Annotated in this window: 38 protein-coding genes and 4 pseudogenes; 41 read left to right on the forward strand and 1 reads right to left on the reverse strand. The window is 40.7% G+C overall.

What is annotated here, in order from left to right:
* The first annotated feature begins 111 nt into the window (after nt 1–111).
* The 27 genes and pseudogenes from HT711_RS02645 (at nt 112) to pheT (ending at nt 26,732) form a co-directional block, all read left to right on the forward strand.
* Nucleotides 112–906: a phosphotransferase family protein gene (locus HT711_RS02645; RefSeq protein ID WP_112444998.1), complete on the forward strand. Its 795-nt coding sequence runs from the start codon at nt 112–114 to the stop codon at nt 904–906.
* Nucleotides 903–1,538, forward strand: a complete 636-nt coding sequence (gene trmB / locus HT711_RS02650) for a tRNA (guanosine(46)-N7)-methyltransferase TrmB (protein WP_112445000.1) — start codon at nt 903–905, stop codon at nt 1,536–1,538. The genes HT711_RS02645 and trmB overlap by 4 nt, the downstream gene beginning before the upstream one ends.
* Nucleotides 1,539–1,664: 126 nt before the next feature.
* Entirely contained in the window at nt 1,665–2,144 is a 480-nt protein-coding gene (rimP, locus tag HT711_RS02655; protein ID WP_001808691.1) for a ribosome maturation factor RimP, read from the forward strand.
* A 43-nt stretch (nt 2,145–2,187) separates the two neighbouring features.
* Entirely contained in the window at nt 2,188–3,324 is a 1,137-nt protein-coding gene (gene nusA, locus HT711_RS02660; RefSeq protein WP_000032285.1) for a transcription termination factor NusA, read from the forward strand.
* A 21-nt stretch (nt 3,325–3,345) separates the two neighbouring features.
* Nucleotides 3,346–3,639: a YlxR family protein gene (locus HT711_RS02665; RefSeq protein ID WP_000857562.1), complete on the forward strand. Its 294-nt coding sequence runs from the start codon at nt 3,346–3,348 to the stop codon at nt 3,637–3,639.
* A complete protein-coding gene (locus HT711_RS02670; protein ID WP_001041390.1) occupies nt 3,632–3,931 on the forward strand; it encodes a YlxQ-related RNA-binding protein in 300 nt (99 codons plus the stop codon). Before HT711_RS02665 ends, HT711_RS02670 begins: the two co-directional genes overlap by 8 nt.
* 16 nt (nt 3,932–3,947) lie before the next feature.
* On the forward strand, nt 3,948–6,749 hold the full coding sequence (infB, locus tag HT711_RS02675; RefSeq protein WP_173234448.1) for a translation initiation factor IF-2: 2,802 nt from the start codon (nt 3,948–3,950) through the stop codon (nt 6,747–6,749).
* A gap of 165 nt (nt 6,750–6,914) precedes the next feature.
* Complete coding sequence (gene rbfA, locus HT711_RS02680) at nt 6,915–7,265, forward strand: 30S ribosome-binding factor RbfA (RefSeq protein ID WP_001273601.1); 351 nt, start codon at nt 6,915–6,917, stop codon at nt 7,263–7,265.
* Between the two features lie 170 nt (nt 7,266–7,435).
* Nucleotides 7,436–7,939, forward strand: coding sequence for a hypothetical protein (locus tag HT711_RS02685; protein ID WP_001067003.1), 504 nt, complete (start codon nt 7,436–7,438; stop codon nt 7,937–7,939).
* A gap of 20 nt (nt 7,940–7,959) precedes the next feature.
* A complete protein-coding gene (locus HT711_RS02690) occupies nt 7,960–8,517 on the forward strand; it encodes a hypothetical protein (protein WP_173234450.1) in 558 nt (185 codons plus the stop codon).
* 12 nt (nt 8,518–8,529) lie between these two features.
* Complete coding sequence (locus HT711_RS02695) at nt 8,530–9,639, forward strand: SPFH domain-containing protein (protein ID WP_173234452.1); 1,110 nt, start codon at nt 8,530–8,532, stop codon at nt 9,637–9,639.
* Between the two features lie 367 nt (nt 9,640–10,006).
* Nucleotides 10,007–10,786: a hypothetical protein gene (locus tag HT711_RS02700; RefSeq protein ID WP_173234454.1), complete on the forward strand. Its 780-nt coding sequence runs from the start codon at nt 10,007–10,009 to the stop codon at nt 10,784–10,786.
* 1 nt (nt 10,787) lies between these two features.
* Nucleotides 10,788–10,970 (forward strand): hypothetical protein, encoded by a 183-nt coding sequence (locus tag HT711_RS02705; protein WP_050252318.1) that lies wholly within the window; start codon nt 10,788–10,790, stop codon nt 10,968–10,970.
* 264 nt (nt 10,971–11,234) lie between these two features.
* Nucleotides 11,235–11,468, forward strand: a complete 234-nt coding sequence (locus HT711_RS02710) for a DUF1858 domain-containing protein (RefSeq protein ID WP_173234456.1) — start codon at nt 11,235–11,237, stop codon at nt 11,466–11,468.
* A complete protein-coding gene (locus HT711_RS02715) occupies nt 11,468–12,802 on the forward strand; it encodes a DUF438 domain-containing protein (protein ID WP_173234458.1) in 1,335 nt (444 codons plus the stop codon). The genes HT711_RS02710 and HT711_RS02715 overlap by 1 nt, the downstream gene beginning before the upstream one ends.
* 9 nt (nt 12,803–12,811) lie before the next feature.
* On the forward strand, nt 12,812–13,066 hold the full coding sequence (locus HT711_RS02720) for a DUF1912 family protein (protein ID WP_000119707.1): 255 nt from the start codon (nt 12,812–12,814) through the stop codon (nt 13,064–13,066).
* Nucleotides 13,067–13,161: 95 nt separating this feature from the next.
* Entirely contained in the window at nt 13,162–13,557 is a 396-nt protein-coding gene (locus HT711_RS02725; protein ID WP_000038635.1) for a helix-hairpin-helix domain-containing protein, read from the forward strand.
* A gap of 255 nt (nt 13,558–13,812) precedes the next feature.
* Nucleotides 13,813–14,373, forward strand: coding sequence for a GNAT family protein (locus HT711_RS02730; protein ID WP_188110921.1), 561 nt, complete (start codon nt 13,813–13,815; stop codon nt 14,371–14,373).
* Complete coding sequence (locus HT711_RS02735) at nt 14,373–14,951, forward strand: AAA family ATPase (protein WP_173234462.1); 579 nt, start codon at nt 14,373–14,375, stop codon at nt 14,949–14,951. The genes HT711_RS02730 and HT711_RS02735 overlap by 1 nt, the downstream gene beginning before the upstream one ends.
* Nucleotides 14,944–17,595, forward strand: coding sequence for a valine--tRNA ligase (locus tag HT711_RS02740; protein ID WP_173234464.1), 2,652 nt, complete (start codon nt 14,944–14,946; stop codon nt 17,593–17,595). Before HT711_RS02735 ends, HT711_RS02740 begins: the two co-directional genes overlap by 8 nt.
* 261 nt (nt 17,596–17,856) lie before the next feature.
* Nucleotides 17,857–18,267: a hypothetical protein gene (locus HT711_RS02745; protein ID WP_050265970.1), complete on the forward strand. Its 411-nt coding sequence runs from the start codon at nt 17,857–17,859 to the stop codon at nt 18,265–18,267.
* Between the two features lie 158 nt (nt 18,268–18,425).
* A pseudogene (locus HT711_RS02750) lies at nt 18,426–18,536 on the forward strand (DNA cytosine methyltransferase); the annotation flags it as partial.
* A gap of 76 nt (nt 18,537–18,612) precedes the next feature.
* Nucleotides 18,613–19,407, forward strand: a complete 795-nt coding sequence (locus tag HT711_RS02755; RefSeq protein ID WP_050265972.1) for a Fic/DOC family protein — start codon at nt 18,613–18,615, stop codon at nt 19,405–19,407.
* A 241-nt stretch (nt 19,408–19,648) separates the two neighbouring features.
* Nucleotides 19,649–22,327, forward strand: coding sequence for a DEAD/DEAH box helicase family protein (locus HT711_RS02760; RefSeq protein ID WP_173234466.1), 2,679 nt, complete (start codon nt 19,649–19,651; stop codon nt 22,325–22,327).
* 367 nt (nt 22,328–22,694) lie between these two features.
* Entirely contained in the window at nt 22,695–23,741 is a 1,047-nt protein-coding gene (gene pheS / locus HT711_RS02765; protein ID WP_112445101.1) for a phenylalanine--tRNA ligase subunit alpha, read from the forward strand.
* Nucleotides 23,741–24,250, forward strand: coding sequence for an N-acetyltransferase (locus HT711_RS02770; RefSeq protein WP_112445029.1), 510 nt, complete (start codon nt 23,741–23,743; stop codon nt 24,248–24,250). The genes pheS and HT711_RS02770 overlap by 1 nt, the downstream gene beginning before the upstream one ends.
* A gap of 76 nt (nt 24,251–24,326) precedes the next feature.
* A complete protein-coding gene (gene pheT, locus HT711_RS02775; protein WP_173234467.1) occupies nt 24,327–26,732 on the forward strand; it encodes a phenylalanine--tRNA ligase subunit beta in 2,406 nt (801 codons plus the stop codon).
* A gap of 67 nt (nt 26,733–26,799) precedes the next feature.
* Here pheT and HT711_RS02780 read toward each other — a convergent pair whose 3' ends face one another.
* Complete coding sequence (locus HT711_RS02780; protein ID WP_173249718.1) at nt 26,800–27,801, reverse strand: endonuclease/exonuclease/phosphatase family protein; 1,002 nt, start codon at nt 27,799–27,801, stop codon at nt 26,800–26,802.
* 154 nt (nt 27,802–27,955) lie between these two features.
* Between HT711_RS02780 and HT711_RS02785 the strand changes: the two are divergent.
* The 14 genes and pseudogenes from HT711_RS02785 to HT711_RS02850 all read left to right on the forward strand — a co-directional run.
* Nucleotides 27,956–28,444: pseudogene (locus HT711_RS02785) on the forward strand (helix-turn-helix domain-containing protein); the annotation flags it as partial.
* 58 nt (nt 28,445–28,502) lie between these two features.
* Nucleotides 28,503–28,796: a helix-turn-helix transcriptional regulator gene (locus HT711_RS02790; RefSeq protein ID WP_173249719.1), complete on the forward strand. Its 294-nt coding sequence runs from the start codon at nt 28,503–28,505 to the stop codon at nt 28,794–28,796.
* A gap of 524 nt (nt 28,797–29,320) precedes the next feature.
* Nucleotides 29,321–31,570: a 5-methyltetrahydropteroyltriglutamate--homocysteine S-methyltransferase gene (metE, locus tag HT711_RS02795; RefSeq protein WP_173249720.1), complete on the forward strand. Its 2,250-nt coding sequence runs from the start codon at nt 29,321–29,323 to the stop codon at nt 31,568–31,570.
* A 63-nt stretch (nt 31,571–31,633) separates the two neighbouring features.
* A complete protein-coding gene (metF, locus tag HT711_RS02800; RefSeq protein WP_049513159.1) occupies nt 31,634–32,500 on the forward strand; it encodes a methylenetetrahydrofolate reductase [NAD(P)H] in 867 nt (288 codons plus the stop codon).
* Between the two features lie 498 nt (nt 32,501–32,998).
* The gene (pnp, locus tag HT711_RS02805) at nt 32,999–35,212 is read left to right on the forward strand and encodes a polyribonucleotide nucleotidyltransferase (RefSeq protein ID WP_173249721.1); all 2,214 of its coding nucleotides are present in this window, start codon (nt 32,999–33,001) and stop codon (nt 35,210–35,212) included.
* Between the two features lie 15 nt (nt 35,213–35,227).
* A complete protein-coding gene (cysE, locus tag HT711_RS02810; protein ID WP_164226399.1) occupies nt 35,228–35,845 on the forward strand; it encodes a serine O-acetyltransferase in 618 nt (205 codons plus the stop codon).
* Between the two features lie 11 nt (nt 35,846–35,856).
* Nucleotides 35,857–36,741, forward strand: coding sequence for a GNAT family N-acetyltransferase (locus HT711_RS02815; protein ID WP_173249722.1), 885 nt, complete (start codon nt 35,857–35,859; stop codon nt 36,739–36,741).
* A gap of 81 nt (nt 36,742–36,822) precedes the next feature.
* Nucleotides 36,823–38,166 (forward strand): cysteine--tRNA ligase, encoded by a 1,344-nt coding sequence (gene cysS, locus HT711_RS02820; RefSeq protein WP_164226397.1) that lies wholly within the window; start codon nt 36,823–36,825, stop codon nt 38,164–38,166.
* Nucleotides 38,159–38,545 (forward strand): Mini-ribonuclease 3, encoded by a 387-nt coding sequence (locus tag HT711_RS02825; protein WP_164226396.1) that lies wholly within the window; start codon nt 38,159–38,161, stop codon nt 38,543–38,545. Before cysS ends, HT711_RS02825 begins: the two co-directional genes overlap by 8 nt.
* A 3-nt stretch (nt 38,546–38,548) precedes the next feature.
* A complete protein-coding gene (locus HT711_RS02830) occupies nt 38,549–39,433 on the forward strand; it encodes a PucR family transcriptional regulator (protein WP_164226395.1) in 885 nt (294 codons plus the stop codon).
* Between the two features lie 658 nt (nt 39,434–40,091).
* On the forward strand, nt 40,092–41,090 hold the full coding sequence (locus HT711_RS02835; protein WP_173249723.1) for an Rpn family recombination-promoting nuclease/putative transposase: 999 nt from the start codon (nt 40,092–40,094) through the stop codon (nt 41,088–41,090).
* Nucleotides 41,091–41,543: pseudogene (locus tag HT711_RS02840) on the forward strand (hypothetical protein); the annotation flags it as partial. It abuts the gene before it with no gap.
* A gap of 5 nt (nt 41,544–41,548) precedes the next feature.
* Nucleotides 41,549–41,920: pseudogene (locus HT711_RS02845) on the forward strand (hypothetical protein); the annotation flags it as partial.
* 469 nt (nt 41,921–42,389) lie between these two features.
* The coding region (locus tag HT711_RS02850; RefSeq protein ID WP_173249725.1) for a YSIRK-type signal peptide-containing protein at nt 42,390–50,817 on the forward strand (8,428 nt) is incomplete at its 3' end.

Here is a 50,817-nt window from a genome sequence, read left to right on the forward strand (position 1 = left end):
TTACTTTGAGAAGTTACACAGAGGCTTTTCTTTGAGAATCGGGTGTGGAGCGGTTGACGAATAGGCCAAAAACTAGTAGAATAGTAAGGAAACTTTATACGGAGGAAAGAAATGGATTTGGGTGATAATGAGCTAACACTGACTCCCATACCTGGGAAAAGTGGCAAAGCTTATATGGGTAGCTATCCTGATGGGAAGCGTATCTTTGTAAAAATGAACACCTCTCCAATCCTACCTGGTCTAGCTAGAGAACAAATTGCTCCACAATTATTATGGAGTCGCCGTTTGGCAGATGGGCGTGATATGTGTGCTCAAGAATGGTTGACAGGCAAGATATTGACCCCCTATGATATGAATCGTAAGCAAATCGTCAATATTTTAATCCGTCTGCATCGCTCACGTCCGTTGATGACACAGTTGAGTCGTTTGGGCTATGCCATGGAAACACCTGTAGATTTACTACAGTCTTGGCAGGAAACGGCTCCAGATGCTTTGCGTAAAAATCATTTTATCAGTGAAGTGATGGCTGATTTACGTCAGACTATTCCAGGATTTAGAGAGGACTATGCGACCATTGTCCATGGAGATGTACGACATAGTAATTGGATTGAGACAGATAGTGGCTTGATTTATTTGGTAGATTGGGATTCGGTTCGCTTGACCGACCGCATGTTTGATGTGGCCCATATGCTCTGCCATTATATTCCAGAACATCAGTGGAAGGAGTGGTTAACCTACTACGGTTACAAGTACAATCAAACGGTATTAAATAAATTGTATTGGTACGGTCAATTATCTTACTTGAGCCAGATTTCCAAGTATTATATGAACCAAGATTTAGAAAATGTTAATCGGGAGATTCATGGCTTGCGTCACTTCCGAGACAAGTATGGAAAGAGAAGATGAGAGTTAGAAATCGTAAAGGGGCGACAGAATTACTAGAGGCAAATCCCCAGTATGTGGTTCTCAATCCCTTGGAATCCAAGGGAAAATGGCGGGACCTGTTTGGCAATGACAATCCCATTCATGTGGAAGTTGGAAGTGGAAAGGGTGCCTTTGTTTCAGGAATGGCCAAGCAGAACCCTGACATCAACTATATCGGGATTGATATTCAAAAGTCTGTTTTGAGCTACGCTTTGGACAAGGTGCTTGAAGTTGGAGTGCCTAACATCAAGCTCTTGTGGGTAGATGGTTCTGACTTGACTGACTACTTTGAAGACGGTGAGATTGATCGTTTGTATCTGAACTTTTCAGATCCTTGGCCGAAAAAACGCCATGAAAAGCGTCGTTTGACCTATAAGACCTTCTTGGATACCTTCAAGCGTATCTTACCTGAAAATGGTGAAATTCATTTCAAGACGGATAACCGTGGCTTGTTTGAGTACAGCCTAGTGAGCTTTTCTCAGTATGGCATGAAGCTCAATGGTGTTTGGCTTGATTTACATGCCAGTGATTTTGAAGGCAATGTCATGACAGAATACGAGCAAAAATTCTCCAACAAGGGGCAAGTTATCTACCGAGTTGAGGCAGAATTTTAAGAAATAGCCTGAAATCAGGCTGTATAAGTGCTTTTGCTTTACATAAGTTAGCAAATGTGATATACTAAGGGTAAGAATATGAGAAAGTGAGGCGGGGAAATATCTTCGCCTCTTGCTTATGAGGAGGTGGACGCAATCGCAACAATCGTAGAATTAGTCAGAGAAGTTGTAGAACCTGTCATAGAAGCGCCTTTCGAACTCGTGGATATCGAGTATGGAAAGATTGGCAGTGACATGATTCTCAGTATTTTTGTAGATAAACCTGAAGGAATTACCTTGAACGACACAGCAGACTTGACAGAAATTATCAGTCCTGTCCTAGACACCATCAAGCCAGATCCCTTCCCAGAACAATATTTCCTAGAAATCACCAGTCCAGGCTTGGAACGTCCTTTAAAAACCAAGGATGCCGTTGCTGGAGCGGTTGGGAAATACATCCATGTCGGGCTCTACCAAGCCATCGATAAGCAAAAGGTCTTTGAAGGAACCTTGTTGGCCTTCGAAGAGGATGAATTGACCATGGAATATATGGACAAGACGCGTAAGAAAACTGTCCAAATTCCATACAGTTTAGTATCAAAAGCACGTTTAGCAGTTAAATTATAGAAAAAGAAAGGATAGCTTTTGAGGATTCAAAAGTGAAGAAAACATGAGTAAAGAAATGCTAGAGGCCTTCCGCATTTTGGAAGAAGACAAGGGAATCAAAAAAGAAGATATCATCGACGCAGTAGTAGAGTCGCTTCGTTCCGCTTATCGCAGACGCTATGGTCAATCAGACAGCGTAGCTATTGACTTTAACGAAAAAACAGGTGACTTTACAGTTTATACTGTCCGTGAAGTTGTTGATGAAGTATTTGATAGCCGTTTGGAAATCAGTTTGAAAGATGCTCTTGCCATTAATTCAGCCTATGAACTTGGAGACAAAATCAAGTTTGAAGAAGCACCTGCTGAGTTTGGTCGTGTAGCAGCCCAATCTGCTAAACAAACCATCATGGAAAAAATGCGCAAGCAAACACGTGCTATCACTTACAATACTTACAAAGAACATGAGCAAGAAATCATGTCTGGTACAGTAGAACGCTTTGACAACCGCTTTATCTATGTCAACCTCGGCAGCATCGAAGCCCAATTGTCAAAACAAGACCAAATTCCTGGTGAAGTTTTTGCTTCTCATGATCGTATTGAAGTTTATGTCTACAAGGTTGAAGACAACCCTCGTGGCGTCAACGTCTTTGTTAGCCGTAGCCATCCAGAAATGATCAAACGTTTGATGGAGCAAGAAATTCCTGAAGTTTATGATGGAACTGTTGAAATCATGAGCGTGGCTCGTGAAGCTGGTGACCGTACGAAGGTTGCAGTTCGTAGCCATAATCCAAACGTGGACGCTATCGGTACAATCGTTGGACGTGGTGGTGCTAATATCAAGAAAATTACTAGCAAATTCCACCCAGCTCGTTACGATGCCAAGAGCGACCGTATGGTGCCAATCGAAGAAAATATCGACGTTATCGAGTGGGTAGCAGATCCAGCTGAATTTATCTACAATGCCATCGCTCCTGCTGAGGTTGATCAAGTTATCTTTGATGAAAACGATAGCAAACGTGCCTTGGTGGTTGTTCCAGATAACAAGCTTTCTCTTGCCATCGGTCGTCGTGGACAAAATGTTCGCTTGGCGGCTCACTTGACTGGTTACCGTATCGATATCAAGTCTGCTAGCGAATTTGAAGCCATGGAAGAAGCTGGTTCGGTAGATTTGGAAGCAGAAAACGATACTGTAGAAGAATAAAAGCTGCTAGAGGAGGGAAAGATGAAAACGAGAAAAATCCCTTTGCGCAAGTCTGTCGTGTCTAACGAAGTGATTGATAAGCGTGATTTGCTCCGCATTGTCAAAAACAAAGAAGGACAAGTCTTTATCGATCCGACAGGCAAGGCCAATGGCCGCGGCGCTTATATCAAGCTAGACAATGCAGAAGCCTTAGAGGCGAAAAAGAAGAAAGTCTTTAACCGCAGCTTTAGCATGGAAGTGGAAGAAAGCTTTTATGACGAGTTGATCGCTTATGTGGATCACAAAGTGAAAAGAAGAGAGTTAGGACTTGAATAAGCAAAAGATAAGCAATCTCTTGGGACTTGCTCAGAGAGCAGGGCGGATTATATCGGGTGAAGAATTGGTGGTCAAGGCCATTCAAGACGGCAAGGCCAAGTTGGTCTTTCTAGCCCATGATGCTGGACCCAATCTGACCAAGAAGATTCAAGATAAAAGTCATTATTATCAAGTAGAAATTGTAACCGTGTTTTCAACACTGGAATTAAGCATAGCAGTCGGAAAATCGAGAAAGGTTTTGGCTGTAACAGATGCTGGATTTACAAAGAAAATGAGGTCTCTTATGGAATAGAAGAGGAGGACATGATTTGTCTAAGAAAAGATTGTACGAAATCGCAAAAGAACTTGGAAAAGAAAGTAAAGAAGTTGTAGCGCGTGCAAAAGAGTTGGGCTTGGATGTGAAAAGCCACTCATCAAGTGTGGAAGAAGCTGTCGCTGCAAAAATCGCTGCCAGCTTTAAGCCTGCAGCTGCTCCGAAAGCAGAAGCAAAACCTGCAGTACCAAAAGCAAGTACAGAAAAGAAAGCCGAAAAGTCTGAACCAGCTAAACCAGCTGTAGCCAAGGAAGAGGCAAAACCAGCTGAGGCAGTCGCTCCGAAGGCAGAAAAAGTAGCGGCTAAACCGCAAAGTCGTAATTTCAAGGCTGAGCGTGAAGCACGTGCTAAAGAGCAGGCAGAACGACGCAAGCAAAATAAGGGCAATAACCGTGACCAACAACAAAACGGAAACCGTCAGAAAAATGACGGCCGTAATGGCGGAAAACAAGCTCAAGGCAACCGCGACAATCGTCGCTTTAATGACCAAGCTAAGAAGCAGCAAGGTCAGCAAAATCGTAGAAATGAGCGCCGTCAGCAAGAGGACAAACGTTCAAATCAAGCGGCTCCACGTATTGACTTTAAAGCCCGTGCAGCAGCCCTAAAAGCAGAGCAAAATGCAGAGTATGCGCGTTCAAGTGAGGAACGCTTCAAGCAGTATCAAGCGGCTAAAGAAGCCTTGGCTCAAGCTAACAAACGCAAGGAACCAGAGGAAATCTTTGAAGAAGCGGCTAAGTTAGCTGAACAAGCGCAACAAGCACAGCAAGTTCAAGCAGTGGTTGAAGTCGTCCCTGAGAAAAAAGAACCTGCAGTAGATACACGTCGTAAAAAACAAGCTCGACCAGACAAAAATCGTGACGATTATGATCACGAAGAAGATGGTCCTAGAAAACAACAAAAGAATCGAAGTAGTCAAAATCAAGTGAGAAATCAAAAGAATAGTAACTGGAATAACAACAAAAAGAATAAAAAAGGCAATAACAAGAACAACCGTAATCAGACTCCAAAACCTGTTACAGAGCGTAAATTCCATGAATTGCCAACAGAATTTGAGTATACAGATGGTATGACCGTTGCGGAAATCGCAAAACGTATCAAACGTGAACCAGCTGAAATCGTTAAGAAACTCTTTATGATGGGTGTCATGGCCACACAAAACCAATCCTTGGATGGGGAAACCATTGAACTCCTCATGGTGGATTATGGTATCGAAGCTAAGCAAAAGGTTGAAGTGGATAATGCCGACATCGAACGTTTCTTTGTCGAAGATGGTTATCTCAATGAAGATGAATTGGTTGAGCGTCCACCAGTTGTAACTATCATGGGACACGTTGACCACGGTAAAACAACCCTCCTAGATACCCTTCGTAACTCTCGTGTTGCGACAGGTGAAGCGGGTGGTATCACTCAACATATCGGTGCCTACCAAATCGTGGAAAATGGCAAGAAGATTACCTTCCTTGATACACCAGGACACGCGGCCTTTACATCAATGCGTGCGCGTGGTGCTTCTGTTACCGACATTACCATCTTGGTCGTAGCGGCAGATGATGGGGTTATGCCTCAGACAATCGAAGCCATTAACCACTCAAAAGCAGCGAACGTTCCAATTATCGTAGCTATCAACAAGATTGATAAACCAGGTGCCAACCCAGAACGCGTTATCGGTGAATTGGCAGAGCATGGTGTCATGTCAACTGCTTGGGGTGGAGATTCTGAATTTGTTGAAATCTCGGCTAAATTCAACCAAAACATCGAAGAATTGTTGGAAACAGTCCTTCTTGTGGCTGAAATCCAAGAACTCAAGGCAGACCCAACAGTGCGTGCGATCGGTACAGTTATCGAAGCGCGCTTGGATAAAGGAAAAGGTGCGGTCGCAACCCTTCTTGTTCAACAAGGTACCTTGAATGTTCAAGACCCAATCGTTGTCGGAAATACCTTCGGTCGTGTCCGTGCTATGACCAACGACCTTGGTCGTCGTGTTAAGGTAGCAGGTCCATCAACACCAGTTTCAATCACAGGTTTGAACGAAGCGCCAATGGCGGGTGACCATTTTGCTGTTTATGAGGATGAAAAATCTGCGCGTGCAGCCGGTGAAGAGCGTGCCAAACGTGCCCTCATGAAACAACGCCAAGCTACTCAACGTGTCAGCCTTGAAAATCTCTTTGATACCCTTAAAGCTGGTGAACTCAAATCTGTTAACGTTATCATTAAGGCTGACGTACAAGGTTCTGTTGAAGCCCTTTCTGCCTCACTTCAAAAGATTGATGTGGAAGGTGTTAAAGTAACCATCGTCCACTCAGCGGTTGGTGCTATCAACGAATCAGACGTGACTCTTGCTGAAGCTTCAAATGCCTTTATCGTTGGTTTCAACGTACGCCCTACACCACAAGCTCGTCAACAAGCAGAAGCTGACGATGTGGAAATCCGTCTCCACAGCATTATCTATAAGGTTATCGAAGAGATGGAAGAAGCCATGAAAGGGATGCTTGACCCAGAATTCGAAGAAAAAGTTATCGGTGAAGCAGTTATCCGTGAAACCTTCAAGGTGTCTAAAGTCGGAACTATCGGTGGATTCATGGTTATCAACGGTAAGGTTACCCGTGACTCTAAAGTTCGTGTTATCCGTGACGGTGTCGTTATCTATGATGGCGAACTCGCAAGCTTGAAACACTACAAAGACGACGTGAAAGAAGTTACAAACGGTCGTGAAGGTGGATTGATGATCGATGGCTACAATGATATCAAGATGGATGATGTGATTGAGGCCTACGTCATGGAAGAAATCAAGAGATAATAGAGAAACGATAGCTCATTTGACTCGTCGTCAACAGCGCCTTGATGAACTTCAGTTCTATCTAAGGCTTGTTTCCTAGATTCAAATGGCTCTAGTTCCTCTATCTAATAAAAATAGCTAGGTCTGCTGGCCTAGCTTTTGGTTCAAAGTAGAGAAAGGAATATCATGGCAAATCATTTCCGTACGGATCGTGTGGGCATGGAAATCAAGCGTGAAGTCAATGAGATTTTGCAAAAGAAAGTCCGTGATCCGCGTGTCCAAGGCGTGACCATCACAGATGTTCAGATGCTAGGTGACTTGTCTGTTGCCAAGGTTTACTACACCATTTTGAGTAACCTTGCTTCAGATAATCAGAAAGCCCAAATCGGGCTTGAAAAAGCAACTGGTACTATCAAACGTGAACTTGGTCGCAATTTGAAATTGTACAAAATCCCAGATTTGACCTTCGTCAAAGACGAGTCCATCGAATATGGAAACAAGATTGACGAAATGCTACGCAATCTGGATAAGAACTAAGAAGAGGGGCAACCCTCTTTTTTGGTGGAGGAAAATAGGTGGAATTTGAAATGGAAAAATATTCTTTTAAAAAAGGGATTCTGTATTTTTTAATGTTATCTAATTAGAAAATGCTTTTTTTTTTAGGAAATATGATATGATGATTTCATAAATAAAAGGAGATTCTATCAATGAATAATGTAAAAAAAGTTTGTCGTTTAGCTTTGCTATGTCTTTCCGTTTCTACTCTAGTTGCTTGTAGTTCTCTTTCTGAAAAAACAAGTAGCTCTTCTAGTGAGAATCAAACAGAAGCTTCATCTAGTAGTTCTGAAAAGAAAGGATTGTTTGCTAAAGCAAAAGAAAAACTCAGTTCAAGCGATTTTAACCCACAAGATGTTAGCGATACGACAATTGAGTCTATAAAAACCTATGAAGATTACTTGATTATGAATGAGAAAATAATCGATAATTACTATACAGAAGCAGACGAAGCTTTTAAAGGAACTGTTTTAGAAGATAGCGCTGCTATCCAAGAACTAAAAGATAGCACTAAAAAAGAAATGGAAGATTTGAAAAAACAATATGGTCCATTAAAGAAAGCACCGATTCAAGGGAAAGAAGAAGTGATTAAGACTCTAAAAGATTATCGTGATAATCTACATGAACAAGTGGAGCAGTGGAAAGCTAGTCTTTAATAGGAAGAGTGGAGTTCAATATGGATTATAAATTATTGCCACATGAATATATGGTTATGAATAGTGACCATGTGAGTTTTGGGAAAAATGGTTTGTCTACAGATGAATTAATTTTAACGAATCTACACTTAATATATATCAAAAAAGGTTTGTGGGGAGGAAAAAAAGACCAAGTTACCATTCCTATTAACCAGATTAAAATTTTTGAAGGGAAACCTCAAGTTTCAGTAACCAAAACCAATGGTGTGAAACGGCTGGAAATTTATTATAATGGCGGACAAGCTATCTTTGCATTTAATAATACTAAGGATACTGACAAGTGGGCTAGAAACATTATTAAATTGATTTCAGGTGATACAAGTAATTTTGAAACCTTGGGGGATAGTAGCTTGTTTGGAGCAGATGTTTTAGCAGAAACATTTAAGGATACATTTGACACTTTTAAAGCAGGGCTTGGGATTAAGGATGCAGAGCCAGAAAAGATTTCAACCAAGTGTAGCTTTTGTGGAGCACCTTTGTCAGGTCAAGTGAAGCAAACAGTAAGATGTGCCTATTGTGATATGGAGCAGAGTTTATAAGGGGGCAATTAAATGGGGTTGATAAAAGCCATCACAGATTCTATTGGTGGGACATTTGCAGACCAGTGGAAAGAAATTATCACAATTCAAGCTTTTGATGAACATACAGCTGTAAGTCCAGGTATTGTTCAAGAAAGTAATAATGGTAGGGGTGTCAATACGAAGGGATCTGTAGGTGTTATTTCGAACGGATCCAAGATTTTTATTCCAGAAAATACTGCTGCCTTTATCTTTAGTCAGTCTGGTATCGAGGAAATTATTACAGAACCAGGTGGATATGAATACCAAAATGGTGAGAGCAGTGTTTTTAACGGTGATGGATTGAAAAAGTCACTGTTTGACAATGTTGTTAATCGTGTTGGATTCGGTGGTCAAAGTGATCAGCAAAAACAGATTTGTTTTGTTAATTTGAGAGAAATTCGTGATATTAAATTTGGGACTCGCGGTCCAGTCATGTATAATGATTTGTTTTATGGGACAGATTTAGAAGTACGTGCTTTTGGAACATTTTCTATCCAAATTACAGATGCTAAGCAATTTATCAGAAACTTTCTTCCTGCCAATGTGACTTATTATACCTTTGATAGCGCTCAAGCTAGATCACAAATAGTGACAGAGTTTCTTCAATCTTTTATTGTTGCACTTAATTCCTTGTCAACAACTTATCGTATTTCACAATTACCCTCACAAGCTGCAGTTCTTGCGGAACAGGTATCAAATGATGGACAGTATGCAGGGACTTGGAAAGAACGTTTTGGATTTGAGATTGTAAAAGTTGCCATTGCTAATATTGAGTTCTCACCAGAATCTAAGGAATTGGTTAAACAATTTTCATCAAATAAGATGAATTTAAAAGCTTATGATGATGTATCGCAGAAATCTTCTAATATTGCAGCACAACAAAAAATTGCATCAGGAGTGGAGCAACATGGTCTAGGTGATAGTGCTGGAATGATATTTGGTATGAATATGGCACAAGGTTTAGATGAAAAAGCCATGAAACCAAGTCTATCATTAGATGAGCAAATCGAAGCCCTTACAAAACTAAAATCTCTTTTAGATGCAGGGATACTATCCCAGGAAGAATTTGATCGAAAGAAAAAAGAAATTATGGATTTATAAGATGAAGCTCGAAAGCTCATAGTTATACTCAATGAAAATCAAAAAGCAAACTAGGAAGCTAGCCGCAAGCTGTACTTGGGTACGGTAAGGCTACGCTGACGTGGTTTGAATTTGATTTTCGAAGAGTATTAGTGTGTATTCAAGGAACATTTTAGGTAAAACAATAATAGACTATCGTTCACAGATAGAATATCATGTTGTAAAGGTAGGAGTTGAATATTCGAGCTGTCTCTACAAAGACTATTAAAAATCTTTAACAAATAAGTTGCTAAGGATTTTTTGAAAATTTTTGAGGAGAATTTGAAACATACTTTAAAAGAGTATGCTATCATAGAATATAACTTACAGAAGTAAAAGGAGTTTGTATATGGCTGAACAAGAGTTAGCTATGCAAGTATTGCAACAAGTGGTGAAATTACCTGTTGTTAAGGTTGATCGTTCGAAATTTTTAGTGGATAAGTTTTCCAAAGAATTGGATCCAAAAGATATTCCTACCTTATTGGAACAAGGTCCAACGACTCTTCTATCTCAAGAAATCTTAGATCGTGTAGCTAATGCTTGTATTCGGGACAATGTATTATTAGCGAGTGGGACTTCTGTTGTTGCTGGATTACCTGGAGGGCTTGCTATGGCAATTACCATACCAGCGGATGTAGCTCAATTTTATGCTTTTTCTTTAAAATTAGCTCAAGAATTAGGTTATATTTATGGATATGAGGATCTTTGGGCTTCACGCGATGAGTTGAGTGAAGATGCTCAAAATACCCTCTTGCTTTATCTAGGCGTCATGTTGGGGGTAAATGGAACCGCTGCCTTGCTACGTGCTGGTGGTATAACAATTGCCAAACAGGTAATGAAAACAGTACCTAATAAAGCTTTAACAAAGACGCTTTGGTACCCTATTTTGAAAAAAGTCTTAAAAATATTTGGTGTGAATCTGACCAAGGGAGGGTTGGCCAAAGGAATGGGGAAATTTATACCTATCTTGGGAGGTATCATTTCTGGAGGATTAACCTTTGCAACTATGAAACCGATGGGGGAAAGCTTGCAGAAAGAATTGTCCAAGCTAGTCAACTATAGTGAAGTTCAATATCAAGAAGATGTTGAAACAATCCGAAAAGAGGCTGAAATCCTCGAAGGAGAGTAATATGGGACTCATAAAAATTCTAGCTAAAACTTATGGGAATTACTTTTTGACCATGCAAGGTGTAAAAGTAATGAAAACGATAAAGAAAGATGACCACGCCGTTGTTGGTCTGGGAAAACTTTTTATTGCTGACAAGTTAATGGATACGGCTCGGTGGCTCATTAAGCCAGAGGATAAAAAATGAAATTTTTCTGGGGACTTCTTGCCATTATTTTTATCAAACCGATTATTGGGATTGTGAAATTCTTTTGGATGATCATCTCTTTTGCAGTCCAATTGCTGTTTTACAAGCTATTATTTAAAATATTGGATTGGCTCTTTAAACTTATTTAGATGATAATCCAAGTCACAGAGAACTAGCAAGTCTTGTACTGCTAGTTTTTTAATCTCTTTCCATATGGTATAATATAAGCAGTAAAATCATTTTAGAACATACATGGAGGTCGTCATGGACAATATCATCGATGTGTCAATTCCTGTTGCAGAAGTGGTGGATAAGCATCCAGAAGTCTTGGAAATCCTAGTGGAGCTGGGTTTTAAACCCCTTGCTAATCCCTTGATGCGTAATACTATCGGTCGCAAAGTATCGCTTAAACAGGGTTCTAAGCTAGAAGGAACTCCTATGGACAAGATTGTCCGCATGCTGGAAGCAAATGGCTACGAAGTGATTGGATTAGACTAATGGCAGATGAACGGATTCATATTCTACGGGATATTTTGTTAGAATTGCACAATGGCGCTTCTCCTGAGTCGGTTCAAGAGCGCTTTGATGCGACCTTTGCGGGTGTCTCAGCCATAGAGATTTCCCTCATGGAGCACGAGCTGATGAACTCAGACTCAGGTGTCACCTTTGAAGATGTTATGGAACTCTGCGATGTCCATGCTAATCTTTTTAAAAATGCTATCAAAGGTGTCGAAGTAGAGGATACTGAGCATCCAGGTCACCCAGTTCGGATTTTCAAAGAAGAAAATCTGGCTCTCCGTGCGACCTTGATTCGCATTCGTAGATTGTTAGATACCTATGAGTCTATGGAAGATGAAGAAATGCTGGCGGAGATGCGTAAGGGTTTGGTGCGTCAGATGGGACTTGTAGGTCAATTTGATATTCATTACCAACGTAAAGAAGAACTTTTCTTTCCTATCATGGAGCGCTATGGACACGATTCACCTCCCAAAGTTATGTGGGGAGTGGATGACCAGATTAGGGAACTCTTTCAAACAGCTTTAGCGACAGCCAAGTCACTACCAGAAGTGTCGATTAGCACTGTAAAGGAAACTTTTGAAGCCTTTGCGACAGAGTTTGAAAGTATGATTTTCAAGGAAGAGTCCATCCTTCTCATGATTCTTCTTGAGTCCTTTACCCAAGATGATTGGCTTCAGATTGCAGAGGAGAGCGACGCCTATGGCTATGCTATTATCCGTCCGTCTGAGAAATGGGTGCCAGAACGCCAGAGTTTTGTTGAGGAAAAGAGTGAAGAGGAGCCTGTACAGCTAGATACGGCAGAGGGTCAAGTTCAGCAGGTTATTGATACGCCAGAAGGACAGTTTACCATTACCTTTACCCCTAAGGAAAAGGAAGCAGTGTTGGACTGCCATAGTCAACAGGCTTTTGGCAATGGCTATCTCTCCGTCGAGCAGGCCAATCTCATCCTCAATCACCTCCCTATGGAGATTACCTTTGTCAATAAAGACGATATTTTCCAGTATTACAATGACAATACGCCAGCTGATGAGATGATTTTCAAACGGACGCCGTCCCAAGTTGGGCGCAATGTTGAACTCTGTCATCCGCCTAAGTACTTGGACAAGGTCAAGACTATCATGAAGGGGCTTCGTGAGGGAAGCAAAGATAAGTATGAAATGTGGTTCAAGTCTGAGTCGCGAGGTAAGTTTGTCCACATCACCTACGCTGCAGTGCACAATGAAGATGGGGAATTCCAAGGTGTGTTGGAGTACGTTCAGGATATTCAACCCTACCGTGAGATTGATACGGACTATTTCCGTGGATTAGAATAAGGAGAAAAAATGAGTTACGAACAAGAATTTATGAAGGAATTTGAAGCTTGGGTTAATACACAGATTATGATTAACGACATGGCGCACAAGGAAAGCCAAAAAGTCTACGAAGAAGACCAAGACGAGCGTGCCAAAGATGCCATGATTCGCTACGAAAGTCGCTTGGATGCTTATCAGTTCTTGCTTGGTAAGTTTGAAAACTTCAAGGCAGGTAAGGGATTCCATGATTTACCAGAGGGATTGTTTGGTGAGCGGAATTATTAAATGAGATAGATTCTTGATTTTTTACTAAAATCTTGATAGAATATTTATATTAAATCCTTGTCAGAACAGGGGTTTTTTATTGAAAGGATTTTATCATGTCAAAGAAACTCAATCGTAAAAAACAATTACGAAATAGCCTCCGTCGTGCAGGCGCTTTTTCAAGTACTGTGACTAAGGTTGTAGAAGAGACAAAGAAAGTCGTGAAACGTGCAGAACAGTCAGCAAGCCAAGCTGGTAAGGCTGTTTCTAAAAAAGTTGAACAAGCAGTGGAAGCTACCAAAGAGCAAGCTCAAAAAGTAGCCAATTCTGTAGAAGATTTTGCAGCAAACTTGGGTGGACTTCCACTTGATCGTGCTAAGACTTTCTATGATGAAGGAATTAAGTCTGCTTCAGATTTCAAAAACTGGACTGAAAAAGAACTCCTTGCCTTGAAAGGAATCGGCCCAGCTACCATCAAGAAATTGAAAGAAAATGGCATCAAATTCAAGTAATTTTTCTTGTGCCTTGCATTTCCGTCAAAATCTTGCTACAATAGAGCCATTAGAGGTGTTTTGAATCCCACATTTTACAGAAAGTGGCGGCGCTGAGAAGTCCACAAATGTGTCAAAACTGGTTGCTAATGGATGAAAATGAAATAAACAAAGTTGCGGGCAACTGCCCGAAATTGGGTGGTACCGCGGATAAGCACATTCGTCCCTGTCATGTAGATGGCAGGGGCGATTTTTTGTAGAAAACGAGGTATAAGGATGACAAGAACTGAACTGCCAGAACGATTAGAAACAGAACATCTCGTTTTACGAGTCCGTACTGTGGCGGATGCTGAGGATGTCTTTGACTATGCTAGTTTGCCAGAGGTCGCCTATCCAGCAGGTTTTCCTCCAGTCAAGACCTTGGAAGATGAGATTTACTATCTGGGGCATATCCTTCCTGAGCGCAATCAAAAGGAAAATCTCCCAGCTGGCTATGGAATTGTCGTCAAAGGAACGGATAAAGTCATTGGTTCTGTTGACTTCAATCATCGCCACGAAGACGATGTGCTGGAGATTGGCTATACCCTGCACCCAGACTATTGGGGTCGAGGCTATGTACCAGAAGCAGCACTTGCCTTGATTGACTTAGGATTTAAAGAACTGGGGCTTCATAAGATTGAACTGAGTTGTTTTGATTATAATGTCCAAAGTCAACGAGTCGCAGAAAAACTTGGATTTACCCTCGAAGCTCGCATAAGAGACCGTAAAGATATTCAAGGAAACCGCTGTGATGATTTGAGATATGGCTTGCTGAGGAGTGAGTGGGAGGTAATTTGATGCATCTTTTCATCATTGGTGCTCCAGCCTCAGGAAAAATGACGATTGGTCAAGAACTGTCTCAACTGACGGATTCTACCCTCTTTTATAACCATCAAGCCATCGATTTTGCACTAGAAATCTATCAGGATTATACAGAGGAGATGTGGGAATTTGTTCGTGGAATTACCTTTTCTTTCCTTGGAGCAAGTGCAAGAAATCAGCGATCAGTAATTTTAACAGACGTAATTGATTTTTCAAATCAGTACCAGCTGATGTATTTGAAGCAAATTCAGGATTTGTTGGACGACTATCATCAAGAGATTCTTTTTGTGGAGTTGGAAACAAGTCTTGAGGAGCGCTTACATCGAAATCGAACGGAGAACCGGTTGAAGCACAAACCCTTAAAACGACATATTGAGGTATCTGAAAGAGAAATTTTGGAGACTACTGAAACACTTCAATTAAATTCCCAACATCAACCAAATGAGTTGCACCACTACCTTAAAATAAATAATACGAATCTGTCTGCAGAAGAAGCTGCTAAGCAAATTCAAAATAAAATGAACAAAATAGAGAAAGGACACACACATGTCTAAAGAACTTTCACCTAAATACAATCCAGCCGAGGTTGAGGCTGGTCGTTACCAAAAATGGCTTGATGCTGATGTTTTCAAGCCTTCAGGAGATCAAAAGGCTAAGCCTTATTCAATCGTTATTCCACCACCAAACGTAACTGGTAAGCTTCACCTTGGTCACGCTTGGGATACGACTTTGCAAGATATCATCATCCGTCAAAAACGCATGCAAGGTTTTGATACCCTTTGGCTTCCAGGGATGGACCACGCGGGGATTGCGACTCAGGCTAAGGTTGAGGAGCGTTTGCGTGGAGAGGGCATTACGCGTTACGACCTCGGTCGTGAAAAATTCCTAGAGAAAGTCTGGGAATGGAAAGACGAATATGCCACTACTATTAAGGAACAATGGGGCAAGATGGGGCTCTCTGTAGACTATTCTCGTGAGCGTTTCACTCTTGACGAAGGTTTGTCAAAAGCTGTTCGTAAGGTCTTTGTGGACCTTTACAAGAAAGGCTGGATCTACCGTGGTGAATTTATTATCAACTGGGACCCAGCTGCTCGCACTGCCCTTTCTGATATCGAAGTTATCCATAAGGATGTGGAAGGTGCCTTCTACCACATGAATTATATGCTGGAAGACGGTTCACACGCCCTTGAAGTTGCGACAACTCGTCCTGAGACCATGTTTGGGGACGTTGCGGTTGCGGTCAATCCAGAAGACCCACGCTACAAGGACTTGATTGGTAAAAACGTTATCCTTCCAATCGCTAATAAATTGATCCCGATCGTTGGAGATGAGCATGCTGATCCTGAGTTTGGTACTGGTGTCGTGAAAATCACGCCTGCCCACGATCCAAACGACTTCTTGGTTGGTCAACGTCACAATTTGCCGCAAGTCAACGTCATGAACGACGACGGAACTATGAATGAGCTTGCCTTCGAGTTTGCAGGTATGGACCGTTTTGAAGCTCGTAAGGCAGTTGTTGCTAAATTGGAAGAAATCGGGGCCCTCGTTAAAATCGAAAAACGTGTCCACAGTGTTGGTCACTCAGAGCGTACAGGTGTTGTGGTTGAACCACGCTTGTCTACTCAATGGTTCGTTAAGATGGACCAATTGGCTAAGAACGCCATTGCCAACCAAGACACAGAGGACAAGGTAGAATTTTACCCTCCACGTTTCAACGATACCTTCCTTCAATGGATGGAAAATGTTCACGACTGGGTTATCTCTCGTCAGCTCTGGTGGGGTCACCAAATCCCTGCTTGGTACAATGCTGAGGGTGAAATGTACGTCGGCGAAGAAGCTCCTGAAGGTGACGGTTGGACTCAGGACGAAGACGTCTTGGATACTTGGTTCAGTTCTGCCCTTTGGCCATTCTCAACTATGGGCTGGCCTGATGTCGACTCAGAAGACTTCAAACGTTACTTCCCAACTTCAACCTTGGTTACAGGTTACGACATCATCTTCTTCTGGGTATCTCGTATGATCTTCCAATCATTGGAATTTACTGGTCGTCAGCCATTCCAAAACGTGCTTATCCACGGTCTCATCCGTGACGAGCAAGGACGCAAGATGTCTAAATCTCTCGGTAACGGTATTGACCCAATGGATGTCATCGAGAAATACGGTGCCGATGCCCTTCGTTGGTTCCTTTCAAACGGTTCTGCGCCAGGACAAGACGTGCGCTTCTCTTACGAGAAAATGGATGCTTCATGGAACTTTATTAACAAGATTTGGAACATCTCTCGCTACATCCTTATGAACAATGAAGGCTTGACTCTTGAGCAAGCGACTGCCAATGTGGAAAAAGTTGTCAACAAGGAAGCTGGGAATGTCACAGACCGCTGGATTCTCCACAACCTCAATGAAACCATCGGAAAAGCTACTGCTAACTTTGACAAGTTTGAATTTGGTGTGGCTGGACACATCCTCTACAACTTCATCTGGGATGAATTTGCGGACTGGTATGTTGAGTTGACCAAGGAAGTACTTTACAGCGAAAATGAAGAAGAGAAAGTCATCACACGCTCTGTTCTTCTTTACACCTTGGACAAGATCCTTCGTCTCCTCCACCCAATCATGCCATTCGTGACAGAGGAAATCTTTGGACAAATCTCAGAAGGCTCAATCGTCACAGCAGCATACCCAACTGTCAACCCAGCCTTTGAAGACCTTGCGGCCCACACAGGTGTCGAAAGTCTCAAAGACTTGATCCGTGCCGTTCGGAATGCGCGTGCGGAAGTAAACGTAGCACCAAGCAAGCCTATCACCATCCTTGTTAAGACAAGCGATAGCGACTTGGAAGCCTTCTTTAACAGCAATGTCAACTACATCAAACGCTTCACAAATCCAGAACACCTGGAAATCGCATCAACTATTCCTGCACCTGAACTGGCTATGTCAAGCGTCATCACTGGAGCAGAAATCTACCTGCCACTAGCAGACCTCCTTAATGTCGAAGAAGAATTGGCTCGTCTCGACAAGGAACTGGCTAAATGGCAAAAAGAACTGGATATGGTCGGTAAGAAGCTCTCTAACGAACGCTTCGTAGCCAATGCCAAACCAGAAGTCGTCCAGAAAGAACGCGACAAACAAGCCGACTACCAAGCGAAATACGACGCGACCGTAGCACGTATTGATGAGATGAAGAAGTTGGTGAAATAAAGGAGGAAATTAAGGCGATAAAGTTATTTTTTGAACATAAATATTTATTTATTTTTAGTGGAATTGTTTTACTTGTTCTGATAGGAATTATTTATTATTTGGTAGAAAAATTAATATTAAATTATTTTACTAAGATTGATTATAAAAAGAAATACGACATTAATAAATTACAAAATATGATTGAGTTACGAGAAGATCGTGAGAGAAACTATATATATTATGGTATAGACTACTGGGTATGGTAAAACAATCACTGATGTTTTGCATTTTTCGAAAATAACTCCTAGAATTTTTGGGAATGGAGATAGAGAAACAATATATCTGAGAGAATTAAGATTTATTCCGACTAATATTTCTCAAAATATCAACTCTTATGGTGACAATATCTACGGTGATAAGATTGGAGGAGATAAATTTGAGAATAATAATGGGGTACAAAATATTAATATCACAAAGTATCAAGTAATCGAACCTCTTGAAAAATTATTGATGAAAAATGAGTTATCAGAAAATGATAAAAATAAAATCAAAGACTTTATCAATAATCTTTCTAAAGATAATTCTTCAGAGAGTGAGAAATCTGGAATAATTGAAACATTAAGTAACTACATAGGAGTAATCGGAGGGATAGCTGGTATAATTGATGTGTTACATAATTTTCAAATACTTTAAATTAGAATATTATATAATTTAGAAAACTATAATTTTGATTTTGAAAATTAGTGAATAATAAATTTCTTTATTTTTTTGATATATAAATTGTTCTATTCTAGAAACCAGCTTACTACACAACAAACCATCTAAGTTCGAACCGACCTGAGAAGTACAACATTGCAGCTTTCTTCTCAGGTGTTGGGAGAATTGAGTTGGGATTTGAACAGACCAACGAGTTCAGAGTGGTGTATGCCAATGACTTCGATAAGTCTGCGCGTCAGACTTACTGGCCCATTTATTCAGATATATCTTGATAATCATATTATTCAGTCACTGAAGAAAAACAATTGAAAGGAACTTTCTATGCAACCAACTTACAACATTGACAACCCAAACTTGTCTTATGAAGCTAAGCGTGACTTATGGCAGATTGGTTTTGGTCTGCAGAAAGTTGACAATCTAGTGCCATCAGCTTATATGGAATCTTTGGCTGAGAAACAGTCTCGGGGAGAACTGACTTATGAGCAGGTTTATGAGGATGCAACGTTTTATCATCATACCATTGATGCAAGTACGGAGGAGGCAGACTTGGTTTCTCTACGTATTGTAGAACTATTGTCTCGAAGAGGCTTTAGCTTCAGTCCTGCGACCTTACTTGCTATTCATAAGGAGTTGTTTCAAGATATATTTGAAACCTCTATTCCGGTGGGGCAATTTCGTCAGACCAATATCACAAAGAATGAACCTGTTTTGAATGGTGAAAGTGTTGTGTACTCTGATTACTCCATGATTCAAATGACATTGGATTATGATTTTAATCAGGAAAAACAAGTTACATATTCGACACTAACCCAGGCGAATATGGTTAAAAAAATCCAGCATTTTATTTCAGGAATCTGGCAGATTCATCCATTTCGCGAAGGAAACACTCGGACGGTAACGGTCTTTTTGATTCAGTATCTTCGTGAGTTTGGTTTTGATATTGATAATACACCATTTCAGCAACATGCCAAGTATTTTCGTGATGCCTTGGTATTAGATAATGCAAAGATTTTACAGCGACGTCCTGAGTTTTTAACAGCTTTTTTTGAAAATCTCTTGCTCGGTGGTCAAAATGATCTGTCATCAGAAAAGATGTATCTAGAACTCGATCTTTAAAAATCCTAATACTGAGTAAACATTGAATTTTAGGAAAAAAATGAAGTAAATATTCCTACAAGAAAACGCATATCATCAAAGATTTAGGTCGCTTGATAATATGTGTTTTTTTTTATTTTATAGATTGCTCGTTTAAACTCTATTTATTTCGTACTTTCAGTGCTATTCGGATTTTATTTTCGTGTACAATTTCAGCTATTCTTGTTATAATCAGCCTATAGGAATCAAGGAGGTGATTGTTATGGCTGTTTTTGTGTCTTTGGATGGAATTGTGGTAGAAGTACTTGATGTCTTTTCTTCTTTTAATGGGGATAGTGAGTTTTTCTTGTGTAAACGTCTAAAAGACAAGAGTCAGTTTGTGATGGAACGCTCTCAGTTCGAGGAGATGTTCCAACTTCAAAGTAGTCACTTGACGACGCAAGAAAAATTACAATTGTTTACCTCTGTGTTTGCTGGCCGTTATGATGTTTATGCTAAGAGTTTTATCAATGATCAAGGGAAAATTCAGTATTTTCCATCCTATGATTATGGTTGGAAGCAGTTGCCGCCTGAAAAACGGAGTTTCCAGACATTAACGGACTCCGTTTTGAAATCTCATTTTCGTGGGGAGACAGCTATCGGTATCTTTCCTATGCACTTAGATGATAGCTGTTATTTTTTGGTACTGGATTTTGATGAAGGAGATTGGAAAGAAGCTGGTTTAACCATTCGAAGAATAGCCAGGGAACGCCAGATGGAAGCCCATTTAGAGATTTCTCGTTCGGGTCACGGACTCCATATTTGGTTCTTCTTTGAGGAAGCGATTCCGAGTCGAGAGGCTCGCTTGTTTGGAAAGAAATTGTTAGAACTGGCTATGCAGGAAAGTATGCAACTGTCCTTTGATTCTTTTGATCGCATGTTTCCAAATCAGGATGTCCTTCCTAAGGGGGGATTTGGAAATTTGATTGCCTTGCCTTTTCAAGGAGAAGCTTACCATCAAGGGAGAACGGTCTTTGTGGATGAACAGTTTCAGCCTTATGAAGACCAATGGAGGTATCTACAAGAGATTCAGAGGGTTTCAACTGCTAAAGTGGCACTGTTAATCCAAGAGGAGTTAGGGAAGCAAGAATTGGATAAGGAGTTGAAGGTCATCTTATCCAATATGATCCAACTTGAAAAATCGTCTGTGACACCCAAGACACTTTTTTTCTTGAAAAATATGGCTTCATTTTCTAATCCCGAATTTTATTTAAAGCAGGCTATGCGACAGCCAACCTATCAAATTCCTGAGCGAATGTATTTATTTGGAGAATCCGATCATTATTTATGGTTGCCGAGAGGTTTGCTATATCCATTGCAAGATAAATTTAAGCAGGTCGTTGTGGAAGATAGGAGAAAGGTACAAAGGTCTATTAGAGTGGAATTTAAGGGAGAACTCACTTTGGAGCAAGAGTTAGCCCTGTCAGATATGATTTCCAAAGAAAATGGTTTACTCCATGCGGAGACTGGTTTTGGGAAGACCGTTTTAGGTGCTGCTCTCATCTCTGAACGTAAGACCAAAACAATTATTCTAGTCCATAATAGGCAACTCTTAGACCAATGGCTGGATCGTTTAAACCATTTTTTGACTTTCGAAGAGGAAGAAGCTACCCGTTATACGGCATCAGGTCGTGAAAGGGTAATAGGCTATGTTGGGCAGTACGGTGGGACTAAGAAATGGCTGAGTGGACTGGTTGATGTCGTTATGATCCAATCTCTATTTAAGTTGGAAAATAGTCAAAGTCTTTTGGATAAGTATGAGATGATGATTGTGGATGAGTGTCATCACGTGTCTGCTTTGATGTTTGAAAAAGTTGTGGCACAGTTTAGAGGGAAGTATCTTTACGGTTTGACGGCTACGCCTGAACGTAAGAATGGTCATGAACCTATTGTTTTTCAGAGAATTGGTGAGATACTCCATACTGCTGATAAGAGGGAAACGGATTTTAAACGGCAATTGCAATTAAGATTCACTTCTTTTGGTCATTTGGAGATTGAAAAGACCAAAGCAAGTAATTTTATACAGCTTAGTGATTGGATTGCGACAGACTCAGTGAGGAATCAGATGATTCTCAAGGATATTCTAGACCAAGTGACAGAAGGGCGGAATATCTTGGTTCTAGTCAATCGAATTCAACAGATAGATGTCTTTGAAAAGTTATTGAAAGAGAAAGAGGTTGATGATTTTTATATTATTAGTGGCAAAACCAAAGTCCGAGAGAGAACAAGTTTACTGGAGACGTTAGAACAGTTAGATAAAGGGTTTGTTTTGTTGTCTACTGGAAAATACATTGGCGAAGGTTTTGACTTGCCTCAGCTAGATACGCTTATCTTGGCAGCGCCCTTTTCTTGGAAAAATAATTTGATTCAGTATGCAGGTCGGATTCATAGAAACTACAAGGATAAGTCTTTGGTACGTATTTTCGATTATGTGGATATTCATGTTCCTTATTTAGAAAAGATGTTTCAGAAACGACAAGTAGCTTATCGAAAGATGGATTATTGTGTCATTGAGGGTGAGGAGAAACAATTCGTTTATGTTGATAGTAGATATGAGAATGTGCTGAGAGAGGACTTGGCAGGGGAAAGACAGGAGTGTCTGCTTATTTTACCTTATGTGCACCAGACAAAACTGATGAAATTTCTAAAAGAATTTAGGATTAGTCAAATTGAGATATGTGTACCAGAGACGGTTGCAAATAAAACATGGCTAGACCAGTTGAAGAGCCAGAAAATTAAAGTATCTTTTACTCAATCAAAAATAGTCACGCCTATTCTTTTGGTAAACAAGACCATTGTTTGGTATGGTGCAATGCCATTATTAGGGAAGGTAGATGAAGTGACCATATTACGTTTGGAATCAGCTAGTATAGTTTCTGAACTAGTGGCAGGTTTACGATAGAGAAAATTTTTAAAAATTTCTATGTATGATTTTCATTTCTTTAGTGAGAGTGATGACATTTTCACATTCGAATCGCAGCTAACAAGCAGAAGTGAGATAGGTCTTGCAAGAATGGTAAAAATCTGATAAACTAAGTAGTAATTGAATAGAAATCCGCAAGACTAGTAACTCAAGGGAAGTATATCAGGGAGGAGAGCCGTGACTGCAAGCTCTCTATATGAAAGCTGGGTGAATTCACTTGCGCATGGATTTAGAAATGAAGGTCTGACTTGTCAGATGAAAACGGATGGTACCGCGTGTCAACGCTCCGAGTGGAGTTTTTGGCATGTGGTTTTCTTTTTATCTACGAGCGACTGATGGAGGAAATATGTCAACTATTGAAGAACAATTAAAAGCGCTTCGTGAAGAAACGCTGGCTAGCTTGAAGCAGATTACTGCTGAAAATGAAAAAGAGATGCAAGATTTGCGTGTCTCAGTCCTTGGTAAAAAGGGTTCGCTTACTGAAATCCTCAAAGGAATGAAAGATGTATCTGCTGAGATGCGTCCAATCATTGGGAAACACGTCAATGAGGCTCGTGATGTCTTGACAGCAGCCTTTGAAGAAACAGCTAAGCTCTTGGAAGAAAAGAAAGTCGCTGCACAGTTAGCTAGCGAGAGTATCGATGTGACGCTTCCAGGTCGTCCAGTTGCTACTGGTCACCGTCATGTTTTGACACAAACTAGTGAAGAAATCGAAGATATTTTCATTGGGATGGGTTACCAAGTCGTGGATGGTTTTGAAGTAGAGCAAGACTACTATAACTTTGAACGTATGAACCTTCCCAAAGACCACCCAGCTCGCGATATGCAGGACACTTTCTATATCACAGAAGAGATCTTACTCCGTACCCATACGTCTCCTGTTCAGGCGCGTGCCATGGATGGCCATGATTTCTCTAAAGGTCCTTTGAAAATGATCTCACCAGGGCGTGTGTTCCGTCGTGATACGGACGATGCGACCCACAGTCACCAATTCCACCAAATTGAAGGCTTGGTTGTTGGGAAGAACATTTCTATGGCAGACCTTCAAGGAACCCTTCAATTGATTGTGCAAAAAATGTTCGGTGAAGAGCGTCAAATTCGTTTGCGTCCATCTTATTTCCCATTCACAGAGCCATCTGTTGAGGTGGATGTTTCTTGCTTCAAGTGTGGTGGAGAAGGCTGTAACGTATGTAAGAAAACTGGTTGGATCGAAATTATGGGAGCTGGTATGGTTCACCCACGTGTCCTTGAAATGAGTGGTATCGATGCGACTGTTTACTCTGGATTTGCCTTTGGTCTTGGTCAAGAACGTGTAGCTATGCTCCGTTACGGAATCAATGATATCCGTGGATTCTACCAAGGAGATGTCCGCTTCTCAGAGCAGTTTAAATAATGATTAGAAAAGTAGAAATGGCAGATGTTGAGGTGTTGGCTAAAATTGCTAAACAAACCTTTCGTGAAACATTTGCTCATGATAATACGGAAGAGCAGTTACAGGAATACTTTGAAGAGGCTTATAGTCTGAGAGTTTTGTCAATTGAGTTGGAAAATCCAGAATCCGAAACCTATTTCATTATGCATGAAGAGGAGATAGCTGGTTTTCTTAAAGTCAACTGGGGAAGTGCTCAAACTGAGAGAGAATTAGAGGACGCTTTTGAAATTCAACGTCTCTATGTGCTACAAAAATTCCAAGGATTTGGATTCGGTAAGCAACTGTTTGAATTCGCTCTGGAACTTGCTACAAAAAATGGTTTTTCCTGGGCTTGGTTAGGTGTTTGGGAGCATAATACAAAAGCTCAAGCCTTTTATAACCGATATGGTTTTGAAAAATTTAGCCAACATCATTTTATGGTTGGTCAAAAAGTAGATACGGATTGGTTACTGAGAAAGAAATTAAGGTAAGAAGATGATTCTTCTATTGAAATGATAGGAAAGGAAAAGAACCAGAGTGGCAACTGTCATTCTGGAGAACTAAATTATGCTTGTATCTTATAAATGGTTAAAAGAATTGGTGGACATTGATGTTCCATCACAAGAGTTGGCTGAAAAAATGTCAACTACAGGGATCGAGGTAGAAGGTGTCGAATCACCTGCTGCTGGTCTCTCAAAAATTGTCGTCGGTGAGGTCTTGTCTTGCGAAGATGTGCCAGAAACTCACCTCCATGTTTGTCAGGTTAACGTTGGCGAAGAAGAAGCCCGTCAAATCGTCTGTGGTGCCCCGAATGTGCGTGCAGGTATCAAGGTTATGGTGGCACTTCCGGGAGCTCGTATCGCTGACAATTACAAAATCAAAAAAGGAAAAATCCGCGGTCTTGAGTCACTTGGGATGATCTGTTCACTTGGTGAATTGGGAATTTCTGACTCAGTTGTACCTAAGGAATTCGCAGATGGCATCCAAATCTTGCCAGAAAATGCCGTTCCAGGTGAGGAAGTCTTCTCATATCTAGACTTGGATGATGAAATCATCGAACTTTCTATCACACCAAACCGTGCAGATGCCCTTTCTATGCGTGGGGTGGCTCACGAAGTGGCAGCCATCTATGACAAGGCAGTCAACTTTAAAGAATTTACTCTTTCAGAAACTGACCAAGCTGCAGCAGATGCTCTTTCTGTGGGCATTGAGACAGACAAGGCGCTTTACTATGCAGCTCGTATCTTGGACAATGTGACTATCGCACCAAGTCCACAATGGTTGCAAAATATCCTCATGAACGAAGGTATCCGTCCCATCAATAACGTAGTGGACGTGACAAACTACATCTTGCTCTACTTTGGTCAACCAATGCACGCCTTTGACTTGGATACCTTTGAAGGAAATGACATCCGTGTGCGTGAAGCGCGTGCTGGTGAAAAATTGGTGACTTTAGATGGTGAAGAACGTGATTTGGACGTGAATGACCTAGTCATCACTGTCGCAGACAAGCCAGTTGCTCTTGCAGGTGTCATGGGTGGTCAAGCAACAGAAATCTCTGAAAAATCTAGTCGTGTTGTCCTTGAAGCTGCAGTCTTCAATGGTAAATCAATTCGTAAGACCAGCGGTCGCCTCAACCTTCGTTCTGAGTCCTCTTCTCGCTTTGAAAAAGGCATCAATGTGGCAACAGTCAATGAAGCCCTTGATGCAGCGGCTAGTATGATTGCAGAACTTGCAGGTGCGACGGTGCGTAAAGGCATCGTTTCAGCAGGTGAACTTGATACCTCTGATGTGGAAGTTTCTTCAACGCTTGCTGATGTTAACCGTGTCCTTGGTACAGAACTTTCTTACGCGGATGTAGAAGATGTCTTCCGTCGTCTTGGATTTGGCCTTTCTGGAAATGCAGATAGCTTTACAGTCAGAGTCCCACGTCGTCGTTGGGATATCACTATCGAGGCAGACCTCTTTGAAGAAATCGCTCGTATCTATGGTTATGACCGCTTGCCAACCAGTCTTCCAAAAGACGATGGGACAGCTGGTGAATTGACAGCGACACAAAAACTTCGACGTCAAGTTCGTACCATTGCTGAAGGGGCAGGTTTGACAGAAATTATCACCTATGCTCTAACAACTCCTGAAAAAGCAGTTGAGTTTACGGCTCAACCAAGTAACCTTACAGAACTTATGTGGCCAATGACAGTGGACCGTTCTGTCCTCCGTCAAAATATGATTTCTGGTATCCTTGATACGGTGGCTTATAACGTAGCTCGTAAGAACAAAAACTTGGCCCTTTACGAGATTGGAAAAGTCTTTGAACAAACAGGTAATCCAAAAGAAGAACTTCCAAATGAAATCAACAGCTTTGCCTTTGCCTTGACAGGCTTGGTTGCTGAAAAAGATTTCCAAACAGCAGCAGTTCCAGTTGATTTCTTCTATGCTAAGGGAATCCTAGAAGCGCTATTTGCTCGTTTGGGACTAGAAGTGACCTATACAGTAACATCTGAAATCGCTAGCCTTCATCCAGGTCGTACAGCAGTCATTTCACTCGGTGACCAAGTTCTTGGTTTCCTTGGCCAAGTGCATCCAGTCACCGCTAAGGCTTACGATATTCCAGAAACGTATGTAGCTGAGCTCAACCTTTCAGCCATCGAAGCTGCCCTTCAACCTGCTGCTCCATTTGTAGAAATCACGAAATTCCCAGCAGTCAGCCGTGACGTTGCCCTTCTCCTCAAGGCAGAAGTGACTCACCAAGAAGTTGTGGATGCAATCCAAGCTGCCGGCGTAAAACGTTTGACAGATATCAAACTCTTTGACGTCTTCTCAGGCGAAAAATTGGGACTTGGTATGAAGTCAATGGCTTATAGCTTGACTTTCCAAAATCCAGAAGATAGCTTAACGGACGAAGAAGTCGCACGCTACATGGAAAAAATCCAAGCGTCTCTCGAAGAAAAAGTCAATGCAGAAGTGCGTTAAACGATAGTAGGATACAAATTCCCCCTCTAGTTCATGAACACTAGAGGGGTGATTTTATATAAAATAATTAAAATGTGATTTCTGTAAAAATACATCTATGATCAGAGTTTTGAAAACTTACAATGTCTAAATCTTTAACATAGTAGTGGTTTTTAGGCAATAAAATATGATCTATTGTTGCATTAAAAAGTTTTGGACTTTGGCTATTCCAAGTTCCTCTTTTAAAGGGTGGAAGTGCATTCAATGCGTCCCTATGAGAGCTTATTTTTGCAAGTGCTCCATGACGCATAGTTGCATTAAAATCACCTGCAATAATAGCCTTTGGATATTTTGAAGCCAGTTGATTATGAATGATGTTTAAGTCTTGCTTCCAGATTTCCATTAAACCTGGCAGAGGAGGAGCAGTATGCAAAGCAATGATATCTGGTATATTTTGTTTTCTCGAATGTAATAGAATTGTCCCAAACCGTGTTGTATGGAAAGTTTTAGCTTCTGTATAGAAATCGTAACTTTTCTTGACAATCACAGTCACAGGAGCTATTCCACTGTCAGTAGGTGGAGAAGTAAAAATATCATAGTTGGCCATAGAAAGTCCAACTTGATGAAACAATAGTTTGATTCTCTGGTTTTCTTGCTCACCTCTGATATTGGTAGCTAGTTCAGGAAATATAGCCATATCGGCATCAAAATGGCTAAAAATTCGTTCAATATGTTGTGCTTCTATTTTATTTGCGACGTTCCAAGTTACTAACTTTAAGGTTTTAGTTTTATTGGATGCGGAAGAAAGGGTTTTATCTGTTCCGAATAATAGTAATATGAACGATAGTAAGAGCAAGATGCTAGAATAAAACCGTATTTGTTTATTTTTCTTGTAAAAAGATAGGGAAAAAAATACGAAACTTAAAATAGAAGCCATAGTTGCAGTAGCTAAGGGGAAGGCATAAATCTGTGCCAAGATAGGTCTGGTAGATAGCCAAATATTAAGATTAGAAGATGGGAAAAAAGAATAAGCTATGATAGGGATAGCGAAGAGAATGACAGAAAGGGCAGAAAGAAATGTTTTAATCATTGTATGAGTACCTCAATTTGCAATGGTTGCTCGGAGCTAATGTGACTTTGTGACTTTACTTGATTGATATTCTTTTTCTTGTCTTCCTCATAGATTAAGTACAACCCAAGTAAAAAAGTCCAATTTAAGATTGAAATGATTAAAAGGCACAGAGATGCAAGACAATTATACTACAAAAGGCAAACATTTAACAATCGATAGCCGTCGCTTAATCGAACGATGGAAAAAAGAAGGGAAATCAAATAGAGAAATTGCCTCTCTACTTGGAAAAGCTCCTCAAACTATCCATACTGAAATCAAGTGTGGGACAGTCCGAAAATGTCTTGGAAAAGGGCGCTTCAAAGAGATTTATTCTGCCGACTACGCTCAACAGTCTTATGAAAATAATCGCAAGCACTCGGTCAAGAAATCAAGCTTGACTAAGAAACTAAAGGAGAAGATTCTCTACTACCATAACAAAAAGTTTTCTCCCGAAATGATGGTCAAGGCTAAGGGCGTTAACGTGGGAATTTCTACCATCTACTACTGGATTCATCATGGAAAATTGGGATTAAGCAAACAGGAACTGCTTTACCCTAGAAAAGGAAAATCTGTTAAGAAACAAGCTAGCACCAATTTTAAACCCGCTGGTCAATCCATCGAATCATAATTTGATCATTTTTTCAAAAAATACATAGATCTAAAAGAAAGAGGGTTAAGTGATGAAGAATAGTGCTATCGGGAGTAATTGGAAGGATGTCAGGTCTCAACTCTTTACCAAGGAGGAAATTCTTGAAAGTGATATGCGAGTGGCTATCATGAGTGAGCTGATTGAGGCTAGGCATGAACAAGGAATCAGCCAGAAAAAGCTAGAAGAACTTAGTGGAGTAAGCCAGCCTGTCATAGCTAGAATGGAAACAGTAAAGACTAGTCCTCAGTTGGATACAGTATTGAAAGTTTTAGCCAGTTTAGGAAAGACATTAGCAGTCGTCCCACTCGAACAGAGAAAAAGTTGATAGGAAGAAGTTGGAAAACTTTAACAAATTTAACAGTTATAGTGCCTCAAGTGTATAATATAGAAAAATTATGCTTTATTTATATCAAGTGTGAACGAAGTGAGCTTTTAGCGGATATTTCCCGCTATAGTGGTATTCTAGATAATAATTTATTATTATCTAGAACGGAATTTTTGAGACATTCTGGCTCAAAAATTAGGGATGAAATTACGAAGTAAGTTGCTCCCGTCCGCACTTTTCAGGGAAATATCAGAATTACAAAAGAAAAATCAACCTATAGTCTTTTCTAATAACAAGTCATAGTCACTTATAAGAATTACTAATAACGCGTTTGGCCAGTCTAACGGAAATATAGTTAAAAAACAAGCTACACAAAGGATTTGAGGCATTTGTCTCAAGTCTTTTTCTTTTGTCTAAAACGGAGATATAGTTTCAAACTATATCAAAGCCTAATTTTTTACAATTATACAGACGCTTTCTTTTCTGTTAAGATAGTTTCAACAACAAATTTTGGAGGACACATCATGTCAACTACAATCATCGGTTTCCCTCGTTTGGGCGAATTCCGCGAATTAAAATTTACAACTGAAAAATACTTTAGAAAAGAAATCTCAGAAGAAGAACTCCTTGCTGCAGCAAAAGACTTGCGTGCGAAACACTGGAACATTGTCAAAGAAAAAGGTATCACTGAAATTCCATCAAATGACTTTTCTCACTATGACAACTTCCTAGATGCAGCTTTCCTTTTCAACGTGGTACCTGCTTCAGTTCAAAACTTGGACTTGTCTGACTTTGAGCGCTACTTCGCTTTGGGTCGTGGTTACCAAGGAGAAAAAGGGGACGTTCGCGCCCTTCCAATGAAGAAATGGTTCAACACCAACTACCACTACATTGTGCCTAAATTTGAAAAAGGCACTCAAGTCAAACTTGCAGGTCACAAGATCTTCGATGAGTTCCAAGAAGCAAAAGAACTTGGATTGAACACTCGTCCAGTTCTTGTAGGTCCATTCACTTTCCTTCAATTGTCAGACTTTGAAGAAGGCGTGAAAGCAGAAGACTTCGTAGACAGCTTAGTGGCTGCTTACCAAGAAGTTTTTGCTAAATTGGCAGAACTTGGTGCGACTCGTATCCAATTGGACGAAGCGGCTCTTGTAAAAGATTTGACAGCTGAAGAAAAAGCTCTCTTCTTGAACCTCTACAACAAACTCTTGGCTGACAAAAAAGGTCTTGAAGTCTTGCTTCAAACTTACTTCGGTGATGTTCGTGATGTCTATGCTGACCTTGTGAAATTGCCAGTAGATGCTATCGGTCTTGATTTCGTTGAAGGTAAGAAAACTCTTGAACTCGTTAAAGGTGGTTTCCCAGCTGACAAGACTCTTTATGCAGGTATTGTCAATGGTAAAAACATCTGGCGTAACAACTATGAAAAGAGCTTGGCTGTTCTTGAGCAAATCCCAGCTGAAAACATTGTCTTGACAAGCTCATGCTCACTTCTTCATGTGCCATTTACAACAGCTAATGAAGAATTTGAACCAGCAATCTTGAACCACTTTGCCTTTGCAGTTGAAAAATTGGATGAGATTCGTGATTTGGATGCTATCCGCAATGGTCAAGGTGAAGAAGCACTTGCAGCTAATAAAGAACTCTTTGCGACTGAGCGTGTTGGTGAAAATGCTGAACTTCGTGCGCGCATCGCTGGTTTGACAGACGCAGACTACACTCGTTTGCCAGCATTTGCAGAACGTGAAGCTATCCAAGAAGAAGCTTTCAAACTTCCAGCTCTTCCAACAACAACTATCGGTTCATTCCCTCAAACTAAAGAAGTTCGTGCGAAACGTTTGGCTTACCGTAAAGGTGAATTGTCTCAAGAAGAGTACGACGCTTTCCTTGCTGAAACGATTGACGAATGGATCAAGTGGCAAGAAGATATTGACTTTGATGTCCTTGTTCATGGTGAATTTGAGCGTAATGACATGGTTGAGTACTTCGGTCAAAACTTGTCAGGTTACCTCTTCTCTAAAAATGGTTGGGTACAATCATACGGTATGCGTGGGGTGAAACCACCAATCATTTGGGGTGATGTCACTCGTCTTAACCCTATCACTGTTAAATGGTCTAGCTATGCACAAAGCCGTACAAACAAACCTGTTAAAGGTATGTTGACTGGGCCTGTTACCATCCTCAACTGGTCATTCCCACGTGAAGACATCTCTATTAAGGATTCTACTCTTCAAATCGCCCTTGCGATCAAGGATGAAGTGCTTGACCTTGAAGCTGCTGGTGTGAAGATCATCCAAATCGACGAGGCTGCTCTTCGTGAAAAATTGCCACTCCGTCGTAGCGACTGGTACGAAGACTACCTTGACTGGGCAATTCCTGCCTTCCGCTTGGTACATTCAACAGTAGCACCAGACACACAAATCCACACTCACATGTGTTACTCAGAATTTACAGATATCATCCCAGCTATCGATAACATGGATGCAGACGTCATTTCCTTTGAAGCTAGCCGTTCAAACCTTGAAATCTTGGACGAACTCAAAGCGAAAAACTTCCAAACAGAAGTGGGACCTGGGGTTTACGATATCCACTCTCCTCGTGTGCCAAATGAAGGCGAAATCGACAATACAATCGAAGCCATCCTTGCTAAAGTGCCAAGCAAGAAAGTTTGGATCAACCCAGACTGTGGTTTGAAAACACGTGGTATTCCAGAAACAAAAGAAAGCTTGATCCGCCTTGTGGAAGCAGCTAAAGCTGCGCGTGAGAAATTGTAAGATTAGATTTCTCTCCATACAATGGTTGTTCAAAAAGAAATCAACTAGAAAAGGTTATTACATATGTCACGCCAAACACCGTCACTCTCATTTGAAGTGTTCCCTCCAAACCCAGCCGTGGGTAATGATAACATTATTTCTGCTCTTCAAAATATGCAGGAGTTGGCTCCCCACTTTATCAGTGTGACTGCCAGCAATAATAAATTTAATATCAAGGAAACGACGGTCCGTTTGGCTGATTTTATCCAAAATGACTTGGCGATTCCGACTATTGCTCACTTGCCAGCCATCTATTTGACCAAGGACAAGGTTGCTGAAACTATTGCAGACTTGGACAAGGTTGGGGTGCAGAAAATCTTGGCTCTTCGTGGGGATATTATTCCAGATGTGGAACCACAAAAGGATTTTCGCTACGCAACGGACTTGATTGAGTTCATCAAGGAACAAGCCCCTCACTTTGATATTGTTGGCGCTTGCTATCCAGAAGGCCATCCAGATTCACCAAATCAGATTTCAGATATTCAAAATCTTAAGAAGAAAGTGGATGCAGGTTGTTCGAGCCTTGTAACTCAGCTTTTCTTTGACAATGAGCGCTTCTATGATTTCCAAGACAAGTGTATCTTGGCTGGGATTGATGTTCCCATTCATGCAGGGATTATGCCAATTCTGAATCGAAATCAGGCTCTCCGCCTCTTGAAGACTTGTGAGAATATCCATCTTCCACGCAAATTTAAAGCCATCTTAGACAAGTATGAGCATGACCCTGAGTCGCTCAGAGCAGCAGGACTTGCCTATGCGGTGGACCAAATTGTGGACTTGGTAACTCAGGATGTTGCCGGTGTGCATCTCTACACTATGAACAATGCGGAAACAGCAAAATACATCCACCAAGCAACTCATGCCTTGTTTAATCACCAGTCCTTAGGATAATAAAAAGTAAACCATTCTTCTCAAGTGAGGGGAATGGTTCCTTTTTAATGGTAAAGACCGCACTTTTTAAGAAAAATATGATAAAATAGACTCTGTACGTACTTGATACAAAGATGAGGGTATTTAGGTTTCAAAGGCTTTGTCAATTCTCAATTTTATGACAGAAATTTTTTCATAATTTGTTCTTTTCAGTATTTAGTTTGAGCGACACGAACGAGTCAAATCGATATCATTTGACGAGAGAGTTAGTAAAGCATTTAGCTAATCGCCTGATAGCGATTAGCGTGAAAGGATTAGATGCTTTAGCATCAAACCTTTCTAATGATTTGTATCTTGAGTAATTGAACACGGGCTAAATCCCTAGTGAAAAAGATAGATTTCCTGGTGCGCATCGCACACTGCGTCAATCTCCTATTTTCATACGGGATTCTTCACGCCCTTAGTATCTTGATCTTTGTAGGCAAGGCGTATAATTTCATCAATCCAAAGGGGATTAAAATGACAAAACAAGTGTTTCAAACGACTTTTGCGGGTCGTGAGTTAATTGTAGAGACTGGTCAGGTTGCTAAGCAAGCGAATGGCGCAGTTGTCGTACGTTACGGTGAGTCAACTGTCTTGACTGCTGCCGTTATGTCTAAGAAGATGGCAACTGGAGATTTCTTCCCTCTCCAAGTCAACTACGAAGAAAAAATGTATGCAGCTGGGAAGTTTCCTGGTGGCTTTATGAAACGTGAAGGACGTCCTTCAACAGATGCGACTTTGACAGCGCGTTTGATTGACCGTCCAATCCGTCCTATGTTTGCGGAAGGTTTCCGTAACGAAGTGCAAGTCATCAACACTGTGCTTTCTTATGATGAAAATGCCTCTGCACCAATGGCAGCTATGTTTGGTTCATCCTTGGCACTTTCTATCTCGGATATTCCATTCGACGGACCAATCGCTGGGGTGCAAGTGGGCTATGTAGATGGTCAAATCATCATCAATCCAAGTCAAGAACAAGCAGAGCAATCTCTCCTTGAATTGACAGTAGCTGGTACCAAACACGCCATCAACATGGTAGAATCTGGTGCTAAAGAATTGTCAGAAGAAATCATGTTGGAAGCTCTCCTTAAAGGGCACGAAGCGGTCAAAGAATTGATTGCCTTCCAAGAAGAAATCGTTGCTGCTGTCGGTAAGGAAAAAGCAGAAGTAGAATTGCTTCATGTGGACGCTGAATTACAGACTGAAATTATCGCAGCCTACAACAGCGACCTCCAAAAAGCGGTTCAAGTAGAAGAAAAATTGGCTCGTGAAGCTGCAACTCAAGCAGTCAAAGACCAAGTAATTGCTGTTTACGAAGAAAAATATGCAGACAACGAAGAATTTGACCGCATTATGCGTGATGTGGCTGAAATCTTGGAACAAATGGAACACGCTGAAGTGCGCCGTTTGATCACAGAAGACAAGGTACGTCCTGACGGTCGTAAGGTTGATGAAATCCGTCCTTTGGATGCGGTTGTTGACTTCCTTCCTCGTGTACATGGTTCAGGTCTCTTTACTCGTGGGCAAACTCAGGCTCTTTCTATCTTGACCTTGGCTCCGATGGGAGAAACTCAAATCATTGATGGTTTGGATCCAGAGTACAAGAAACGCTTTATGCACCACTATAACTTCCCTCAATACTCTGTAGGGGAAACTGGTCGTTACGGTGCGCCAGGTCGTCGTGAAATCGGTCACGGTGCTCTTGGTGAGCGTGCTCTTGCTCAAGTATTGCCAAGTTTGGAAGAATTCCCATACGCTATCCGTTTAGTAGCAGAAGTTTTGGAATCAAATGGTTCTTCATCTCAAGCTTCTATCTGTGCGGGAACTCTTGCCCTTATGGCTGGTGGTGTGCCAATCAAGGCACCAGTAGCAGGGATTGCCATGGGACTTATCTCAGATGGAAATAACTACACAGTATTGACAGATATCCAAGGTTTGGAAGATCACTTTGGAGACATGGACTTTAAGGTTGCTGGTACTCGTGATGGGATTACAGCCCTTCAAATGGACATCAAGATCCAAGGGATCACTGCAGAAATTTTGACGGAAGCTCTTGCCCAAGCCAAGAAAGCGCGTTTTGAAATCCTTGATGTGATTGAAGCAACCATTCCAGAAGTTCGTCCAGAATTGGCTCCAACTGCTCCGAAAATTGATACCATCAAGATTGATGTGGACAAGATCAAGATTGTCATCGGTAAGGGTGGAGAAACCATCGACAAGATTATCGCTGAAACAGGCGTTAAGATTGATATCGACGAAGAAGGAAATGTGTCTATCTACTCTAGCGACCAAGATGCTATTAACCGTGCTAAAGAAATTATTGCTGGTTTGGTCCGTGAAGCCAAAGTAGATGAAGTTTACCGTGCTAAAGTCGTTCGTATCGAGAAATTTGGTGCCTTTGTTAACCTCTTTGATAAGACAGATGCCCTTGTTCATATCTCTGAGATGGCTTGGACGCGTACCAATAATGTCGAAGACTTGGTAGCAATCGGGGATGAAGTTGATGTTAAGGTTATCAAGATTGATGAAAAAGGACGTGTGGATGCTTCTATGAAAGCCCTTCTTCCTCGTCCTCCAAAACCTGAACGTGATGAAAAAGGTGAAAAATCAGAGCGTCCTCACCGCCCACGTCATCACAAGGATCACAAACCTAAGAAAGAATTTACAGAAACACCAAAAGATTCAGAATAAGAAAAGGAGAAATGTATGGGATGGTGGCGCGAAACCATTGATATCGTAAAAGAAAATGATCCAGCGGCCCGCACCACTTTGGAGGTTTTGCTGACTTATCCAGGTGTCAAGGCCTTGGCGGCCCACCGTCTCTCGCATTTTCTCTGGAAGCATGGCTTTAAGCTCTTAGCTCGTATGCATAGTCAGTTTTGGCGCTTTTGGACTCAGATTGAGATTCATCCAGGAGCTCAGATCGATTCAGGTGTCTTTATCGACCATGGTTCTGGTCTGGTGATTGGAGAGACAGCGATTGTTGAAAAAGGTGTTATGCTTTACCACGGAGTAACTCTTGGTGGGACAGGAAAAGACTGTGGCAAACGCCATCCGACCGTTCGTCAGGGTGCCCTTATATCAGCACATGCCCAAGTTATCGGACCAGTGGAAATCGGTGAAAATGCCAAGGTCGGTGCTGCAGCAGTTGTCGTAGCAGATGTACCTAGTGATGTGACGGTTGTCGGTATTCCGGCCAAGATTGTCCGTCTTCATGGTAAGAAAGATGAGCCTGTTATTCACGAAGTCGAAGAAAAACGAGAGTATTATGTCAATAAACTCGAGCAGGCTAAAGAAGCAAGTCACAGATCGTCTGGTTTGTAGAGGATACCTATATGATTCAAGCAAGAAACAAGTTAAGCCAAGAGGAGTTATCTGAGGCGAAAAAACTAATTAACTGTTGCCAAAACTATGACGGTACCTATCGTGATCCCTATCTCTCTAACATGCTTAATTTTGACCCAAACATGCCCGCCTTTTTCCTTTATTATGAAAAAGGCGAACTTGTTGGTCTCTTAACTGTCTATGCTGATGACCAAGATGTAGAAGTGACGATACTGGTTCATCCAGATCGTCGCTGTCAGGGAATTGCGCGTGCATTGTTTACTAGTTTTGAGAGAGAAACAGCCTCTTTTCCGATTCATTCAGTTACTTTTCAGACAGAGCGTGTTTTTCTAGATCGCCATCCTGATTTTGTCAGCAACTGGGGATTGGTCGAGGACGAGGATACAGAAACTTGGTTAGGTAAGGATAGAAAACCTTATCCGTTAGCAACCATTTCCAATCTTGAAGTTTTGTTAGCAGATAGTTCGTATCAGGATCAAATTAGTCAGTTAAAATTTCAGGCATTTTCAGAGGAACATGAATCGAGAGAAGTTGTGGATAGATATGTCTCTGAAGCTCTGAAAGATCCAGAAAGTCGCTTATATATTTTATTAAAAGACGGTCAGGTTATTGGGACTTGCACGGTTGATTTATCGAGCGATACGAATTACTTCTACGGTTTAGCAATATCTGAACCTGAACATGGAAAAGGCTATGGAAGCTACTTAGCAAAATCCATCGTTAACCAACTAATTGAGCAAAATGACAAGGAATTTCAGATTGCAGTAGAGGATAGCAACGTAGGTGCCAAGCGCTTGTATGAAAAAATTGGCTTTGTCAAACAGACTCAGGTGGTTTATCTGAATGAGAAAGGAGCAAGGGATTCCGAAGTGTAGAGACATTCGGACTGAAATTCAATTGAACTCTTAGTAATGAAACTAATTGTTCTTGGATTTTGGATTTCCTGACTATGATTTATGATTAAAATCTATGACACCATGTCTCGTGATTTGCGAGAATTTGTCCCGATTGAGGACGGTAAGGTCAAGATGTATGTTTGTGGGCCAACTGTGTACAACTATATCCACGTGGGGAATGCCCGCTCAACAGTGGCTTTTGATACGGTTCGTCGCTATTTTGAGTACCGTGGGTATGAGGTTGCCTATATTTCCAATTTTACAGATGTAGATGATAAGATTATCAACCGTGCCAAGGAAGAGGGCATCACGCCTCAGGAGGTTGCGGACAAGTACATCACTGCCTTTCGTGAGGATGTGACAGCCTTGGGCGTCAAACCTGCGACCCGCCATCCGCGTGTGGTGGAGTTTATGGCTGACATCATCCGCTTTGTGGAAGATTTGATTGAAAAAGGCTTTGCCTACGAGAGTCAAGGAGATGTCTATTTCCGTGTGGAAAAATCTCACAACTATGCCAAATTGGCTAATAAGACCTTGGAAGACTTGGAGCTGGGTGCTTCAGGTCGTACCGATGAAGAAACAGCTCGCAAGGAAAATCCTGTAGACTTTGCCCTATGGAAATCTGCCAAACCAGGCGAGATTTCTTGGGACAGTCCTTGGGGACCTGGTCGTCCGGGCTGGCATATCGAGTGTTCGGTTATGTCAACAGAGATTTTGGGCGATACTATTGATATTCACGGTGGTGGAGCTGACCTAGAGTTTCCTCACCACACCAATGAAATTGCCCAATCTGAAGCTAAAACAGGCAAGACTTTTGCTAACTACTGGATGCACAATGGCTTTGTCAATATTGACAATGTCAAGATGTCTAAGTCCTTGGGCAACTTTATCACAGTCCATGATGCTCTTAAAACTCTTGATGGGCAAGTACTTCGTTTCTTCTTTGCGACCCAGCACTACCGTAAACCAATCAACTTTACAGAAAAGGCAGTGCATGATGCAGAGACTAATCTCAAGTATCTGAAGAACACTTATGAGCAACCATTTACAGGAAATGTGGACGCCCAAGAGTTACAAACCTTTAAAGATAAGTTTGTAGCGGTTATGGATGAGGATTTCAACTCTGCTAATGGTATTACAGTAGTCTTTGAAATGGCCAAATGGATTAACTCAGGTAACTATGATGCAAGTGTTAAGGAAGCTCTTGCGGCTATGTTAGAGGTCTTTGGAATTGTCTTTATTGAGGAAGTTTTGGATGCAGAGATTGAAGCCTTGATTCAAAAACGTCAAGAAGCGCGTGCTAATCGTGACTTTGCGACAGCAGACCAGATCCGTGACCAATTGGCTGCTCAAGGGATTAAGCTCCTTGACACCAAAGATGGAGTGAGGTGGACACGTGATTGATGTCAATCTCATTAACGGGATTGCGTTAGCTTTTGAGGGGGATGCGGTGTATTCTATGTATATTCGCCGTCACCTCATCCTCAAAGGAATGACCAAACCCAATAAACTCCACCAAGAAGCGACCAAGTATGTCTCAGCCAAGGCTCAGGCTCGCCTGATTTCCCTCATGTTGGAGGAGCAAGTCCTAACGGGAAAAGAAGAAGAAATCTACAAACGTGGTCGCAATACCAATAGTCACACCAAAGCTAAAAATGCTGATGTGGTGACTTACCGTATGTCCACAGGTTTTGAAGCCGTGATAGGCTATCTTCATATGACTGAAAATATGGAGCGCCTCGAAACCTTAATTTCTTGGTGCATCCAAAAAGTGGAGGGATAGGACATGATGGCAAAAGAACTACAAGACTGGTTTCCTGAAGCTCAGATTTCAGACCAGCCAGTAAAGAGAGAGGGCTATCTCACGCTCCCTTTAGCTTCTCAGCAGTGGATTTTGCTGGAGGAAACTGGGCTCAGCGAGCGTGAAAAGCAGTTGATTTCTCTTTTGACCCAGCAGGAGCAGGCTCGTTCGCTCAATCCTTGGTATTCCTATCTGATTGAGGGGAAGGGACAGGCACCACAAGCTTTTAAAAAGATTCAGTTGGTTTATTGTCATCTTTCCTATTTCCAACAGGAAAATCTAGCTTCTTGGCTAGATATGATGCGGACTCTTTTTCCCAACTGTCAGACAGTGCTTCAGGTCGGAGCTCAGGATTATGTTTTCGTGCTGCAACAAGACAAATACACCTCTGTACGAGCTATTTTAAGTGATACGATTGAAGCGGTTGAGTATGACTTTGGACTGCGTCTCTCTATCATGTTGGGTCAGGTTTGGTCTCAGACGGGGCATCAAGCCCTATCAGACTTGATTAAAGCGGAGCGGGATTTATTTAAGACTTGGTGGCGTCAGGGTCATCAAGGTGTTCATACTTTTTCTCAGCTCTATCTTTGGAGTATGGGAGAAAGACTCGTGGACTTGAGAGTAATCAAGGAATGTCTACACCAGATGATTTTGGATCAAGATCAGATTCAGGAAATCATCCTCTCTCTTTGGGAAAATAGTGCTGTTCTCACTAAAACAGCCCAGAAACTCTATCTGCACCGCAATTCTCTCCAATACAAGATTGATAAATGGGAAGAGTTGACAGGGCTTCAGTTGAAAGAGTTGACCGACCTGACCTTGTGTTATCAATTGATTTTAGGTTCTTTGTCAACTATAGTTGGTTTGTAAAGAAGTTAATATTTGGAGAAGAGGATTGCCATCTTCTCCATTTTTATGTGCAGAGTTATAGTGGATTGATGCTGGGAAAGTACACTGTGACTGCTAAAACATTCCTAGAACTTGCTTTGATTTTCCTAATCTATTCATGTAAAATTTATGTTATTTCACTATAGTTGTTTGATTTTTGTTTAGTATTAGAAGATTGAAAATCAATGAATAAATCTACCAGCAGATGACTCAAAACGTCCTTTTGAAGCTGTAGGCAAGGCAAAGTTGACGTAGTTTGAAGAGGTTTTCGCATAGTAGGAACATCCAATTTTGGTGTGTTTACTTATGGAGTTTTTCCTAGTGATACTTATATTTAGACACAAAACTATAGCTTGAGAGCTAGTCATTTTCAGATAAGATTTAACTCTTCCTAATACTGGGTTTTGTTTGCTTTTCAGAGTCCTTTTCTACTAGAAACTGGGATGTATCCTATTTATAGGAGTAATCGCTAGAAATATGGTAGAATCAAAAAAAGAATCAGCTGCTTTTTTATGTAAATTTCAACCTGTGAAGTCTAAAAATTTTTAACTTTCTCCTTTCTTTTCCGAATAAATAGATAGTAGCAGTGAATCTAGCAAACCTAGATTAAAAAATGTGCTATAATAGAAGGAGGAAAAGGATGATTCTAAGACATCCGGGCATCAGCCCAACCAACGATTTGGTTGCTAAGAAAATCTTTAGTAATCCAGAAATCACTTGTCAATTTATTCGCGATATGCTGGACTTGCCAGCAAAAAATGTGACGATTTTGGAGGGAAGTAATATTCATGTCTTGCCCTCCCTGCCTTACTCAGCGCAGGATTTTTATACCAGTATAGACGTCTTGGCGGAGTTGGATAATGGAACCCAAGTAATCATTGAAATTCAGGTACATCATCAGAATTTTTTCATCAATCGCCTGTGGGCTTACCTTTGCAGTCAGGTCAATCAAAACCTAGAAAAAATTCGCCAACGTGAAGGTGATACTCACCAGAGCTATAAACACATCGCACCAGTATACGCTATCGCAATTGTAGATAGCAATTATTTCTCAGATGACCTGGCTTTTCATAGCTTTAGCATGCGAGAGGACACTACAGGTGAGGTTTTAACCATCACCAATAACGGTCAAGAAAACCATCTGGTTAAGATGGCGTTCTTGGAATTAAAAAAATACAGAGAAACCAGCAAAGATAGCATTCGCAAACCGTGGTTGGAGTTTTTCGGTAACAAACCCTTTACCCAGCACCCCGAGCGAGCCATCAGCCAAGCAGATCAACTGCTGGACTACAAAAGCTGGTCCGAGGAGGACAGGAAAATGTTTAGCCAACTACGTATGCGTGAAGAACAAGCCTTGTTAGCGCAGGACTATGCCTTGGAACAAGCGGAGGAAAAGGGCTTAGAACGTGGTCTTGAACGTGGTCGGGCAGAGGGTTTAGAGCGTGGTCGAGCTGAGGGGATTGAACAAGGTATCGAAAAAGGTTTAGAACAAGGACTTGAACGTGGGAAAGTTGAAGGAAGTTTGTCTATGCTACTAAATCTGGTTCGTCAAGGTCTTCTGACACCTGAGGTTGCCAGCCAGCAGTTGGGAATGACTGTCTCTGAGTTTGAAGAATTATTAAAAGACCATCATAAATAAGAACTAAAAAAATACAGAGAAACCAGCAAAGATAGCATTCGCAAGCCGTGGTTGGAGTTTTTCGGGAATAAACCCTTTACCCAGCACCCCGAGCGAGCCATCAGCCAGGCAGACCAACTGCTGGACTACAAGAGCTGGTCCGAGGAGGACAGGAGAATGTTTAGTGAACAACGCAGACGCGAAGAACAAGCCTTGTTAGCGCATGACTATGCCTTGGAACAAGCTGAGGAAAAAGGGTTGGAACGTGGTCGTGCAGAGGGTTTAGAACGTGGACGAGCTGAGGGAGTTGAACAGGGATTGGAGCGCGGGAAAGTTGAAGGAAGGGAAGAAGGAAAACTTTTTGCCTTTCTGGATATGGTTCGTCAAGGTCTTCTAACACCTGAGGTTGCGAGTGAGCAATCAGGCATGACCGTGGCTGAGTTTGAGGCACTATTGAAAGAGCATCATAAATAAGAACTAAAAAATACAGAGAAACCAGCAAGGATAGCGTTCGCAAGCCGTGGTTGGAGTTTTTTGGTAATAAGCCCTTTACTCAGGAACCCGAGCGAGCCATCAGCCAAGCAGATCAACTGCTGGACTACAAGAGCTGGTCCGAGGAGGACAGGAAGATGTTTAGTCAACTACGTATGCGAGAAGAACAAGCCTTGTTGGCACAGGACTATGCCTTGGAAACAGCTAGGGCGGAAGGTATCGAACAAGGACTTGAACGCGGGAAAGCTGAAGGAAGTTTGTCTATGCTACTAAATCTCGTTCGTCAATGTCTTCTAACATCTGAAGTTGCCAGTCAACAGTTGGGGATAACCGTCGCTGAGTTTGAGGCGCTTTTGTAAGTTAGGGGATGTATCTAGCTTTTCTCTTAAAATCTTATCAGAGTGCTAGGAAACTTACATTATATTTCACGATTTTCAGCAGAAGCATTCTGCTGATTTTATATAGAAAAAATGGCGGATTTTATCTTTCTATAGATAGGGTCTGTTTTTTATTTATATTAAATTTAAAATATTATCCATAATAAGGTTGATAGATAAGGGTGTGCATATATATATATATATATAATCGCGAGAAAATGCTATTATATCGGCTTTTTTGTTACTTTTTTAACGTCTCCACGAGACTGCTAAAAACTTCGCGTTTTGCTGTTCAAATTTGCGAAAATAGGATATAATAATACTATCTCGGAATTTGTCTTTTGACAAGTGTGGGAATAAAAAGAAACATATCCTTTCTTTAAATACCTAAAATATTTAAGGGGGGGGTATTTTTTGGTACCTCCAGAAAGGGAAAACGAGAGGTAAGATAATGAGAAAATCATATCGTGATGATAATGGTGAAAAAATTTACCGTTACTCAATAAGGAAATATCATTTTGGGGCTGCTAGTGTTGCAGTGGCGGCTCTGATGTTCTTTGCGAATGGGGTGCAAGCGCAGGCCCCTGCAGTGTCTCCGGTAACAGCTAGTGATGTAGTTGCTGGACCTTCTGGAAATTCAGATGGGGATCCACAGGATTCAGATGAGGAGAATCCGGAGAAAACGGCAGTAGTTGAACAGCCAGTTGATCTCAAATCAGCAGGAGAATCTAGCGCTCCAGAAGCTAAAGCTGAAGAAGGAAGTCAAGAAGAATCAGAAGCTGAAGTTAAAAGTCCTCAGCCCGAGACTAAGATAGACGATAAAGAAGAAGCTCCTCAGGTGGCGAAGGAAAAAGATCAGGAAGTATCAGCGCCAGTAGCTGACACAAGTGCAGCCAAATCGACACAAAGCACCCTAGAAGCTTTGTTGGCAAATCTGACCCTAGACTCCATGAAGGCTCTCCACATAGAAGTCGAAGAAGGTCTCGCAAAGGCTAAGGCGGTCTTAGAGAATCCAAAAGCAACGCAAGCACAGGTTGATGAGCAAGTCAAACTCATGGAAGACCTGACTCGTCGGGTCAGGGAAGCTTTGTCACCTCAAGTTTCAACTCCTCCAGTCTTAGAAAAAGCAGGTCTGACAAACACTACGCTGGCTGCTCCAGAGGGGACTGTACTAACTCCAAAGGAAGCTGTTACAAAAGTCCTAGAGAAGAATCCTGTAGCATCAACTAATGGAGAAGTTAGGACTCCATCAACTAAACTTTCAAAGTCAGAAGTTAGTGATAATCAGAATAAAGAAAAATTAAAAGCGATTTCGAAAGATTTGTCTGCCTATTTGATACAGGCAAATGAAATCACACGTCCTGAGACTAAGAAACTTTTAGAAGGAGTAGAAGAAATTGTTAAATCAATTGAAGCTAGTGTATTACAACCTCAGTTAACACCAGCTGAAATTGAAGAACTCCTCAAAAAAGGAAAGCAAGCTGAGAAGAAACTTGCCTTAGCACTTACTCGTGAAAAATCAGGAAAACGTGATTTGCGAAATGGAAGTAGAATGGCGCGAGGTGCTGATTTTAGAGCTAATCCGACTGGCCCTGATACAAAAAGGGCGTATATTGTTCAAAACGAGGATGGTTCAGGGTTGCCTGCTGAGACTTATTTGTATGCGATGGAAAGAGGGATTAATTCGAATCCAGACTCTGATAATGTAGTTCCAGTAAGAGATGTTCTAGGCAGAGCAAAAATGTTAGTTAAAAACAATGGGAACGGTAAATATACATGGACTGTAACTTTTAATGGGAGTAATCAAGGGGGTACAAATGATTTTTATTGGTTTACTCTTCCTGAAGGTCATAAAATCACAAAATCTTTGGCGATTACAAGAATATATGGTGGACGTAATTTCTCAATAGGGGGGGATGATTTTAATAATGAATGGAGAAGCGATGGGAAGTTAAAAACTGTCATAGGAGAGGGAAAAAGAGCTGTCCACGGTTCTGCTAAAGGTCCATTTGACTTTAATACAAAATTCAACAGTCTTAGAGATGTAACGAATTCACTTATTAATCCAAAAGTAGTAGGTAATAGTCCTTATGATACTGAAGATCCTGCTAATTATAGTAATAAAGACAAGTATTACTACTTGGGAGAATTGTCTCATAAATTCATCCCGAAAGGAATCCCTGGAACAGCGGTGCCTAATGATGTTCGTGAAAAAGCAGCCAGAAACATAGAGGGCATGCATAAAAATACTGAACATTTGTATCACTTTACTTCAGATAATGGCACTATAACTATTACTTACGAAACTCAGACGGAAAAACCATACGCCCCTCTATACTATGCAGCTGGGATGAGAACAATAGAACATAACGTTGCAAAAATGTACTTCATGGCGAGAGGGTTACAAGAAAAGCCGAATGCTCCGACAGTTACACCTAATAATGAGGGGACAGTAACAGTAACTCCTTATTCTGGCCAAAATCAAAACGTGGATATGGTAGGAATCTCTTATAGGAATCAAGATAATGAAGAGAAAACGATAACCCTAACACGTAACCCTAAAGATGGAACGTGGACTAGTAGTGGGGATGGTAAGGATGGAATTCAAATCAATGGGAATTCATTCTCAGTAAAAGCAGGGTATGCTAAAGCTGGAACAGAAGTTAGTGCCATATCTTACTTTGGGAATAGTGATGCTAGTGATAGACATAAAGCGACTGTGCCAACAGACACACAACCTCCTGTAGTCCGTATAAATGGTGTTACATTGCCTGAAACTAGCCCGTCAGATGCTATCTATACAGTAACTCAAGGTGAGCTATTTGCACCAAATTTAGAAGCTTTCGATAATACAGGAAAGATTACTAAATTTGAAATCGGAGGAGGTTCTCTTCCAACAGGAGTTAGTTTGTCGAACAATGTATCATCTACAGCTAACTATACTGAAACTAGTCCATATCGCCCTACATTTACAGGAAATGTTCCTAATAATTTTACTCCTGGATCGTATACACGTACTATCACGGTGAATGATGGGAAAACAGGCGATAAAACCTATCATTTCAAATACAAAGTTCTTCCTAAGGCGCCAATGGTTACTACGGAAACAAAATACAATGGAACTTTAGTGTCGACTGACCGTAGCATTTCAGGAACGGGTCATCCAGGTGCGACGATTACAGTAACATTGCAGAATGGAACAACGGGAACAACAACTGTTGGGCCAAATGGTCAGTGGACTTATCGCTTAAAAGATTCCGAAATGTTGACGCAAAATGACAAACAAGATGCGACTACAAAATCTGAGAACCCAGTGAAGATTAAACAATCCTTGAATGAAGCGGAATCAGCTGAAACGAGAGTTGACGTCAAATTAGCTAGAGCAATCTCTATTAATACACCGGTTCAAGCAGGGCGTGATATTACCGTTAAGATCCCTCATGATGCTGGATTATTCTATGTACAGGTAAAAAGAGATAATCGAACGGTATACCAATATGATATAAAAAAAGTAGATGGAAATTGGAAACTAATAGGGACAGGAAATGCTCAACATACTGATTTAATAGTACAGGATGGTAATACCGTTTCTGAAAAAATATTGACCTTCCGTATTAAGGATAAAAAGAATAATATTCCGTTTACGCTTGCTGCAAATGATGATGTAACAATGAGGGTACATTATGATAATGATGCTGGAAATCCATCTGATCCGGCTAATGAAAATGGTGGGTGGGTTACTGCTGCCAAACCAACCAATATTAATCCAACCATCAATGTAAATGAACCAAATAGACATAATTACACAGCTGATGGTAGCCTGACAATAGCAGGATTGAAAGGTCTTGTGACAGCAACAGACCAAGAAGATGATGCAAACAAAACAGTAGGTCGTACTGCTAAAGAAAACTTGACTGTGACAGTTAAACAAGGAAATCAAAATATTGATTTATCTGGTAATAACTATCTTAAAAAAGGTACTTATACATTAACGTATGAAACAAGAGATGCGGCAGGTGTAAGTGTAACAAAAGAACATACCATTACAGTTTCATCACTTGCAGAATCAAAAGGAGCATCTATTATTTATCCAGCTGATGCAGCTAAAGTAGTTTATGGAAATAGTGGTGTTGAAAATGGTAACTTTAAACAAGCAACAAAACAAAGCTTTGCAGATAAGTTAAAAGAAGTGAATCGTAGCAATAACTCGCTTCCAACAATCAATGGCACAAGTGTCACATTCGCACCAGGTGCAACAGATGATAAGACAAAAGTTGTAGTAGCTAGATTCCCAGACGGTTCAACATTAGATATTCCACATGGTAAGGTAGCTAAACCAGAAGCACCGACTGTAACACCAAAAGGAGCATATGCGGCTTCATTAGACTCAACAGAACGTAGCATTTCAGGAACAGGTATTGCAGGAGCAACTGTTAAGATTACGTTACAAAATAATAAAGAAGTTACAACAACAGTAGGAACTGACGGGAATTGGAAGTATGACTTAAAGGCTGATGAAGTATTAACTCAAAATGTATTAACGGATAATACGAGTGGTTATAAGAGCAATCCTGTAGTCGTTAAACAAGAGTTTGACGGTGTAGCATCTGGCGAAACAAGAAAAAATGTTTTGATTGGATTCCCTACTTTAGAAAATAGTGTTGCTGCGGGTCGTGATATTAACTTTACGTTACCTAAAGATGTAGGGTTAGCTTATCTTCAACTGAATAATAATAGTAATGAAGAAATAGCAGTAAAAAAAGTAAACGGAACATGGCAAATCGATGGACGCTTTAAGGATAAATTAACCTTAGAAACAGATAATCAATCGAATCCTTCAATTACGAAATTCCATATTAGTGTTAAAGACCCTAAAACGGAATCAAATATTCCTTTCAGATTACAAGCTGGAGAAAATAAACTTCGCTTACGTATGCACAAAGCGGATGCTGCAGGAAATTCAGTTGGAAATTCTTCACAAATTTATGTAGGTGAAAATCAGACACGTGCTGATTGGGTACGTGCAAATGTAACCAATACAAAACCAACAATCACAAATAAAGTTGACAGTAAAGACACGTATGTAGCTAGTGACAAATTAACAAGAGCGAAACTTTTGGAATTAATGGTTGCCACAGATGTTGAGGATGATAATAATAAAACTGTAGGTCAAACGGCTAACCAAAAATTAACAGTGACTTCTATTACTAAAGACGGTAAAGCCTTCAATCTTAATGATACTGATTATCTGAAAAAAGGTAGCTATGTAGTAACGTACGGTACAAGTGATGCTGCTGGAACAGCTGCGGATTCTGTCACACGTACGATTGTAGTTAAGTCAATTGCAGATGTTACGACAATTAATTTAACTCAAAAAGAGCCTTTCAATGCGTCAGATGTTGCGGATAATGGTTTCACAGATGCTGTAAGAGGCAGATTTGTTGAAAAAATTAAACAACAAAATCAAAACTTGCCAACAACTGCTCGAGTAGAGAAAATGACGGATGCCGGTTTTGGAAACGTAGCTAAGATTACTTTTGAAGATGATTCTTACAAAGTTGTAACAGGAACAGAAATTGCAGTGCCAGTAGCGCCAACGTTTACAGGTTCGAGAGAATTTGGAAATGACTTAGGTTCGATAGAGAGAAGAATTGCAGGAACAGGTATTCCAGGAGCAACTGTCAAGATTGCGCTACAAAATAATAAAGAAGTAACAACGAGAGTAGGTGCAAACGGAAATTGGGAATATGAACTTCGAAATGATGAATTATTAACTCAAAATGAGAAACAAGATGCGAAGACAAAAGCGGCTAAAGGTGTTTCAATTAAACAAGAAATAAGTGGAATGACTTCGGCTTCAACGCTTGTTAAGGTTCGTTTAGGAGAAGCCAAATTTGAAGAAACTCCAGTTCAAGCAGGACGTGATATTGTTGTTCGTGTACCGCATGATGCTAGCCGTTTCTATGTCATCATTGCAAGTAAAGACGGAAGTAAGTATCAGTATGGAATTAACAAAACGGATAATGGATGGCAAGTAGAAGAACAACATCAACCTTCAGGAAGTAGCACATTTACAGCTACTGGAAAAACAACAACTGACTTTACGGAAGAAAGAAGTACAAATCCAGCTGAGAAAGTATTTAAATTACACATTAAAGATACTCATACAAAAAATGATATTCCGTTCACTATTCCTTCGTCTAATAATAGTGTAATTGCTCGTGTTCACTATGATAATGAGGCAAATAATCCTTCTGGTGATTATGCAAGAGCAACAGCAACGAATACCTTACCAACAATAGATAAAAAACCAGATACTAAAGAGGTTTATCATGCTGATGGGACTTTAACTTTAGCTGCATTGAAAAATCTTGTTACTGTAAGCGATGCAGAGGATACCCCAGCTCAAGGACAGCCAAAAACTGTTGGAGAAGGAACTTTAACTGTAAGTATTCAAAAAGATGGGGAAACTATAACGTTAGGAAATAATGACTATCTAAAAGAAGGAACTTATACAATTACGTATAGTGCTGTTGATGCTGCAGGAAATTACAATAATCAGGGAAATGTTCAGGCGGTTACAAAACAAATTACAGTAACGGTAAAATCTCTTAAAAATGTTTATGAAAGTGGGATTAAAAACACATCTGTTGTGTTGCAAAAAGACGATATTCAAAATGGTGAATTAACACAAGCTGCAAAACAAAAGTTAGTAACAGAATTACAAAAAGTCAATACTCAATTGCCAACCAATACAATAATAACAGTAAGTAAAGGAAATGATGTTAATAATACTGTTGAAGTGACCTACTCTGATGGTACAAAAACGCAAATGCCATTAAATAGATTGGCAACTATTAATAGACCAACAATTAATGGAACGTTGACAGATGCTGATCGCACGGTATCAGGTACAAGTTTACCGAATGCGACAGTAACACTTACTTTACAAAATGATAATAGCATTACTACTACAGCTAATAGCAATGGTGAGTGGAGTGTTAGTTTACAAAATGGACAATATCTTCGAAAAAATGACGCTTCGAACACAAAAACATTAAATGTAAAACAAACATTTAAAAATCTGGAGAGCGGAATAACATCTGCAAATATTGCAGAAGGAAGAACATTCGAAGGACTTTCGTTGAAGTATCTTGCAGGAAGTTCTGTAACAATTTCGCCTACAACTGCATTAGTATATAAAGAACAAAATAATAAAAAATCTTTACCGAATTACTTAACGGTTGAATGGAAAACTGCTCCAAACACAACAACAGTAGGTGATAGCACTGCAACATTAGTTGTGAAAGAAAAAAATGTTGATAATACAACTACGAAACTAACAGAAGTAACTGTACCTGTTACAGTATATCCAACAGCTGTGGCGAAACAAAGTTCATTCCCAACTGTATCAGAAAAAGATCATAATCCAACAGATGGTGTGAAACCTACAACTCCACTACCACAAGGAAAGGACGCAGCAAATTATATTCAATTTAAAAATGAAAATAATGGAAATATAAATAAACCTGATGATGTGACAGTTGGATGGGAAAGCAAGCCGGTTACTACTACTCCAAATCCTAATCAAACTGGACGTGTTAAAATTACATATACAATCACAAATGCTGACGGACAAGAGGTTAGCAATAGTGAGTATGTTGATGTAAAAGTCCCTGTTTTACACGTTACACCGATAAAGACAGAAGTAGTTGCGACGTTTGGAGGAAACTTTGAAAGTACATCTAACAATTCTTCTACATATTATAATCATAATGGTAATGATAGTTGGACTTCTTCAGTTTGGAAATCTTCATCTAATAACTACTATTCAGAGTATGCAACATATACTAGAAGCGCTGATAAACAAAAAGCAAATTACCTAGGAAAAGTTAAAGATAGAATCCGAGCTTATGTTTCGGATACAAAATCTCAGAATTGGAATCTGTATGAGGAATTTGATGTAACGTTTACTGTTAAACCAATAACGCCGACAGTAGAAGGTGCTACAACCAGTGCAACAAGCTTGACAGTAAACAACGTGAATAGTGGAACAACTGTAGAGCTTTACGATGTAACTGACACCACTAAAGATCCTGTTAAGATTGGTGAAAAAGTAGTGGCTAAAGAAGGCAACTACGATAAGAAAGATAATATTTCAGTTCCGTTAACTCAAGGTCAAACTCTTGCTGCAGGTAGAAAAATTATCGCCAAAGTTGTGTATACTTCCGGTAACGATAAAACAGAATCTGATGACAGTTCAGAAGTCGTTATTAAACATCCGAAACCAGCAGAGTTGACGTCAACGACGAAAATGAATGGTGAAACAGAAATCAATATACCGACTGATGCTGATGAAGTAATGTTTAGTATTTCGAAAGATAATGGATCTGCGACTAAAGTGGTAGCGAAAAAATCAGAAAATTGGTCATTATCGAATGGACTTATATCAAAATCTCCAGATAACACATGGAAATTTGGCTCTCATGAAGATGGAACATACACAATAACAGCGGTAGCTACAGCTGGAAATGGTGAAACGAAGAGTGATGAAACTACAACAGTAATCACATCAAACTCACATAAAGTTACAAAAGTAGACATCGTTAAGAAACCAACAGACACCTTGAGTGGCGAAGACCTTCATACGAATACGGGAGTTGTCGGAATCACAGTAGGAAGTGAAGAGAAAGACTATGCGTCATCGAACATTCACTCAGTGACTTCAAAAGAAGCATTACCAGCCTTAACAGCAGGAAGCACCAAAGATATTCCAGTCACGATTACTTACACTGACGGAAGTAGCGAAGACACGACTGTTAAGTTGAAAGTAACCAAAGCTGCGCCAACCGCACCAACGGTAGGACAATGGCAAAACG

Source organism: Streptococcus sp. 1032 (genome assembly GCF_013277015.1).
In the GTDB taxonomy this organism is placed as follows: Bacteria; Bacillota; Bacilli; order Lactobacillales; family Streptococcaceae; genus Streptococcus.

What these genes read in the sequence shown, in the direction of transcription:
- HT711_RS02835 (WP_173249723.1), top strand. Translation starts at nt 40,092, where the DNA reads ATGATTCTAAGACATCCGGGCATCAGCCCAACCAACGATTTGGTTGCT.
- rbfA (WP_001273601.1), top strand. Translation starts at nt 6,915, where the DNA reads ATGGCAAATCATTTCCGTACGGATCGTGTGGGCATGGAAATCAAGCGT.
- HT711_RS02685 (WP_001067003.1), top strand. Translation starts at nt 7,436, where the DNA reads ATGAATAATGTAAAAAAAGTTTGTCGTTTAGCTTTGCTATGTCTTTCC.
- HT711_RS02770 (WP_112445029.1), top strand. Translation starts at nt 23,741, where the DNA reads ATGATTAGAAAAGTAGAAATGGCAGATGTTGAGGTGTTGGCTAAAATT.
- HT711_RS02705 (WP_050252318.1), top strand. Translation starts at nt 10,788, where the DNA reads ATGGGACTCATAAAAATTCTAGCTAAAACTTATGGGAATTACTTTTTG.
- HT711_RS02740 (WP_173234464.1), top strand. Translation starts at nt 14,944, where the DNA reads ATGTCTAAAGAACTTTCACCTAAATACAATCCAGCCGAGGTTGAGGCT.
- trmB (WP_112445000.1), top strand. Translation starts at nt 903, where the DNA reads ATGAGAGTTAGAAATCGTAAAGGGGCGACAGAATTACTAGAGGCAAAT.
- HT711_RS02645 (WP_112444998.1), top strand. Translation starts at nt 112, where the DNA reads ATGGATTTGGGTGATAATGAGCTAACACTGACTCCCATACCTGGGAAA.
- HT711_RS02830 (WP_164226395.1), top strand. Translation starts at nt 38,549, where the DNA reads ATGATGGCAAAAGAACTACAAGACTGGTTTCCTGAAGCTCAGATTTCA.
- HT711_RS02760 (WP_173234466.1), top strand. Translation starts at nt 19,649, where the DNA reads ATGGCTGTTTTTGTGTCTTTGGATGGAATTGTGGTAGAAGTACTTGAT.
- metE (WP_173249720.1), top strand. Translation starts at nt 29,321, where the DNA reads ATGTCAACTACAATCATCGGTTTCCCTCGTTTGGGCGAATTCCGCGAA.
- HT711_RS02720 (WP_000119707.1), top strand. Translation starts at nt 12,812, where the DNA reads ATGAGTTACGAACAAGAATTTATGAAGGAATTTGAAGCTTGGGTTAAT.
- cysS (WP_164226397.1), top strand. Translation starts at nt 36,823, where the DNA reads ATGATTAAAATCTATGACACCATGTCTCGTGATTTGCGAGAATTTGTC.
- pnp (WP_173249721.1), top strand. Translation starts at nt 32,999, where the DNA reads ATGACAAAACAAGTGTTTCAAACGACTTTTGCGGGTCGTGAGTTAATT.
- HT711_RS02725 (WP_000038635.1), top strand. Translation starts at nt 13,162, where the DNA reads ATGTCAAAGAAACTCAATCGTAAAAAACAATTACGAAATAGCCTCCGT.
- HT711_RS02730 (WP_188110921.1), top strand. Translation starts at nt 13,813, where the DNA reads ATGACAAGAACTGAACTGCCAGAACGATTAGAAACAGAACATCTCGTT.
- metF (WP_049513159.1), top strand. Translation starts at nt 31,634, where the DNA reads ATGTCACGCCAAACACCGTCACTCTCATTTGAAGTGTTCCCTCCAAAC.
- HT711_RS02735 (WP_173234462.1), top strand. Translation starts at nt 14,373, where the DNA reads ATGCATCTTTTCATCATTGGTGCTCCAGCCTCAGGAAAAATGACGATT.
- HT711_RS02695 (WP_173234452.1), top strand. Translation starts at nt 8,530, where the DNA reads ATGGGGTTGATAAAAGCCATCACAGATTCTATTGGTGGGACATTTGCA.
- HT711_RS02780 (WP_173249718.1), bottom strand. Translation starts at nt 27,801, where the DNA reads ATGATTAAAACATTTCTTTCTGCCCTTTCTGTCATTCTCTTCGCTATC.
- cysE (WP_164226399.1), top strand. Translation starts at nt 35,228, where the DNA reads ATGGGATGGTGGCGCGAAACCATTGATATCGTAAAAGAAAATGATCCA.
- pheT (WP_173234467.1), top strand. Translation starts at nt 24,327, where the DNA reads ATGCTTGTATCTTATAAATGGTTAAAAGAATTGGTGGACATTGATGTT.
- HT711_RS02715 (WP_173234458.1), top strand. Translation starts at nt 11,468, where the DNA reads ATGGCAGATGAACGGATTCATATTCTACGGGATATTTTGTTAGAATTG.
- HT711_RS02710 (WP_173234456.1), top strand. Translation starts at nt 11,235, where the DNA reads ATGGACAATATCATCGATGTGTCAATTCCTGTTGCAGAAGTGGTGGAT.
- nusA (WP_000032285.1), top strand. Translation starts at nt 2,188, where the DNA reads ATGAGTAAAGAAATGCTAGAGGCCTTCCGCATTTTGGAAGAAGACAAG.
- HT711_RS02665 (WP_000857562.1), top strand. Translation starts at nt 3,346, where the DNA reads ATGAAAACGAGAAAAATCCCTTTGCGCAAGTCTGTCGTGTCTAACGAA.
- HT711_RS02690 (WP_173234450.1), top strand. Translation starts at nt 7,960, where the DNA reads ATGGATTATAAATTATTGCCACATGAATATATGGTTATGAATAGTGAC.
- HT711_RS02755 (WP_050265972.1), top strand. Translation starts at nt 18,613, where the DNA reads ATGCAACCAACTTACAACATTGACAACCCAAACTTGTCTTATGAAGCT.
- pheS (WP_112445101.1), top strand. Translation starts at nt 22,695, where the DNA reads ATGTCAACTATTGAAGAACAATTAAAAGCGCTTCGTGAAGAAACGCTG.
- HT711_RS02815 (WP_173249722.1), top strand. Translation starts at nt 35,857, where the DNA reads ATGATTCAAGCAAGAAACAAGTTAAGCCAAGAGGAGTTATCTGAGGCG.
- HT711_RS02700 (WP_173234454.1), top strand. Translation starts at nt 10,007, where the DNA reads ATGGCTGAACAAGAGTTAGCTATGCAAGTATTGCAACAAGTGGTGAAA.
- HT711_RS02790 (WP_173249719.1), top strand. Translation starts at nt 28,503, where the DNA reads ATGAAGAATAGTGCTATCGGGAGTAATTGGAAGGATGTCAGGTCTCAA.